We start from the raw sequence: 57,671 nt of genomic DNA on the forward strand, positions 1-57,671 counted from the left end.
AACGTTTTTTTACACTTGGGGGTAGTCTAGATTCTTAAGTTGATGGGCATGGGGTACCATCAAGAACTGGAAAGTTGTGGGCCTATCCAAGTATACGAGCGATAATTACAAATGCTGCATATAAAGGTGATTATATAATGCAGAAGTATGCAGAAGTAAAAGTAGATGGAAGAAAAAAGATGATTATAAATCCTAAAGAAAAATGGGTAGTATTTGAAAATCATCATCCGGCTATAATTACGCGGGATCTATGGGATAGAGTAAATAATTCAAAAACAGATAAAAAAACAAAACGTCGTGTAGCAATAAAAAACGAATTAAGAGGGCTAGCCTGTTGTGCTCATTGTAGGACACCGTTAGCCTTACAACAAAGAATGTATAAAAATAAAGAAGGGGAGACACGTTATTATTGTTATTTAATATGCGGTAGGTATAAGAGAATGGGGGCGCGTGGATGTGTCAAACACTCTGGACTACAGTATAGTGATTTACGCTTGTTTGTACTACAAAAATTAAAAGAAAAAGAAAATGACTTGGAAAAGGTATTTAACTTAAATGACACAGATAAACATCAAGAAAAGCAGAAGAAATTAAGAAAAGAAAAGAAAGAACTAGAGATAAAAAGGGAACGCTTATTAGATTTGTATTTAGACGGTGGACCGATTGATAAAGAAACCTTTACTAAACGAGATAAAAATTTTGAAAAAATTATAAAAGAAAAAGAGTTAGAAATATTAAAATTAGATGATGTTAAGACCTTAGTAGTTGAGCAGCAGAAAGTGAAAGAAGCATTCGAATTGCTGGAGAAGTCCGAAGACCTGTATTCAACTTTTAAAAAATTGATTACAAGAATAGAAGTAAGTCAAGATGGTGTGATAAACATCGTATATAGATTTGAAGAATAATATTTTTATCCTTATTGACATATGAGGAAGCGGGTATAGCGGGAAGAAAGGACAAAATTTAAACCCGTACGGTCCGATTACATTCGATACTCAGGATCAAGTTCAGGATCTGCTACAGTAGTTGCGGCAGATTTTGCGCCGCTTGCAATTGGAACAGAAACGACGGGATCGATTGTTGCACCAGCGGCGCAGCAATCAGTAGTTGGGTTACGTCCATCTTTAGGTATGGTAAGTAGAACAGGAATTATTCCATTAGCTGAAACTCTTGATACAGCAGGACCTATGGCAAGAACAGTAAAAGATGCAGCAACGTTATTTAATGCAATGATAGGTTATGACGAAAAAGATGTTATGACAGAAAAAATGAAAGATAAAGAAAGAATTGATTATACAAAGGATTTATCAATAGATGGATTAAAAGGGAAAAAGATAGGGCTTCTTTTTTCTGTAGACCAACAAGATGAAAATAGAAAAACAGTAGCAGAAAAAATTAGAAAAGACCTTCAAGAGGCAGGTGCGATATTAGCTGATAATATCCAGTTAAGTGCTGAGGGTGTAGATAATTTGCAAACATTAGAATATGAGTTCAAGCATAATGTAAACGACTATTTTTCGCAGCAAAAAAATATACCGGTAAAATCGTTAGAAGAGATTATAGCGTTTAATAAAAAGGATAGTAAAAGACGAATAAAATACGGACAAACATTAATTGAGGGGTCTGAAAAATCTGCTATAACGAAAGAAGAGTTCGAAAACGTAGTACAAACGAGTCAAGCAAATGCAAAAAAAGAGCTAGATAGGTATTTAGTAGAAAAAGGTTTGGATGCTCTAGTTATGATTAATAACGATGAAGTTCTTCTATCAGCTGTAGCTGGTTATCCGGAATTAGCGGTTCCTGCTGGATATGATAAAAATGGAGAACCAATCGGTGTAGTGTTTGTAGGGAAACAGTTTGGTGAAAGAGAGCTTTTCAATATGGGATATGCGTATGAACAGCAGTCTAAAAATAGAAAATCACCTAGTATATAAAAAGATTATATGAAAAATAACTGGAGTCCACCGAAATATGTTGGTGGATTCCAGTTAAACGAATCTAACAATATGAAAAGAAAAAAAGGATTCTTCTCAATTAGTAAGAAAGATTGTCTATAGAAGTTCATAAAATGTAATAGATTCAATTTCCATCCATTGAAGGGGGAGGTTAATTCTTAATGAATGAAGTAAAGAGTTTTTTTCGAAGTAGAGGGTTTCAACGGTTTCTCGTTTTAATAATAGTAGCGCTTGTATTATATGCATTAAAAAGTATGATCAATTTAATATTAATTACGTTTATACTGACGTTTTTAATGGATCGATTTCAACGTTTTATTTCAAGAAAATTGAAAGTAAACCGGAAAATTGTTATTGCATGTTTGTATATAATACTAGTTTCCTTTATAGGCACAACGTTATATAAATATTTACCTGTGCTGACGATACAAATTTCACAATTAATTTATCAATTTAAACTATTTTTTCAAAATCCACCTGATAATGAAATCGTTAAATATGTACTTTCGACAATTAATGGGATGGAAGTATCAAAATATATAGAACAAGGTGTAGATGTTATATATCAATCAATAGCAAATATAGGGAAGGTAAGTTTACAAATATTATTATCTCTAATTTTAAGCTTATTTTTCTTATTAGAAAAAGAGCGTATTATTACATTCACATCTAAGTTTAAAGATAGTAAGTTAAAAATCTTTTATGAGGAAATTGCATATTTTGGTGAAAGATTTGCAAGATCGTTCGGAAAAGTAATTGAAGCTCAGTTTTTAATTGCCGTTGTAAATTGTATTCTTACTGTCATTGCATTAATTGTTTTAGGATTTCCACAGCTACTTGTATTAGCTGTTATGGTTTTCTTACTAGGGTTGATTCCTGTTGCAGGTGTGATTATTTCTTTGTTTCCACTTTGTATCATTGCTTACAACGTAGGCGGAGTTATGTACGTAGTATACATACTCGTGTTCATAACAGTAATCCACGCTCTTGAAAGTTATTTTTTAAATCCGAAGTTTATGTCTGCAAAAACAAATTTACCAATCTTTTATACATTTATGATTCTCATCTTCTCAGAGCATTTCCTCGGAATATGGGGGCTTATTATCGGGATACCAATCTTTATCTTTTTATTAGATGTACTTGATATAAATAATGAGGATGCGACTAAAAAATAAGAAATGATAGAAAATCATTAAAAGGTCATAGGGGATAATTAAGATAAAAAAGCAATCCAAAATAAATTGGATTGCTTTTTATCTTAATTAAAGAACCGGAGCCATTGTTTCTTTTAATACTTGAACAGAGTGATCGAATTTTAATTCTTCTTCTTCACTTAATTCAACCTCTAAAATTTCACGAACACCGCCGCGATTTAAAACAGCAGGCACCCCGATATAAACATCTTTTTGACCATATTGACCTTCTAAGTAAGCTGATACAGTTAATACACTATTTTCGTCGTTTAAAATTGCTTTTGTAACACGTAGAAGTGACATACCGATACCATAATAAGTTGCGCCTTTACGCTCAATAATATGGTAAGCTGCATCACGGACGTTTATGAAAATTTTGTCTAAATCTTCTTGATTATACGTGTTGTCTTTTTCAAGCAGTGTTTGTAGTTTTTGGATACCAACGGAAACATGACTCCAAACAGGAAGTTCAGTATCGCCGTGTTCTCCGATAATATAAGCGTGAATGTTGTGTGGACCAATATCGAAGTACTCACCTAACATATAGCGGAAACGAGCAGAATCAAGCGTTGTACCAGAACCGATTACACGTTCTTTCGGTAAACCAGATTCTTTCCAAGTTACGTAAGTTAAAATATCTACAGGGTTTGTTGCGATTAAGAAGATGCCATCAAATCCGCTATCCATAATACTGCGAACGATTTGTTTAAAGATTTTAGCGTTTTTCTCAACTAAATCTAAACGTGTTTCGCCTGGCTTTTGTGGTAATCCAGCTGTAATAACTACAAGGTCAGCATCTTTACAATCTTCGTAGCTGCCTTTCCATACTCTAGTTGGAGCTGGTGCGAATGGAACAGCATGACTTAAATCCATTGCTTCCCCTTCAGCTTTTGCCTCATTTACATCGACTAAAACAAATTCTTCAGCTACGGCTTGGTTAATCATGCAGTAAGCATAACTACATCCAACTGCTCCTGTTCCTACTAATACAACACGGTTAATACCTTTTTTCATTTCAAAATTCCTCGCAATTTCATTGATTTTATTATGTAAGATAATACGTCTTACTTCTATAGAGTCATATCTAGTTTATTACATTTTATAAAAGATATTCAAGTATTTGAAAATGTATCCGTGCAAATCCGCGAACAAAACATAGGAATTCAGTGAACCGAATATAATTCAGTAAAATCCTTTGTAAAAGGGGAAATGGCATGGGGAACCCATTAGCAATGGAAGAAATGCTTCATATTATTCATGCAGGGCTTGTTAAAAAGAATAACCCAAAACGGATTACGATTGCAGGTGCAGGGATTTCTGGATTAGTTGCAGGTTCTTTATTAAAAGAGGCTGGGCACGAAGTAACGATTATAGAAGCAAATAACAGAATAGGTGGCAGGGTGTATACGATTCGGGAACCATTTAGTGTGGGTTTATATTTTAATGCGGGACCGATGAGAATCCCTGACACCCATAAGTTAACCTTAGCGTATATTCATAAATTTAAACTACCTTTAAACCTTTTTATAAATAAAACTTTTGCAGATATCATTTATACGAATAACATTCAAACGAGATTGAATGTGTTTGAAAATGATCCAAGTGTACTTGAATATCCGGTTTTGGATAAAGAAAGAGGAAAAACGGCAGAAGAGCTAATGATTGAGGTATTAGAACCAATACTAAATTATATTAAGAAGGATCCTGATAAAAACTGGCTTATTGTTGAAAAAAAGTATAAAACGTATTCGCTTGGTTCATTTTTAATGGAGTATTATTCAGATGGTGCAATAGATATGATTGGGGTACTTCTTGATATGGAAGCTTATATGGGAATGTCCTTAATTGAAGTATTACGTGAAATGATTTTCTTTACTTCAACAACGAAATATTATGAAGTAACTGGTGGAATGGATAAGTTATCGAATGCATTCTTACCACAATTAAGAGAACATATTTTAATGCCGTATAAGGTTGATAAAATCATACAAGAAGATAATAAAGTAATGTTACAAGGAAATCATGAACAAACGTTAGAGCAATTTACAATAACAAGTGATTTTGCTATTATTACAATTCCATTTTCAGCGTTAAGATTTGTAGAAGTTCAGCCATACTATTTATTCTCTTATTTTAAAAAAAGAGCAATTCGTGAATTAAATTATATTGCTGCAACTAAAATTGCAATAGAGTTTAAAAGTAGATTTTGGGAGAAAGCGGGACAGTGTGGCGGTAAATCTATTACTGATTTACCGATACGGTTTACATACTATCCGAGTTATGGCATTCATACTCCAGGACCAGCTATCGTAATAGCAAGTTATACGTGGGCAGATGAGGCGTTAACATGGGATAGTCTCCCGCAAAGAGATCGTATTCGTTACGCATTAAAAAATTTAGCGGAAATATACGGTGACATCGTCTATAGTGAGTTTGTCACTGGAACATCTTTTAGCTGGAGTAAAAATCCGTATTCTTGCGGTGCATTTACAGCTTTCGAACCAGGCCAAGAGCTCGAGTTATTTCCGTATATTACACCACCATCTGGAAAAGTACATTTTGCAGGAGAGCATACGACATTAACACATGGATGGATGCAAGGGGCAATTGAGTCTGGAGTAAGAGTTGCATATGAAGTAAATGAACAGTGAATCTCTTATATTTACAAATGGTCATTCTTTTAATAAAATGATAAATATAAATCGTAATTATTACGCTTTGAATACATTTGAAGTAAAGAAATGGATGGTCGGTTGAATGAATAAAGTGGAGATTCATATATTAGGTGGTTTTTTAGGTAGTGGAAAATCAACATTATTACAAAATTTATTGTTAGCAGAGAAAAAGAAGAATAGAAAAGTTGCAGTATTAATGAATGAAATTGGTGAATACTCGGTAGATACAGATATTATTGGAAAAGAGAATGTTTTAAGAGAACTTCTTAAAGGATGTATTTGTTGTACATTAAAAGAAGAGCTTGAAATACAATTACATTCGTTATACCAACAAGAAAGACCAGATGTAATTTATATAGAAACGACAGGTGTTGCGCATCCAATTGAAGTGTTAGACGCGTGTGTCTCGCCAATTTTAGCTCCTTTTCTGGAAGTAAAATCAATTGTAGTCGTTTTAGATGCAGTAAGGTGGTTAAACCGAAGTATATTAAGTGCAAATGTACAACAGCTATTGCATGAGCAACTGAAATTTGGTAGTCACATTCTTGTTAATAAAGCAGATTTACTAACAGATGAAGATAAGAACACAGTATTTGAAGAAGTAGAGGCAATAAATGATCATGCGAAAATGTATGAGACAAAGTATTGCAATATATCTTTAAAAGATATAGAGGAAGCAGAATTTCCAAATGATGAGGAACATGAGACACTACATGTCAAACAGCATTTACATATACAAACGATGACGTATCAATTTACGAAACCGATTGAACAAGACAAATTATATGAATGGCTTTCGAATTTACCAGATAGTATTTATCGAGTGAAAGGTTTTGTGAAATTCCATGGAGATAAATACCCTCACCTATTCCAATATTCGTTCGGAGTACCAACTTTATTAGAACAAGACTTCGGTTTCCCGACAAACTTAGTAGTAATAGGAGAAGGACTAGATAAGAAACAATTGGCTGAAGGGTTAGAGAAAGTAGAACTTAACTCTAATTAAGGGGAAAAGACTAACTTAAAAATAAGTTAGTCTTTTTGTATGGTCATTACTGAAATGAAACAGTATTTTCAATTGGATTGCAGAATATATATTGATTGTATGTCCGTTTCCATTACATAGGAAGGTGATTATATATTTGTGCCGAATGTAGAGGGTACTACAAGAGTTTTCCATTATCTATCGAATTAGTTAGTCATGATTACGGACAGGGGATTTTGGCGTGTTTGATTCTATCAGAAAGTAAAGTATGGGGAGGATCACAATGTCGATGAAAAAACGTAAGTGGCTAAAGACAATGTTTACTGGTTGTGTTTTAGGTTCGTTATTAATAACGGCAGCTTGTTCAGGAAAGAAAACAAGTACAGAGGATGAAAAAACGATTAAGGTAGGAGTCCTTGCTTCTTTAACAGGACCGCTAGAATCGTATGGAAAACAAACAGTGAACGGATTTGAATTAGGGTTAGATTATGCAACTGGTGGAACTGGGAAAGTAGATGGGAAAAAGATTAAGTTTGTTGTAGAAGATACAGAAACGAAAGCGGATGTAGCAGTTAAAAAAGCTACGAAGTTATTAGAAGAAGAGAAAGTTGATTTTTTAGTTGGATCGTCTAGTTCAAGTGATACGTTAGCGGTTTTACCACTGGCCGGGGAATATGAAAAGATTATGGTTGTAGAACCGGCAGTTGCGGATAGTATTACCGGAAAGAACTGGAATAAATATATTTTTAGAACTGGAAGAAGTTCCTCACAAGATGCGATTGCAGGAGCAGCAGCAATTGCGAAAAAAGATGTAAAGATTGCGACATTTGCCCCAGATAACGCTTTTGGTCGTGAAGGGATTGCTGCATTTAAAGCGGGTGCGAAAAAATTAGGTGCGAACATTGTGAATGAGCAATACGCGGATACAAATTCAACAGATTTTACAGCGAATATTCAAAATATCATTAGTTCAAAACCAGATTATTTATTTATCGTTTGGGCAGGGGCAAATTCACCTTGGAAACAGTTGAAAGATATGAATGTGGAAGCGCAAGGTATTAAAATTTCTACAGGTGCGCCAGATATACCAGCATTAAAAACAATGGATGCATTAGTAGGTATGCAAGGTTTTTCTGTATATTATCACACACTTCCAAAAAATAAAGTGAATGATTGGCTAGTTGAAGAGCATAAAAAACGTTTTAATGGTGCAGTGCCAGATTTGTTTACAGCGGGAGGAATGTCAGCAGCAATTTCTATTGTAGAAGCCTTAAAGAAAACAAAAGGTGATACAGATGTAGATACCTTGATTAAGAAAATGGAAGGAATGGAATTTGATACACCGAAAGGAAAGATGAAGTTTAGAGAGAAGGACCACCAAGCGATGCAGACACTGTATTCTATCACATTGAAAAAGCAAGACGGTGTTGATTATCCGGTGCCAGTGTTAGAGCGAGAATTAACGATGAAAGAAACAGAACCACCAGTTCAAAATAAATAGACTGAATTTTCTGTTGTTTTTGTATAAAGAGGGGGACCCTCTTTATACATATTTCTTTCATACTCACGGCTTTAAAGGGAGGGATTTCGTGACACATTTGCTAGAGACGAAAAATCTTAGCGTATCTTTTGGTGAACATCATGTTATTAAAGATGTAAATTTAACTGTCCAAAAAGGAAAGCTCATTTCTATTATCGGGCCAAATGGTGCGGGGAAGACAACATTATTTAATTTACTAAGTGGACAGATTTCACCCACAACAGGTGAAGTGTATTTTAAAGGGCAAGATATTACAAAACTATCGATTTCAGATCGAACACGCTTAGGAATCGGTCGCTCTTTTCAGCTTACAAACATATTCCCAGAATTAACGGTACTTGAAAATGTCCGTTTAAGTGTTCAATCATTCGTACAAGATTACTATAGTTTTTTCCCGAGTTCAGCAAAATTAAAGCAACAAGTTGGAGAGGCGAGACGTTTCTTAAAAACAGTATTACTTCACGAGAAAGAGAACGTATTAGCGAAAGATTTGGCACATGGAGAGAAAAGAAAGCTAGAACTTGCGATGTTATTAGCTTTAAAAACGGATGTGTTATTACTTGATGAGCCGACGGCAGGTATTTCGGTTGAAGAGGTCCCTGCTATATTACAAGTGATTGAAAATATTAAGAAACATCCAGAGAGCACAATTGTACTTATCGAACACAAAATGGATATGATACTAGGTTTGTCAGATCATCTTATCGTTTTATTTCATGGAGAGTTATTGGCTGAAGGATTGCCAGAAGAAATTATGAAAGATGAGCGTGTACAAAGTGCTTATTTAGGGGGATTATATAGTGGCACTATTACAAGTGAATAATATAGAAACGTATTTAGATCAGTTTCATATTTTGCAAGGAGTATCTCTTGCTGTTGAGAAAGGGACGATTACTGTACTGTTTGGTAGAAATGGGGCAGGGAAAACAACGACATTACGTTCAGTGATGGGGTTTCACCGCATTGCAGATGGTGAAATTTATTATGATAGTGCAAAAGTAAGTGGATTACCTACACATTTAATTTCAAGGAAAGGAATAGGGTATGTACCAGAAAATCAAGGTATTTTTCATGATTTGACAGTAGAAGAAACATTCGCTCTTGCTAGGGGAAAAGGTGAGGAAGTAGAAGGGAAAATAGAGTGGATGCTGGAACTATTTCCGGATTTAAAGCAGTTTTGGAATAAGAAAAGTGGGCTCTTGAGCGGAGGGCAAAAGCAAATGTTGGCTATTTCAAGAGCGTTTATTAATAGTGATGGATTATTACTTATTGATGAACCGAGCAAAGGGCTATCCCCGATAATGGTGGAGAAATTAATGGTAGCTATTTTGAAGATGAAAGAGAAAACAACAGTTTTACTTGTTGAGCAAAATTTTATGATGGCTAGTCAAATTGGCGATTATTTTTACATTATGGATAACGGACGAATTGTTCATAACGGTTTTATGAATGAATTAAAAAAGGATAAGGAAATGTGTCATAAATATTTAGGAATCTCTTAACATGAATCCGAGGTGAAAAGGATGGATGTGTTAATCAATTTATTTGTAAATGGGATTTCAACAGGGATGCTCATTTTTTTGTTAGCATCAGGTCTTTCACTTATTTTCGGTCTAATGAGCGTTTTAAACTTTGCACACGGTGGTTTATTTGCATGGGGAGCATTTACAGGTGTTTGGTTATTTAATATGACAGGAAGTTATATATTAGCTTTAGTTGGAGCAGTAGCCATGGGAATGTTCCTAGGATTTATTTTAGAAAGGTTTCTTATTAGACCGGTATATGGAAATCATGTTCGACAGCTGCTCGTTACGCTTGGAGGAATGCTCGTTCTTAGTGAGTGTATTAAAATATTTTGGGGGCCAAACCCTATTAGTGCAAAATTACCGTTATGGTTACAAGGAAGTTTTACATTCGGAGGTATTATATTAATTAAATATCGTCTATTTGTTATTTTGATTGGGATAATTATTTACATTGCACTACTACTATTACTCAAAAAGACGAAGATAGGTCTTATGATCCGTGCAGGTGTAATGGATAAAGAAATGGTTCAAGCGCTTGGTATTAATGTAAAAGCGATATTTTCTTTCGTCTTTTTATTAGGAGCAGGGATGGCAGCTTTGGGAGGATTCTTATTAGCACCGTATTCGGGCGTTATTTTCGCCGAGATGGGCATGCAGTATGCAATTTTAGCTTTTATAGTAGTAATTATCGGTGGATTAGGAAGCGTACAAGGTTCAGCTATTGCTTCTTTAATTGTTGGATTAGCTGGTGCTTTTACAGCGTACTTTATACCAGATTTATCACTTGCAATTAATATGTTAATGTTACTATTTTTCTTAATAGTGAAGCCAACTGGACTTGTTGGTGAAAAGGGGTGAAATGGTGAACAACACATCGGACCGAATTAAAGTATACTTCGGAGTATGTATGCTCATTTGTTTAAGTGTATTTCCGTTCGTAAATGATTCACGGAGCCTGTTAATTTTGTTCACTCAAATCTTCATCTTTGCTATTTTTGCAATGAGTTTTGATGTATTGCTTGGGTATACAGGAATTGTATCGTTCGGTCATTGTATGTTCTTTGGGATAGGAGCATATGGGGTAGCGCTTTTATTTGATCGACAAGGCGTATCAATAACGAACTTTTTAATTGGAATAGTAGCTGCAATTATCATTTCAGCAATCGTTAGTTATATAATTGGTTTACTTTCTTTACGGCTGAAAAGTCATTTTTATGCGATGTTAACACTTGCTATTTCACAGTTGTTTTTCGTCCTTGCTGAAAAATGGCGTGGGCTCACTCACGGAGGAGATGGTTTTACATTTGGTGTACCAGACGTATTCCGTGATCGTTTTACGTTTTATTATGTAACACTTATATGTTTACTTATCATTTTTGTTCTCTTACGTCTTTTCACCAAATCTTCTATTGGAAAAGTATTAAAAGCAATTTCACAAAATGAGCAACGTGTTGAAGCACTAGGATATAAAGTGCTTCATTATAAAATTATTGCTAGCATTGTTGCAGGAGTAGTAGCTGCGATTAGCGGTGGTTTATTTGTTATTACATTGCGCTTTGTCAATACGACTGTATTTTCAATTGAAATGACACTAAATGCACTCTTAATGACAATGATTGGAGGAGTGGGAACATTAATTGGAGCTATTGCTGGGTCTGGGATTATTGAATCACTAAAATATTATTTATCAGAACTAGCGACGGAATATCCGATTTTTGAAAGATGGACGATTATTCTAGGTTTATTGTATATTATCGTGCTACTCGTTTTTCCGAAAGGATTGGTTGGGACGGTTAAGAAATTGAAGAGTTTTAAAAGGAATAAGAAGGAGAAAAGTACAGAAGTGGAGCAAAACGTGTGAAAAATCAATTGTATACAAAATAAAAATCCCTCTTTTATATTCGTTAAAGAGGGATTTTTATTTTGAAAAAAGTTTGTAATCAAAGTCATTTTATTAATCAAATAGTTCATCAGGGATATGCTTTATAAAGGTTTGATTCGTAAAAAAATGAACAGCTAAATTCTCAAGGGGAACATCTTCAATTATTACTAATGTATCATTTTTAATCGGTAAAAAAGATATTCCTTTTCCATCAGCAATAAACTCTTCCATAAGCGAATAAGAATCCAACTGTTGAAGTTGTCGCTGAGATAGATTGTTTTCTTTTAGAAATTGTATTGTCTTATTCCTAAAAGGGCACTTTTTGTCATTGCTAACGAAGAAAATTTCTTTTGAATAATCAATGGTACATTTTTCTTTCGCTTTTAATAAGCCTACAGAAATTGAGGTTGTGAACACTTTTTTAAACGATGCGTCAGGATAATCCTCATAAGTTATGACCATATCAACTTTTTGTTGCTGCAGTAATTTTTGCAAATGACTACTACTTTCTACATATATTTGATAATTTCTGAAATTTACTTTAATACGCTTACTTAAATAATTTGTCAAAATAGATTGTGACGTCGCTATTATATAAGAAGAACCACTCGTTTTAATTTCATCTTTTACTTCTTCTAATAGAGTTAATATTTTATTCGTGTAATCTAATAAAATGTCACCAGCAGGTAACAAGGAAACACCTTTGTTATCTCTATGTAGTAAAGGCGTTTCTAATTCTTGTTCTAATTTTTTGATTCGCTCAGTTACGTTCGGTTGAACATATCCTAACTCTTTAGCAGCTTTACTAATAGAACCCTCACTGGCCACAGTTTTGAATATAATAAGATCATTTATTTCCATGTATCTCAGCCCCTTATGCACTATCATTATAAATGATACCAAACATAATTTATACCTATTTTACGTTAGCCGCTTATCGAGTTATCATAATGTATATAAGATTGAAAGCGAGTGATAAACATGATTGGAATGCAATATAAGGTCATTCTTCCAAAGGATTATGACATGGAAATTATTAAGAAAAGGGTAAAGGATAATGGCTATAAAACTGATGGTTTCCAAGAACTAAATTTTAAAGCTTATTTAATTACGGAAACGGAGAAAGACGGGAATTTTTATAACTGCTATGCACCTTTATATATTTGGAATGGTCATGAAGGGATGAATAAATTTATCTTTGAAGGGTATTACGATAACATTTTACAATCTTTTGGATGGCAACAAATACATATAGGTGTTCCATTAGTGGTTAATCTAAGTGATGGATTTAAGAAAAGTAGATATGTTGTTGAATATGCAGGAAGTATTTCTCAAAGTAAAACACTGATTGGGACTCAATTAAGCACTATGAATGAAGATGTACAAAACAACGAAAAGTGTTTAGGGAATGTAATCGTTTATAATCCGGATAAATGGGGATATAGTAGGTTTGAGTTTTATGAAGAGAAGCCTGATATTGTAGTGAATAAGGGTGTTACAGTATATGAGATTTTACACATTTCACGATGAAATTTTGTTGTATATTAAAAATAAGAAAAGGAATGAAAGTCTATGCCTTTTGTGAAGATTTATTATTCTGAAAACACATTAAATGAAGAAGAGTTGGAAAAAATGGGTGAATGTATCCATCTTTCATTAATTGAACATTTTAACATCCCTGAAAATGATTATTTTCAAATGTTCTTACCTTACCAACAAAACAAATTTTTATATAATCCATATTATTTGTTGGAAAGAGGAGAAAAGAGAACAGAGAATATGATTTATGTTTCTATTACATGTGGACCGGGAAGAACGGTGCAACAGAAAAAAGATTTGTATCAATCGGTATCCTTAAAAATTACGGAATATTCCGACGTTAAAACTTCGGATATTTTTATTACACTAAATGAGACAGCTGCTGAAAACTGGTCATTTGGTCAAGGGATAGCACAAATGGTGAAAATAAAGGGAGAAAAAAATGAAAAATGAACTTATTGAAGTACATATTAAAAAGAAAATGAGAGAAATGTCACCTGCATTTGCTCATTATAGTGAAAAGATATTATTTGAGGAAGTGTGGCGGGATGCCACTTTAACATTAAGAGAAAGAAGTTTGTGTACTGTGTCAGCACTAATCAGTCTCGGTAATACAGAACAATTACAATTTCATCTGAAGCTAGCTAAACAAAATGGGGTTATGGAGAATGAATTGGTTGCATTAATAACACATATGGCTTTTTACGTTGGTTGGCCAAAAGCTATGGCAGCTTTAAATATAGTAATGAATGAAATGAAAAGTTAAGAATAATGATAAGTAAGAATTCATGTTTATATGAATTCTTACTTATCATTATTTATGCAATACTCTATCGCTATATTTATTACATTTTATCTTGCTTTTTTATCACTTGCGTAGTAAAGTGATAGTAAGATGAACGCTAGGAAGTGATGAAACATGCGTGATAATACGATAGGATCATTAATATGGTTACGTTTAATACGATTTACGAACCAAAGTAATCAAATGTCAAATGAGTTTTTAAAACGTTTTGATTTAACGACAGCTCAATTTGATGTGCTTTTGCAAATACGTACGTATCAACCACTCACACAAATGGAGTTAGCTGAAAAGGTAACTGTTACACAAGGTGGCATTTCTCGAATGTTAACTCGTCTTGAAAAAGAAGGATATATTGTACGAAAACAAGATTGGAAAACGAAAACAATTAGTCTTACAGAGCAAGGAGAAGCTGCTTTAGAGAGAGCATTGCCAGAGCAACTTGCATTTCAATCTTCGTTTTTTGATGATGTATTAAATGAAGAAGAGCAGAAAATATTATACGAGCTGATGACGAAAGTTCATAAGCATAGCGAAAAAAAAGAATTACCGCAAGAGTAATTTTTTTACCTCATCAATTGACTAATCAAGTGATGAGGTAGGTAATACGGAGATATACTTGACTTACCAACGTTTTTAGAAGAAAAACTAATACTACATTATTAAAGGGGAGAGTAATTATGGAAAAATACCGTATAGATACAAGAAAAGGAATTGAGTTTGGGTTATATTCAATTGGCGATCATGTTTTAAATCCACATAATGGGGAGAAAATTACGCCAGAAAAAAGAATTCACGAACTAATTGAAACAGCTAAGTTAGCAGATGAGGCAGGGCTTGATGTGTTTGCTGTAGGCGAAAGTCATCAAACGCATTTTACAACGCAAGCTCATACAGTTATTTTAGGTGCGGTCGCGCAAGCTACGAAAAATATAAAAATTGCAAGTTCCGCAACGATATTAAGTACATCTGACCCAGTTCGAGTATATGAGGATTTCGCTACCATTGACTTGATTTCTAATGGTCGTGCTGAAATCGTAGCTGGTCGTGGATCTCGTATTGGAGGATATAGTTTACTTGGTTATGATGTGAATGATTATGAAGAGTTATTTGAAGAGAAGATGGATCTTTTATTAAAAATTAATAAAGAGGAACATGTAACATGGAATGGGCAGTTCAGAGCACCACTTGAGCATGCTTCAGTTATCCCTAGAGCTAAAAATAATAACCTGCCAATTTGGCGTGCGGTTGGTGGACCGCCAGCTAGTGCAATTAAAGCAGGACGTGCAGGTGTGCCAATGATGATAACAACACTTGGTGGTCCAGCAATTAACTTTAAAGTGTCAGTAGATGCTTACCGCGAGGCTGCTCAGCAAAGTGGATTTGATCCAGCTAGTTTACCAGTTGCGACAACGAGTTTATTTTATACGGCAAAAAATTCACAAGATGCACTTAGTGAATATTACCCTCACATTAATGCTGGTATGCTTACACTGCGCGGTGGTGGGTATCCGAAACAGCAATTTACAAATGCAATAGATTACCGCGATGCTTTAATGATTGGTAGCCCACAACAAATCATTGAGAAAATGCTTTACCAATATGAATTGTTTGGCCAACAACGCTTTATGGCACAAATTGATTTTGGCGGTGTACCATTTGATAAAATTGAGAAAAATATTGAATTAATTGCTACTGAAATATTACCAGCCGTTAGAAAACATACAGCAAAATAAATAAAAAAACTGGGAGTCTAATTGACTCTCAGTTTTTTTATTTGTTATGGAAAAATGACAAAAAAATGAACTTTTAGTCGAGGGAGAGGGAAGTTATTTTCTATTTTTGAATAACATTATTTCGAGTTTGAATTTTGAAAATACATTTTTCTCTTGACAAAAAATAAGCATTTATCGAGGGTAGTTTCGAGGACATTTTTTCGGTTGAAAGTCAAGTGTATGAAGAAAAAACGATTGTTTTATAGATATAAAAGTAAGCCGTATATTGAAAAAACACATTTTGCTAATGAAAAAAATCTGATTCAAAAAAATGACAAAAGACATATTTCAGACAAAATGATGTCAATAATACGTCAAAAATAACCTGAATTTACTATGCAGGTATATTATACAATTCGATTAACGAATAAAACACTACAGAAATAGTGAAAAGGTAAAAAATAGCATTACAATAGTTTGAAAAACTGAAACTTCATATTTTTCGACAATACATACAAAATGTTTTTGTCTTTTCGTATTTCTTAATAATTGAGTTTGATAAGATTGCTCAATTAACTTTTATTATAAAAACTATGAAGGAAGTGATTTTAGTATGGAAACGCTCGAATTGGCACGAATACAGTTCGCATCAACAACGATTTTCCATTACTTTTTTGTTCCGCTGTCAATTGGTTTAGCTTTTATTATTGCGATCATGCAAACGTTGTATGTGGTAAAAGGGCAAGAAGTATATAAGAAGATGGCAAAGTTTTGGACGCAATTATTCCTTATTAACTTTGCAGTAGGTGTAGTAACAGGTATTTTACAAGAATTTCAGTTTGGTATGAACTGGTCAACGTATTCACGTTTTGTAGGTGATGTATTTGGTCCCTCGCTTGCAATTGAAGGATTACTGGCATTTTTCATTGAGTCTACATTCCTAGGTTTATGGGTATTCGGTGAGGATAAATTACCGAAGCGAATTCACTTAATGTGTATTTGGCTCCTTTCAATTGGAACGATGTTATCAGCATTCTGGATTTTAACTGCAAGTGCATTTATGCAGTCACCTGTCGGGTATGAAATGGCAGCTGATGGTCGTGCACAAATGAATGATTTCTTAGCCATTATTCAAAACCCACAACTATGGGTACAATTCCCGCATACAATTACAGCAGCAATTGCAACAGGTGCATTCTTTATTGCGGGTGTAAGTGCATGGAAAATTACAAAGGGACAAGAAACTGTAGTATTTAAAAAATCTTTCCGCATTTCTATCATTGTTGGAACAATTACAACGGCGCTTGTATTATTCTTCGGTCATGCACAAGCGCAACAATTAATTAAGACACATCCAATGAAGATGGCGGCAGCTGAAGCGCTATGGAATACAAGTGAGGATCCAGCGCCATTTACAGTATTTTCGAAAATTGATACAGAGAAGAAAGAAAATTCGTTTGAAATTCAAATCCCTTATATGCTAAGTCTATTATCGTATGATAAGTTTAGCGGTCAAGTTGAAGGGATGAATCAAATTCAAAAACAATATGAAGAAAAATATGGACCTGGAGATTATATTCCTCCAGTGCATACAATGTTTTGGAGTTTTAGAGCGATGGTAATGAGTGGAACATTCATGCTTCTTCTAGGAGCTTACGGATGGTTCTTATCAAGAAAAGATCGTTTAGCTGAAAAAACGTGGTATTTAAAATTAATGGTGTATGCAATTTCTCTTCCATTCATCGGTAATACAGTAGGGTGGATTATGACTGAAATGGGTCGTCAACCTTGGGTTGTATTTGGTGTAATGAAAACAGAAGATGCTGTATCACCAAATGTAACATTCGGTGAAGTATTATTCTCACTTATTTCATTCACATCAATGTATTTAATTATGGGTGGAATTTGTGTGTACTTATTTGTTCGTACCATTAAGGGCCACAAGAATAAGAAAACGAAAAAGGATTATCAAAGCCATGATCCATTTGATAAGGAGGAAGAGTATGTTATCTCTTAATGAGTTATGGTTTTTAGTTATTGCAATCTTATTTGTTGGATTCTTCGTACTGGAAGGTTTCGACTTTGGGGTAGGAATGGTTTCGAGGTTTTTAGGAAAGAATGATTTTGAAAAACGAGTTTACTTAAATACAATAGGACCGTTCTGGCACGCGAATGAAGTATGGCTTGTTTGTGCTGGTGGAGCCATGTTTGCGGCATTTCCGCACTGGTATGCAACTTTATTTAGTGGTTTTTATATTCCGTTTGTATTTATGCTTCTTGCTTTAATTTTAAGAGGTGTTTCCTTTAAATTTCGTGCGAAAATAGATAATCATAAATGGAAGAGTGCGTGGGATTGGGGGATGTTTATTGGAAGTATGTTACCTCCTATCCTTTGGGGAGTTGCGATTGCAAACTTTATGGTAGGTGTACCTATTGATGAGAGTAAAAATGTTGTAGGTGGATTCCTGCAATTACTTCATCCATTTGCGTTACTTGGGGGAGTAATGTTTCTCCTACTATGTATTGTTCACGGATTACAATTTCTTACGATACGTACAACTGGTAAATTGAGAGAACGTGCACGAATTGCTGCAATAAAAATTGCACCATTTTCATTAATTACACTTCTTGTTTTTGCTGGTGTGGGGTTATGGAAAACCGACATTTTCACTGCTCATGGAACAGAATGGATTATGGTACCAATCGGAGCTTTTGTAGCACTATTAGTGTCCACGTTATTAAATAAAAGAAGAAGAGATGGTTGGGCTTTCTTTATGACGAGTTTAACAATCATTTTACTAAGTGCGAGTGTATTTATCGGTATGTTCCCACGTGTTATGATTAGCTCTTTAGGAGCAATGAATGATTTGACAATTTACAACGCAGCATCAGGAGCTTATGCATTAAAACTTATGACTTACTTTGCGATTGCTATTTTGCCTTTCGTTATCGGAAGTCAAATATGGAGTTATTATGTATTTAGACAACCTGTTAAGTCAGACAACGATTTGGAGTACTAATGAAAAGAAAAAGAGGACTTCCGTCTTATCCCGGTAGCCGTATTTTATATGTAGCGTTAACGATTATTAGTATTTTAGAAGCTTTTAGTATTATTGCGCAAACAATCTTTTTAGCACGAGCTATTACGTTTTTATTTCATGGAGAGACAGTACAAACAATATTAAGTGAAATTGTTTATTTTGGTATCGCGTTTGCAGCGCGTAACATAGTAGTTCGAACATCACAAATATTAGTGGAACGTTTTGCCGAAAAAACAGGGTCGTTACTAAGAAAACAATTGATAGAGGCATATTTCACATTAGGTCCAAGGTATGTTCAAACTGTTGGAACGGGTCATCTGGTTACCTTATCAATTGAGGGGATTGAGAAATTTAAAACATATATTGAATTAACGATTCCTAAAATGATTAGAAGTAGTATCGTTCCAGGTCTAATTGTACTATATGTTTTTACGCTAGATATTGAGTCTGGAATCATTTTAGTTGTAACGATTCCTATCGTGATTATATTTATGATTCTTCTCGGATTAGCAGCGCAAAAAATGGCAGATAGTCAGTATGAGATATATCGTGTACTTTCGAACCATTTTGTAGATACGTTAAAAGGTTTAGAAACATTAAAGTATTTAGGGAAAAGTGAACAGCACGAAGGAAAGATTGAAAAAGTAAGTAAAAGATATAGAAAAGCAACGATGCGTACTTTGCGAGTTGCTTTTCTTTCTTCTTTTGCATTAGATTTCTTTACGAGTTTATCAATCGCGTTTGTGGCAGTTGGATTAGGGATACGTTTAATAGATGAAACGATTATACTATTACCAGCCCTTACAATTTTGATTTTAGCTCCGGAATATTTTCTGCCGATTAAACAAGTGGGAGCAAATTATCATGCGACATTAGATGGACAAATTGCGATGGAGCAAATAGAAGAGATTTTGCAACAACAAAAAGGAATACAAAAGAAAGATTTAAATGAAGATATAGTATGGAATGCCTCTAGTAGCTTGAAATTACAAGATATCAAAGTTAATAATGCTGAATCTGAAAAGGCTATATTAGAAGGGATTAATTTTACTTGGGAAGGTAACGGTGCTATTGGTGTTATTGGTGAAAGTGGTGCAGGGAAATCGACGTTAATCGACGTATTAGCAGGTTTTTTATCTCCTTCGAGTGGAAAGATGTTAGTAAATGGTGTAGAAGTTGATGGATCTACTCGTGAAGATTGGCAAAAAAATATTGCTTATATTCCGCAGCAACCCTATATATTTCCGCTTTCATTAAAGGATAATATTCGTTTTTATGAAACAAATGCAACAGATGAAGAAGTTGAAAGAGTTATTAATGAAGTCGGCCTTCGTTCACTCGTTACATCACTTCCAAATGGGATGCACGAAAGAATTGGAGAAGGTGGACGTATGCTAAGTGGCGGACAAGAACAGCGTGTTGCTATGGCGCGTGCGCTTTTAAGTAAAAAACCAATCATTTTATTAGATGAGCCTACGGCACATCTTGATATTGAAACCGAATTTGAAATAAAGCAAGCGATGTTACATCTATTTAATGGAAAGTTAGTATTTTTAGCAACTCACCGTCTACATTGGATGAAACAAATGGACCATATCCTTATTTTAAATAAAGGGGAAATGAAAGAAAGTGGGACGTATGAAGAACTTTTAGAGAATGAGACATTACATTTTCATAGGGAAGAGAGGGGAGAGAAATGAGTAACTGGGTTAAACCTTATATAAAACAAAATAAAGGTAGAATGACTTTAACTATTTTCCTTGGTCTTCTTGGAGTTAGTTCAGGAGCGATGTTACTTTTTATTTCAGGTTATTTAATCTCAAAATCTGCCCTTAGACCAGAAAATGTAATGGCTGTATATGTTCCTATTGTTGCAACAAGAGCGTTTAGTATAGGGCAAGCTGTGTTTCATTATATAGAGCGCTTAGTCGGACATGATGTCGTACTACGTATATTAGAAAAAATGAGAACGAAGCTATATAGAATAGTAGAACCACAGGCGTTATTTTTCCGTTCTCGATTTCAAACGGGTGATATGTTAGGAGTGTTATCCGAAGATATAGAGCATTTGCAAAACCTATATTTACGTACAATATTTCCTAGTATATTAGCGCTAGTTGTTTATAGTATCTTCGTACTTGTTATCGGTGCATTTGACCTTGTGTTTGCACTTATTGTAGGTTGTATGTTAGCTATTATCGTGTTTCTTCTTCCATTTGTATCATTACTTTTGATGAAGAAACACCATGTTACTTTAAAGCAAGGCAGAAGCCGTTTGTATCAACAACTGACAGATGCTGTTTTTGGATTATCTGATTGGCAAGCAAGTGGTCGTAAAGATGAATTTATTAATGAGTATGTAAAACAAAATGATCAGTTGTTAAAAATCGAAAAGAGAGTGAAACGCTGGTATCATATTCGGGACAGTATCATTCAATTAGTAGTAGGTATTGTAGTTATTTCGATGATCATATGGACTGGGAATGGAGCGGCAAGTGAACAAATTGCTCCTACAGTTATCGCAGCTTTCGTATTAATGACTTTATCTGTAACGAACGCGCTTATTCCTATTGCAGATGCCATCGATCGAATACCGTCGTACGTAGAATCTACCCATCGTCTTAATGGCGTAGAAAGTGATAGTGTTTTACATGATGAAACGGATTTGCATGGAGAGAAAGATTATATTGAACCAAAACATGTAGATATTGAACTGAATCACGTATCGTATAGTTATCCAGATAGTAATGAGATTGTATTAAAAGATGTATCATTACAAATAAAAGCAGGGAAGAAAATTGCTATTTTAGGGAGAAGTGGGACAGGGAAATCTACTTTACTAAAATTGTTAACAGGGGCGTTAAGCCCAGTAAATGGCCAAGTTGTATTGAATGGTGAACGAGCTCATACGAATCTTTTATCTAAATATATTTCTGTATTAAATCAAAAGCCGCATTTGTTTGATACGACAATTGGAAATAATGTACGAATTGGCAAACCAGAGGCGACGGATGAAGAGATATGGAAAGCTTTAGAGAAAGCACAACTAGCTTCACATGTTACTTCTCTTCCAGACGGATTACAAACAAAAATGCATGAAATGGGAAAGCGGTTTTCTGGTGGGGAAAGACAAAGAGTTGCTTTTGCTAGAACTCTTATGCAAGAAACACCAATTATTGTACTTGATGAACCGACTATCGGTTTAGATCCAAAAACAGAATTGTCTTTAATTGAAACTATGTTTTCTGCAACGGAAGAAAAGACGGTTATTTGGATTACGCACCATCTTGTAGGAATAGAACATGTAGACGAAGTTATATTCCTTGATCGTGGCCAAATTGTCATGCAAGGTAGTCATAAACAACTTCTGAAAGAAAATGAAAAGTATCGTAAACTTTATGAGTTAGATAAAGGAATATAATTTGAATAAGCAATAATTGTAAAAATAGCTACGCCTAATGGTGAAGCTATTTTTTTTGTTAGATTGCAGGTGTATATGATTGTTACGAATTAAAAATGAATTTCATATTATACATATAATGGAGGGATGTGCATGAAGGAGCAATATAAAATCATTGTTTTAAGTGATGAATTATCAGGGGATAGGATTCGAAATACATTAGACAAAAATAAATGTAAAACAATAGTTCATGTTATAGACGTTTCAGATGTTGTTCGAATAGAAAATTCTTTTCAATATATAGTCATTTGGAGAGTGGACGCAGAAAAACTTACAAATGACTTGATAAATAGGGGCGTGCAAAGTTCAAAAATTATTAATTTAACAAAATACATGTATGAATGGAAGGATAAATTAATTTCTATCTATCAAATAAATCCGGATCTTATGTCTTTATACATTTCTATGAAAAAAGCAAAGAGTGATCCGACGTATGAATTGTTTGCTACCGGTTTGTCTTATCCACATTGTGGCATAAGTACGGAGCTCCTCTCAAAAAAGTCAATAAAATTAACACTTCCATCTCAAGATCTATACTATGATTATTTAATAGCGTCACAACTTCTATCAAACACTCATTCATTTCAATATTGTTTAATAGGAATAGCCTATTTCTCGTTTTTCTTTGATATGTCGTTATCATCTGAATCGTATAGAATTCACAAAGTATATTATCCATTGTTTCAAGATGGTCATCATACTGTAGTTCATTCTCCTCTACCCACTGATGGATTCTTACATCTAAATACTCCGAAACCACTTCTTTCTATTTTTAATTTGCATTTTGAATATATTTTATTAGATGAACTAAAAGATGAATCATTGATACTGCCTTGGATAAATGCTGAATGGAATATCATTCCACTTCACATTCCTTTTGAAGAACACGGGAAAATAAGAGCAGCTTCACATGCTAAATTGGCGTATCCTCATACTTTAGTTGAAAATAAAATGATTTTTAAGAAATATTTAGAATTACTGTTGAAAAACGATATAAAGCCATTAATTGTTGTGTTCCCCGTTACCTCACATTATTTCAATTGTAGTAGTAAGAAATTAAAAGAAGATTTTTATAAAGTTATAAATGATTTTCAAACTCAATATTCTTTTCAAATTATAGATCTATTTGATTCACCATTATTTTGTGATGATGATTTTTATGATAGTGATCATATGAATAAAAAAGGTGCAAATAAAATGTCCGCGTTATTAAATATGTTTATTCAGGAACGAAAAGTATGATATTTTGTTTCATGTTTGCATAAAAGTATATAGGCTCCATACAGTTAAAGTAATGTGATTTTTGTGTCGCGTATATAAATAATATGCGAAGAGGTGAGAGAGTTAAAATGAGAACTCGTATTGAAAGAACTGAAGAGGTGGTAGAGCAACTTGCGTTGGTAAGTGTATTAATTCCTACGTATAATCGTCCTCGTTACTTTGAAAAGGCGTTATGTAGTGTATTAGAACAAACATACCCTAATATAGAAATTATAGTTGGAGATGACAGCACGAATGATGAAACAGAAAAAGTGTTACAAAAATATTTATGTAATCATTCAAATATTATTTATATAAAAAATAGATCAACTCTCGGACAATTTGAAAATGCGTTAATGTTATTTCATGAAGCGAACGGTGAGTATATAAATTTTTTAATGGATGATGATGTATTTCATGTAAATAAAATTGAAAAAATGATGAAGTATTTTTTCCATGATTTAGATAATGAAATTAAGCTTGTAACATCTCATCGTCAAGTAATTGATGATAAAGGGAAAGAACTGCGACATATTTATTCAACTGTCCGTTTATTTGATGAAGATACGATTATAGAGGGAACAGAATTAGGAAATAAGGTAATTGTGGAGCAAAAAAATTATATTGGAGAACCGACAACAGTTTTATTTCGTAAAAATGATTTGCAAGAACCATATGGGATTTTTGATAAGAGGCGGTATTTATGTAACGTAGATATAGCTTCATGGTTATCTTTATTAAGTAAAGGAAAAGCAGTATATATATCAGAAACACTTAGTTACTTTCGATTACATCCAGATCAACAGTTAAATGAATCTAATAAAATGATGGATGGGTTAGAAGATTTTTCACACAGTATTATAGCAGGAGAACAATATGGTTTCTTATCCACCGAAAAAGAGTTAGACAAAGCGGTAACTAATTTTCTAGATTATGCAAGAAGGATAGTTCCATCATCCATATTATATACATTAGACTATTACCAAAAAATTAGAGCGAAGAAAATAAACATAGAAAAGAAAAAACAACATATAAATAATAATTCTTCTTTACCGAAAGTAAGTATACTTATTCCTGCGTACAATAGACCTTATTACTTGGAATTAGCGCTCAACAGTGCTCTGAATCAAACATATGAAAATATAGAAATTATTATTTCTGACGACAGTACAAATAATGAAGTCAATGCTATGATTCAACCGTACTTACGTGAATATGAGTGTATTACATATGTTAAAAATGAAACGCCGTTAGTTGCCGAAAACTTTAATAAGTGTGTAGAACTTGCGGATGGGAACTATATAAACTTTTTATTAGATGATGATTTATTTCATCATGAAAAGATCGAGAGAATGATGCAATACTTTTTGACGTTAGAAAATATTTCATTTGTGACGTCATATCGTGAACTGATTGATGAGAATGGAGAGATATTACCACCTTCAACATTAAATATGAAAATCGCGAAAGAAACTACACTTTTTGAAGGAAAAGAATTAGGGAATTATATGTTAAAAAACTTGAAAAATGTAGTTGGTGAGCCGACAACTGTTTTGTTTAATCGGAATTTGTTTGACGGGAAGTTTGGATGTTTTAAAGGAAAGGCTTATTCTGCTATTAATGACATTGCAACTTGGCTAGATATGATGAGGAAAGGAAAAGTAGTTTATATACAAGAACCTCTTAGTTATTTTAGACAACATAGTGGACAAAATCAAAAACAAATGCATTTTATTTTAATGACAATTGAAGAGTGGATTGAATTAATTATAGATGCATATAATAGTGGATTTTTAAGTTCCGAAAGTGAGTATAAAGAGAGTTTATCTTATTGTTTAGAAAATGCGGGATTTATAGTTAAGGATGCAGTAAGAAATGGCGAACTAGATCAAATTTATAATGAAAAGATAAAAAAAGGATTAAACAAGTTAGTTGCTCATATGTTCGAGAAAGAATCTTGTTATTGTCAATATTGCAATCAACAATTTGAAAAATTTTCACCTTGGCCAGCACATTATGATTTTCCGAAATATAAATTTGAGATGTGGAATAAAGATACAGGGATATGTCCAGTTTGTAATTCGATGGATCGTGAAAGATTGTATCGTGCGTACATTGAAACGGAAACGGACTTGTTAAATAGAAACTATACAATGCTTCATATTGCACCTGAAGCGAAGTTAAGAGATTGGTTTAACGAGTATAAAAATATTACGTATGTATGTGGTGACTTAGAACCAAAGGATCCATTAATGAAGGAAATTGATGTTACAAGGATTACATATGATAGTAATACTTTTGATGTAATATTATGTAGTCATGTGTTAGAACACGTTCCTGATGATGACAAAGCAATGCGAGAGTTATATAGAGTGTTAAAGCCAAATGGATGGGGAATTATTCAAGTACCAATCGTAATGAATGTAGATTTTATTGTAGAGAATGAATTAATTGTAACACCACAATTGAGGAAACTAGCTTTTGGTCAAGAAGATCATGTGAGAATTTATAATCAATCGGGATTTATTCAACGATTAATGAATGCAGGATTTAAGGTAGAATTATATAACATAGCGGAAAAACAAGGAATGAAAAGTGCTAGGAAATTTGGATTATCTGAAACAGATATGCTCTATATTGTCCGAAAATGATAGGAAGGAATAGATAGATATGGAGAATATTCCTTTTTTACGTGCTTCAACTGTACCTGTAAGTGAGTATTTGGACGAATTGAAGGAAATTGATACATCTCACATATATACGAATTATGGACCTATAAATCAACGTTTTGAGGAAACAATTATGTCGGCGTTTTTTCAAAACAGGGGAGCTGTTACAACAGTAGCAAACGCAACGTTAGGGTTAATGGCGGCTATTCAACTAAAGAAAAGAAGAAAGGGAAAGTATGCTCTCATGCCTAGCTTTACATTCCCTGCGACTGCCTTAGCCGCTATTTGGTGTGGATTGGAACCTTACTTTATTGATATTTCAATAGATGATTGGTATATGGATAAAACGGTACTTTTGGATAAGATAGAAGAATTAAAAGAAGAGGTTGCGATTGTTGTCCCGTACGCCACCTTTGGATCATGGATGAACTTAGAAGAATATGAAGAATTAGAGAAGAAGGGGATTCCGGTTGTCGTAGATGCGGCGCCGGGATTTGGATTAATGAATGGAGGGATGCATTACGGTCAAGATTTTAGTGGAATGATCGTATATAGCTTTCATGCAACAAAGCCGTTCGGAATTGGTGAAGGAGGGCTCATATATAGTAAAAACGAAGAAGATATACAACGTATTAAAAGAATGGGGAATTTCGGATTTGATAAAAATCGTGAATGCACGATGATGGGGTTTAATTGTAAAATGTCTGAATACGCAGCAGCTATTGGGATTGCGACTATAAAAAAGTGGGATCAAAAATTAAAAGAACGCACCCGTATTTCTGAATGGTATAAACAGTTGTTACAAAATACTGGGTTAATGAAAAAAGGGTGGAAAGTCCAAAAGACAGAAGCAGTTATTCACCAATTTATGCCTATCATTTGTCCAGAAGAAGTTCGCAACATACAAGTAATAGAAGAACTGAAAAAACAGAAAATAGAAGCTAGATTATACTTTTCACCATCTTGCCACCAACAAGTTCTTTTTAAAAACTATAAGTCTACAGATTTAACAAAAACGAATAAAATAGCAAAACGAATCGTAAGTTTACCTTTATGGGAAGGAATGACGAAAGAACTAGTAGAGCAAATTGTAATCTGTTTAGAGCAGAAGGTGGTGTCGGTAGATGAATAGTTTTTATAGTCAAGAAGAACTAAAGAAAATTGGATTTTTATCTGTTGGGAAAAATGTATTGGTTAGTAAAAAAGCAAGTATATATAATCCGAGTGCTATATCAGTTGGCAATCATGTAAGAATTGATGATTTTTGCATTTTAAGTGGTAAAATCACAATTGGAAGTTATTCGCACATCTCGGCGTATACAGCGTTATATGGAGGGGAAATTGGGATTGAAATGCATGACTTTGCAAACATTTCAGCTAAAACAATCGTATATGCAGTACTTGATGATTTCAGTGGAAATACATTAATGGGGCCAACCGTCCCGAATCAATATAGGAATGTGAAAGTAGGAAAAGTTATTTTTAAAAAACATGTGATTATTGGTGCTAATTCTATTATTTTTCCAAATGTAACTGTAGGAGAAGGTACGGCAGTCGGCGCGATGAGTATGGTAAAAGAGAGTTTAGATGATTGGTATATTTACGCTGGAGTTCCCGTAAGGAAAGTAAAACCTCGTCAAAAAAAGATGCTAGAGTTGGAAATTGATTTTTTAAAAAGCATTCATTCTTAATAAAAAAGAATGAATGCTTTTTATTTTTATCTCGCTATTTGCCGGGCAGTAAGACTTCACCTCAAAATTCAGCGAAAGCAAAGAAATTAGGTGGGAGCTGATTAAAGTTTCACTTTATGATAGAGCAGAGTGTATCTTAACTTATTATGTTTTAAATTTTGCTGACCAAGGCAATACTGAGCCATAGTGAATGTAAAGTTGGAGGGCGAGCGTATATGTTTGATGAGGATGGGATTGTTTTAATTATGGAACCAGCTGATGAAAGAAACTTGAGGAGATTTATTTTTTCAGTGCCACAGTCAGTGTATGAAAAGAAGGGGATTACATTATACTATGGAGCAGCTATAGGACAAGGATATATGGATATAATTGAAGATATTATAAGCGTACATATAGAAATAGATGTTGTAACAATAATAGGGCATGTAAGAGTATAAATAGCTATTTGAAAAAAGGTTGTAAGCAATTTAGCTAGAAGTTATGATAGAGAAAATTATAGACAATTATAAAGACGAAGGGAGTCTGAAATGAAAATAAAATCAATTTTATTAGTATTTATAGTTTCAATTGGTTTAATGGGATGTTCAATAGTGGAGGAAGGAAAGAACTCCATAGATTATGCTCAAAAGGCGACAGACTATGTAAATGAAATAAGCGCATTTGCAAATGAAGCACCGGCATTAGCAGAGAAAGCTATTAACGATGGGACAGCTCGAAAAGAATTAGAAACGAAGCTGAATGAAATTAAACAAGATATACCAGCTTTCAATGAATTAACGCCACCAGATGTAGCGAAGGATCTTCATCAACAAATCGTTGGATATAATGAAAAGCTAAATTCGTTAATTGATACGTCTATGAAAAAGATAGAGGAAGGAAAAATGGACGTAGAGCAATTTAAAAACTCAGAGCTCATGCAGACGATAGATCAAGTTCGTGATTTGAAAGATAAGGTGCAAAATTTAGGTCAATAACAAAAAGCTCCGTTTGTTACAAACGGAGCTTTTTGTTATTGGATACAATAAACGATTACACCAACGATAATAATCATGTTGCCGATGAGTTTACGTTTCGTTATTTTTTCCCCTAGGAAATACCAACCGAAAATTAATATGATGATATAACTTAAGGATTCTAATGCTGATGCTTGTTTTAATTCCATGCCCTTCATGGCGATTACATTTAATCCAGCATTAAGTACAAATAAAGAGTAACCGATAATAACATAAGGATTCACATATTCTTTTATTCTAGAATCGTATTGTTGTAAAGTAGCTTTTTTTAATAATATTTGTGAGTAATTTGCTAAAATTATCCCGAAAATAAACAATAGCATATAACTATTCATCTTTTGTCACCACCACAATTCCGACGATAATAATAGCTGCACCAAGTAAATGATTCCACTGAATTGTATCTCCAAATAGAAATACTGACCAAAGCATTGACCATAGTATAATAATCCCTCGATGTGAATATGCTTTTGAAATTTCGAAATGTTTAATTACTTGTTGCCATAAAATTGCATATCCGAATAAAAGTATAACTAGTCCGAAATAAGCAACAAAAAATGAGATTGAAGCAATTGGAAATTGAGCTGCCCATTTCATGTAAACCATAATGATAGAATATATCAAAAAAGCTACATGTAAAAATACATAATTTTTAATAGTTGGTTTCATTTATTCACTCTCTTTTACATATAAATATCTATTTATATCTGTTTTTTTAATGATAGATATAGAAATATATTTTGTTTAATCTTTCACATTCCAAATTATATAGTATCATGGCTTTTATTGTAAAACAATAGAAGCCATGCATTCATTTTTTCCAAGATTCTACAATATGTATCGTTTTATTTGTTGCATCCAACTCTACTTGAACACCGAAAGGTATAGTAATCATTGGATGTGTATGACAACAATCGAAGTCAGCTAGAAAAGGAATTCTTTGATTTTGAAGTACTTCCAACAGTATTTCAAAAGGTTTTCGATTTGTACCACAATCATCAAATTGCTCATGTTTTCCAAGAATGATACCTGAAATTTTATCAAATACACCGTTAATTTTAAGGAATGAAAAGCTTCTTTCGATAGTAGCTGCATCTTTTGAACTGTCCTCAATAAAGAGAATATCGCCTTCTTGAATATGTGGCATATAGGGGCTAGCCCAAATTCCTTGTATCGTGTTTAAATTCCCGCCAATAATACGCCCAGTAGCTTTTCCTTCAATTACTGAAATCCAATTGTTTGGTCGAAGTTCTTTCTCCTTCGTCTTTTCTTCCCAATTAATAAATTCATCTGACCAAAATAATGGTTGTTTTATATGATAAGGAAGAGATTGATCATGTAGTAAAGTTTCTGCAAAATATTTGTATGTGCAGTTAACAAAAGGTTCAAATTCGCCAAAGGAAGGGACGAGAGCGGGCCCATAAAATGTAGGGATTCCTGTTTTAGCATAAATTCCTAGTAATAAAGCAGTTGCATCTGAATATCCAATCATTATTTTAGGGTTATTTAGAAAAGTGTCATAATCAATATAAGGTAATATTGAATTTGAATTCATCCCACCAATTGTTGACATAATACAAGAAATATTAGGGTTTCTTATCAAGGCATTTAGTTCATCAGCACGCTCTTGTATACTACCAGAACGATAAAAATCATATCGACCTGTTAATGAACCTTCTAATATACGAAACCCTTTCTGTTGTAAGTAAGATTTTGCTCGTTCAAATCTTTTTGGAGAAGTGTAGGTTACTGGTGAAGAAGGGGAGTAGATCCCAATTGTGTCTCCATATTTTAATGATTTTGGAAGTAGCATTTGTATGAATCCCTTCTATTAAATAGTTTATTTACAAGATTTTATTGTTGAATATTCTTATATTTCAGTATTATAAGTGTAACATAAACAAATTAAAATAATAATTCCTGTATATGAATAAATATACTTTTTACCTTGACTGTATAAAGGAATTGTTGTTAAGGTTAAATGTGAGTGTATAAAAGGTTTGCTAAAGGAGTTTTGAAATGAATCGGTTAAAATGGGGAAGGATGACAGTCCTATTAGTCATTATTTTAGGGATATGTTGGTTCTTATTCCAAGGAAATCAAAAGAGCGTAGCGAATGTAGAAGGACAACCTTTGCAAGTGGCAGAACTACCTAAAGCAGGATTTACTGAAAAAGTAGTCCCGCCAAAGTACATCCCACCAGAAATTAACGCAAAAGCGGCTATGATTATCGATGCGAGTGATGGAGATATTATTTATCAATATAATGAAAATGAAGCTTTTGCACCGGCTAGTATGTCTAAGATGATGACAGCGTATCTCCTACTAGAGAGTATACATAACGGGAAAGTTCGCTGGGAAGATCCAGTTAAAATGAGTGCGAAGGCGGCACAAACAGAGGGAGCGAGAATCCCAGTACAAGTTAATGACACATTAACTGTTAAAGATTTATATCATGCATTAATGATTGAGTCAGCTAATAATTCAGCTGTGGCTTTAGCAGAACATATGGCAAAATCGGAGAAAGATTTCGTTCAGCTTATGGATGCAAAAGCGAAACAGTTAAAAATGTCGGAACATGCTAAATTTGCAAATGCTTCTGGATTACAAGAGCCAGATGGAAGTGAAACAAAAATGACGGCTGCTGATGTAGCACAATTGGCGTATCATCTTATAAAAGATTATCCGGAAATATTAGAAGTGACTCACTTGCGTCAAAGTCAGCTAGCATTTAATAATATTAATGTTATAAGCACAAACGACATGTTAAACAAAAATAATAAAAGTTTATATATAGAAGGAATGGACGGACTAAAAACAGGATTTACAGATAGTGCAGGATATTGTTTTACTGGGACTGCCAAGCAAGGTGATAACAGAATTATTACAGTAGTCATGGGGACATCAAGTAAAACAAAACGTTTTACAGAGACAAATAAGTTAATGTCGTATGCATTTGGATTAGTTAATTAAGTAAGTAAAATACGAATCTAGATCGCTACATAAGTAAGACTGTTTGTTGTTACTAATTTTAGATAACAACAAACGGTCTTTTTATTTTAACTTTAAAAAGGAAAAAGATTCTAAATACAAGTGTTATCATTTGAGTTTATTTGTTGCTGTGATATTATAAAGTTATAAGCTTATTAATAATAAGTTTGAGGGGCGTAATATGACATATACATATGAAATAGCCTCAATTGAAAATTGGAGGGAATTATGATGGCAAAAGATTTTTACTCAGCAATTGAAGACAGAAGATCTATTTATGCAATTAGTAAAGAGCAAGTAGTTTCTGATGAAAAAATTCAAGAAGTGATTTATCATGCTGTAAAACATACACCTTCAGCTTTTAATTCTCAAAGTGCTCGCGTTGTTGTTTTATTAGGAGAACAACATGATAAATTATGGGATATTACGAAAGAAACATTAAGAAAAATTGTACCTGAAAATAACTTTGCACCTACTGAAGAAAAAATGAATGCATTTAAAAGTGGTTATGGAACGGTTTTATATTTTGAAGACAGTGAAGTTGTGGAAGGCCTTCAAGCAAACTTTGCATTATATAAAGATAATTTCCCAACTTGGTCTCAGCAATCATCAGGAATGTTACAATTTGCAATTTGGACAGCTTTAGAAATTGAAGGGTTTGGTGCTACGTTGCAGCATTACAATCCGCTAATTGATGAAGAAGTGAGAAAAGAGTGGGATGTTCCAGCAAATTGGAAGCTCACTGCGCAAATGCCATTTGGTAAACCGGTAGTACATGCTGGTGAAAAAGAATTCCAACCGTTAGAAAACCGTGTGAAAATTTATAAATAAAATAATTTGATAAAAGGTGAACAGGAATATAACCTGTTCACCTTTTTTATACGTAATAAGGGTTTTTTTGTCCAGCATTTTTCATCTGATTTTTTAATTCATTTTTACGTATTTCAATAGCTGATACTTTTTGTAATGTTATCATTGAAACGAATTGAATAAAAGCATAGTATGGCTCTATATTTTTTTGTATTGGATCATCTATTATATTTCTCACAAATATGCCTCCTCTTTTTATTCCAATAAAATTCCGCATTAATGGGTAGCCCGAGTAGTGAGGGTTAATAATTAGCGGGAGGATAAAACCTTTACTAATTAAAGTTTTATTATGATATATAATACTATGATTATCCTATAAATTCCATTATCAGAAAAGAAAACAGTTGGTATAGTGTGTGTTTTCTTTAAAGGAGAAATGGTTTTTATGAAATAAATCTTACAATTCGTCAAATTATTTCAAAATTGTAGATAGTATAGAAATTTAGTTTTCTAAAAATATTATACTATTGATAAATAGAGTGATTTTTGTCATGATGAAAGTATACTTCATGTAAGGAGCTTTATAAGGAAATACATAATGTGGTTTGTATTAGGTTAATAGAATTTTTTATAGAAGATAGAAAAGCGATGTTTTATATTGAGATATTAAATGAAATGTCGAATTTTCATGCGATATATAAGAAATTTGAAAAAATCATTGCAAAAACACTATAATTAATGATAAAGTTCACATGAAGTTCACACGGATTTCACTTTGTTCATTTAAAATGAACTCTGTGTGAAAAATAAAACTCTTGCTAAAAAATGGAACTGGATGAATATTTTACTTTGATAATATTGTAAAGTATTAAAGTTTTAAGTTTTTTTTAAGAGGATAGTAGGGAAAGGAAGTAAAGACAACTTATGAAAAAAGTAATTGCAGGTTTAGCAGCAGCTTCTGTAGCTGGCGTTGCAGTTCCAGGAATGGATTCTGCTCATGCACAAGTTTCAAATGAAGCGCTAAAAGAAATTAATGGACAAACTCAAACTCAAACGACTGTAACTGAAACAAAAACTGTAGAAACAACTTCTGAATTAAAATACACAGTAACTGCTGATGTATTAAATGTTCGTTCAGGTGCTGGTACAGGACATAACGTTATTTCTAAAGTGAAATCAGGTCAAGTGCTACAAGTAGTTGGACAAGAAAACGGTTGGTTCAAAGTAAACGTAAATGGTCAAACAGGTTATGTAAGTGGTGACTTCGTAACGACTGGTGGCAAAACAGGAACGACTGTTCAACAAGGAACAGGTACTTATACAGTAAACGTTTCTTCACTTAACGTACGTACAGGCCCAAGTACATCTCATACAGTTTTAGGTTCTGTAAACAAAGGTAAAACAGTACAAGTTGTAGGTGAAGTACAAGATTGGTTTAAAATCAACTTCAATGGTGGAACTGGATACGTAAGCAAAGACTTCGTAACAAAAGGTGGTTCTGCTGTATCTAACGAAACACAACAACCAACTACAAACAACAATACTACAACAGTTCAAACTGGTGGTTCTTATGTTGTTAACACTGGTGCTTTAAAAGTACGTACAGGCCCAGCTACATACAACGCTGTAATCGGTGGAGTAACAAATGGTAAAGTACTAAACGTTACTGGCGCTGAAAATGGTTGGTACAAAATTAACCATAACGGCCGCACGGGTTACGTAAGTGCAGACTTCGTTAAGTTTGTAAAAGGCGGAGTAAACAACGTTACAAATAACAATAACAATAACAATAACGTTACAAATAACGTTCAACAACCAGGTAAAGACGTACAAAAACCAACAACAGGTGGAGATACATCTTCAATCGCTGGATTCGCTAGATCTTTAAATGGTTCACCATACAGAAATGCTGGTACAACACCTGCTGGTTTTGACTGCAGTGGATTCATTCACTACGTATTAAATCAAACTGGTCATAAAGGCGCTCGTCAAACAGTTGCTGGATACTGGAGCTCTAAAACAAAAACTAGCAATCCACAACCAGGTGATTTAGTATACTTCCAAAATACTTATAAATCAGGTCCTTCTCACATGGGTGTTTACTTAGGAAACGGTCAGTTCATTAGTGCAGAAACAGATGCAACTGGTGTACGTATTAGTTCTGTAAGTAACTCTTACTGGAGCAAGCACCTATTAGGTTACACAAAAGCATACTAAGAAAAAGTAGTTTTATATACTTTTCGTATAGAGAAAAGGCTTTCCAAGGAAACTTGGGAAGCCTTTTTATAATTGTATAAATTGGAAGTTTAATAGTTTTTATTTTAAATTTCCATTTAAAAATCGATCATATAAGTCATGGAAATAGTTAGGACGAAATAAGTTCGCTGCATGTCCTGCTAAAGGTATTTCCTTATATAGAACGTTAGGTAAAATAGATTTCAAATCAAATAGACAAGATTTATAGAGATGATCATGCTCTCCCATTACCCATAGTATAGGGTGAGGAAGTGATTTTAATTTAGACTTTAAATCGAATTCTAACCGATGTCGTAATGACTGGGCAATAATGGATGAATGTAATTGTAATCCGAAACGGTAGTAAATATTTCTTGAAATGACTGCAAACGGATTTGCTTTTAGTATACCACTTGGAAAAATAGTATTTGCGTATTGAGAGAGCCATTTAGAGTATTCATCCCCTCGCTTCTCCCAAAAATTTTGGAATACGCTATATAAGCGAGAAGGGTTATTGTAATGTCCTCCAATATGACAAATACTTAATACTTTTTCTGGATGCATTTGTGCAAAAATTGTAGAGATGTAACAGCCGTAACTTAGCGCACAAATATGAGCTTTTTTAATACCTTCTTGTTCATATAAGTTTAATAATTGATCTACGAGACGCTGTAATGAAAAGTCGATTGCTTCTCCTTTATCATCACCGTGACCTAATAAGTCATAAGTTATAATGTTGTAGGAGGCAGAAAATCGTTTTTGCTCCTTTTTGAAGGCGCGACGATTGCCAACTAATCCATGAATAAAAATAATTGTTTCCTTTTCAGAATGTATATTTGTTTACAAAAAGGATACTCCTTTCACTAACTGGAGATTTATATCGTGTTTTAAATTATTTATCTATAATTCACATAGAATAATATTAAGTACCAGGTAATAATATCAGATGTTTATATCTGTTGTAAAGATGAGTTTTTATGTATATTTTGTAAAAATAGAAAAAGTGTGTTTACATTCAGTTTACATTTGTATCGTATTCTAATTTTAGAAAGAATAGTTTGGTTTAACATGAGGAGATGAACAGGAATGGAAGTTAGAAATGAAATGAAGAAAAAAGGGAGCTGGAGGCAGTTTTTACGCCTTATTCAAGATACAAATCCTCCGAAAGGAATTTTAATTTTTGCGTTATTAATGAGTTTGCTTTCTACGGGAGCGAGTTTATTTATTCCTATGCTAACAAAAGGATTAGTAGATAATTTTTCGCTTTCTTCAATTAGTGCAGGACAAATTGTTGGGTTAGTTGCTTTCTTTGTAATGCAAACTATTGCGGCAGGGTTGTCTATATATTTACTAAATTATATTGGGCAGAAGATTGTAGCGGGACTAAGAGAACGTTTGTGGAAAAAGGTACTTATCTTGCCGGTATCTTATTACGATCAAAATAGAACAGGTGATACCATTAGCCGTATGACGAATGATACAGGTGTTGTGAAAACGTTAATTTCTGAGCATTTGTCAAACTTATTAACAGGTGGTATTTCAATTGTTGGATCGTTAATTGTATTATTTGTGTTAGATTGGAAAATGACTGCGTTACTTTTAACGGTTATTCCGTTGTCTGTATTAATTTTAGTTCCACTTGGACGAAAAATGTATAAGATTTCAAAAGCACTTCAAGATGAAACGGCATCTTTTACAAGTGTGTTAACGCAAGTGTTATCAGAAATTCGTTTAGTGAAATCTTCAAATACAGAAAAAAGAGAATATGAAACGGGTAATACAGGCATACAAAAGTTATTACAATTTGGTTTGAAAGAAGGAAAAGTGCAAGCATTAATTTCGCCAGTTATGTCGTTTGTTTTAATGGCACTACTTGTTATTATCGTAGGATATGGCGGGATGAGAGTTTCTAGCGGTGCATTAACAACTGGTGAACTTGTAGCGTTTATTTTGTATTTAGTTCAAATTGTAATGCCGATGAGTCAATTATCTATGTTCTTTACACAATTCCAAAAGGCAATTGGTGCAACGGAAAGAATTAGTACGATTTTAGAATATAAAGTAGAAGATCATGAAACTGGTGTGAAAGTGACAAATGCTAAGCAACCGATCGTTCTTGAAAATGTACATTTTGAGTATAACGAAGAAGAGCAAGTTTTGAGAAATATTGATTTCACAATTGAATCTGGAAAAGTGACAGCGATTGTAGGACCAAGTGGTAGTGGGAAAACAACGTTATTCTCATTACTGGAACGTTTTTATGAGCCAACTAGTGGTGCCATTAAATTAGGAAAAGAATCAATTACGAGTTATTCATTACAGTCATGGCGACGTCAAATCGGTTACGTATCACAAGATAGTCCGTTAATCGATGGAACGATTCGTGATAATATTTGTTACGGCGTTGAAGGCGAAGTAACGGATGAAGAAATTGAAAAAGTAGCAGCAATGGCATATGTTGATGCATTTATTCATGACTTACCAAACGGTTATGCAACAGAAGTTGGAGAACGCGGTGTGAAGCTTTCTGGTGGACAAAGACAGCGAATTGCCATTGCCCGAGCGTTACTTCGAAATCCGCAAATTCTTATGCTCGATGAGGCAACTTCAAGCTTAGATAGTAAATCTGAGTCTGTCGTTCAAAAAGCGTTAAATAACTTAATGAAAGGCAGAACAACGTTAGTGATTGCGCATAGACTTTCTACTGTTGTAGATGCAGATAAAATTATCTTTATTGAAAAAGGGAATCTTACAGGTAGTGGTACGCATGATGAATTATTACAGACGCATGATATGTATCGTGAGTTTGCAACGCAACAATTGAAAATTAAAGAGGGTGCATTTTAAAAAAATATATTAGATGCTAAGTAGAAAGGAAATGGTTCCTTTGATACCTAAAATTTTAATAGTAGACGACGATCCACACATTAGGGAACTCGTTTCTGTATTTTTAGAACGAGAAGGTTTTCAAACATATGAGGCAATTGATGGAGTAGATGCACTTCGGAAAATGGATGACGTAAAAGTCGATATGGTTATTCTTGATATCATGATGCCAAATATGGATGGATTTGATGTATGTTTTGAATTAAGAAAATACTATGATATCCCGGTTCTGATGCTAACTGCCAAAGGGGAAACATCACAAAAAGTAAAAGGATTTCACCTTGGGACAGATGATTATCTTGTAAAGCCATTTGACCCTATAGAACTAGTAGTGAGAGTAAAGGCATTATTGAAACGTTACCAAATTACAGTTTCACAATCGATTCAAGTTGGAAATGTATTATTAAATCGTAAAACATTCGAAGTTACATCTGGAGAACAAACGGTTATGTTACCGTTAAAAGAATTTGAGCTGCTTTTTACTTTAGGGTCTAAATCGGGAAGAACTTGTTCGAGAGAGCAATTAATTGAAGAAATATGGGGATATGATTTTGAAGGGAATGAACGTACACTAGACGTTCATATTAATCGGTTACGTGAGAAGTTTCAAGAAGAGCAGTCGAAATTTAGTATTAAAACAATAAGAGGATTAGGGTATCGCTTAGAGGTAAGTAAATGAGAAAAAGAAAACGAATGAGTAAGTTGAAGATGCTGAAAGTATTTGGAGCGGTATTAGCGCTCTTTTCTTTTCTTACTATCATTTGGTCTATCGCATTTTATGTAGCAACTAGTATATTGAATGCTTTTGACGTAAACGTATCGCCATTTGTTGCCTTTCTAATTAGTGATATGGTCGGTTTTGTATTTATTATTCTTATTTGGACATTAATTGGAATATTAATGAGGCCAAAACGAGAGGCAATGATTTGGACTATTATTGAACCGATACAAAAAATTGCAAAAGGAGACTTCTCCGTAAAAATACGAAATGAAGAAAAGTATGATGGAGAAATTGGTGTGCTCGTAAAAAGTATAAATGATATGACAGATGAACTGAATACGATGGAGAAAATGAGACAAGAATTTGTATCGAATGTTTCTCATGAAATACAGTCACCATTAACTTCTATAAAAGGGTTTGCTAGAGCACTACAAGACGATAATCTTTCTGAGGAAAAAAGAAAACATTATCTTACCATTATTGAAACTGAAACAACGAGATTATCTAAACTAAGTCAAAACTTATTGAAGCTAACTCTTTTAGAATCAGAAGAGTATATACCAGAAAGAGTGAGTTATCGATTAGATCAGCAGTTAAAGCAAATTGTGTTAAATAGTGAACCACTCTGGGCTGAAAAAGAAATCGAGTTAGAACTAGATTTAGAAAAAGTACATGTTATTGCTGACCAAGAAAGTATGAGTCAAGTGTGGATTAATTTAATTCATAATAGTATTAAATTTACTCCAAGCGGTGGCACGATTACTATTCAGTTAAAGGAACATGAAACAGTAGTGGAAGTGCGCATCCGTGATTCGGGAATCGGTATATCAGAAGAACAGAAACAACATATTTTTGAGCGTTTTTATAAAGCGGATTCTTCACGAAATCGTGCCTATGGAGGAAGTGGCTTAGGTTTAGCTATTGTAAAAAAAGTACTCGACCTTCATCAAGGAGAGATAAAAGTAGAGAGTGAAGAAGGAAATGGAACAGAATTTATTGTGTGTATTCTTAATTATGAAGAAAAATAGTGTTAGAAGGAGAGCCTTCTAACACTATTTTTCTTTAAAAATGCATTTACCGTTACTGCAATTATATTGATAAGCTTTTCCTTCGCTATTCATACGGTATGAGTAATCAGATTCTTTATCGTTCTTAAAGTCAACGTATGCTTCTGCACCGTTTTTATCGTCATCTATATCAATGAATTGAACGTTTCGTATAGAATAATCTTTCTTTTCTCTTAAACCTCTTCCTTGCAAGTTTGTATGAATACCATCTACTAACTGGTCAAACAAAGACCAGTTTAAATTAAGATGTTCAAATGACTCAGTATGTCTTCCTAAAATACCGTTGTCTTGTATTATTTTTTTATTATCATCGTATGTATAAGAGTATGTAAAATATGGTTCGTCTTTATATACTACTGTTGCATAATAGCCAATATTATAAATGGGAGTATATTTTCCGGTTATGTCTTGTATTTCTTCTTGCTTATAACCTTTTTTAATATGGAGATAATTGCTAGTATCTTTTTCTATTACTTTATAATTTAGTGGATTACCAAATATAAAGTACAGGGCAAACAATATGATAAATAGTCCGACTGCAGTTAGTAACAAGACCCATTTTTTTCTTTTCATACACATACACTCTCCTATGCTGGATTTGTTTTTATTTTACATGAATAATGGTAAAAACATGAAACTTATAAACAAAAACTTTCTATAGTTACCTACAAGTAACCTACGCACATGAAAGTGCATCATTGCCTTTTTACATAAACATAGATACAATTTTAATATAATACATAACTGAGATGATTAAGGAGTGTTATACTTGGCAGAATTATTACAAGGTAAAAATGCTTTAATTACAGGAGCAGGTAGAGGGATTGGTCGCGCTGTCGCAATCGCATTAGCGAAAGAAGGCGTAAATGTAGGCTTATTAGCTCGTTCAGAAGAAAACTTAAAAGCTGTAGCGAAAGAAGTAGAAGCAGAAGGTGTAAAAGCCGTTATTGCAACTGCTGATGTTTCTTCATACGAAGAAGTAACAACTGCGATTGAAACGTTAAAAAATGGTTTAGGATCTATCGATATTTTAATTAATAACGCTGGTATTTCTAAATTCGGTAAGTTTTTAGAACTAGACGTTGCTGATTGGGAAAAAATCATTCAAGTAAACTTAATGGGTGTATACTATGCAACTCGTGCAGCTTTACCGAGCATGATTGAACAACAATCTGGTGATATCATTAACATTTCATCTACAGCAGGGCAAAAAGGTGCACCTGTAACAAGTGCATATAGTGCTTCTAAATTTGGTGTCCTTGGCTTAACAGAATCGTTAGCGATGGAAGTTCGCAAACATAACATTCGTGTAACAGCTTTAACTCCAAGTACAGTAGCAACTGATATGGCTGTTGATTTAGGATTAACTGATGGAAACCCTGATAAAGTAATGCAAGCAGAAGATATTGCAGAATTTATCGTAGCGCAGCTGAAATTAAATAAACGTACATTTATTAAATCTGCTGGGCTTTGGTCTACTAATCCATAGGAAGTAAATTTAACTTTAAAAGAAGGGATATCTATTCTGTAAGGGGTAGATGTCCCTTCTTTATTTTTTGTATTCGAGACAGAATTTTCGGTATAATCAAAAGTGAATGGTAGAAAGCATTGGAAAATTGAAAGGGGTGGTATTTGCATGAGTGGAATTGAGAAATGGACGGCTGTTGATCAATATATGAGTGATGTATTAATACCGAAAGATTCTACATTAGAAGGGGTTCTTCAAACTAATGCTGCAGCTAATTTGCCAGCACATGATGTATCACCAACGCAAGGGAAGTTTTTACAACTGTTAGTACAAATTCAAGGGGCTCGTAATGTTTTAGAAATTGGCACGCTAGGCGGGTATAGCACGATATGGCTTGCTAGAGCATTGCCATCTGGAGGCCGAGTTGTTACATTGGAAGCAAGTGAAAAACATGCTGAAATTGCACGTAGCAATATTGAGCGTGCTAATTTGACTGATAAAATTGAAATACGAACAGGATTAGCGTTAGATTCTTTACAACAAATAGAAAACGAGAAGTATGAACCGTTTGATTTTATTTTTATAGATGCTGATAAACAAAATAACCCTGCTTATTTTGAATGGGCACTAAAACTATCACGACCGGGTACTGTAATTATTGGGGATAACGTAGTACGTGAAGGAGAAGTTATTGACAATACTAGTACCGATCCTCGTGTACAAGGGATACGTCGTTTCTATGAATTAATAGCTGCTGAGCCACGTGTTAGTGCTACAGCGCTTCAAACTGTCGGAAGTAAGGGATACGATGGATTTGTAATGGCAATCGTAAAAGAATGAGGTAAGGAGATAGATAGAATGAAAAAGATGTTTGAAAAATTATAACATGTATCTTGTATAACGAGATTAGCTCGTGGGCCTCCGACATACATAACACTATATTATATATCAAAAAATTGGAGGCTATAAGTAGATGAGAACTGAAAAAGAAATGCTAGACTTAATTATTAATACAGCAAAAGAGGATGGAAGAATTCGAGCAGTTATCATGAATGGATCGCGTGTAAATCCAAATGTGAAAAGAGATTGTTTTCAAGACTATGATATTATGTATGTTGTAAATGATATACAATCTTTTACGTCTAATCATAATTGGGTTCATAGATTTGGAGAAATAATGATAGTACAAATGCCAGAAGAAATGTCGTTAGTTCAACCAGATGAAGATGGGAAGTTTCCGTATTTAATGCAGTTCATGGATGGGAATCGGATTGATTTAACGCTAGTTCCAGTTGAGTTAATAAAAAAGTTCGTTGGACAAGATAGTTTAAGTAAATTACTTCTCGATAAAGATAATTGTATGGAAGGATTCCCGCCAGCAAGCGATAAAGATTACTTAATAAAAAAGCCTACAGAAAAAGAGTTTTTGGATTGTTGTAATGAATTTTGGTGGTGTAGTACGAATGTGGCAAAAGGGCTATGGAGAGAAGAGCTTTCTTATGCAAAAGGAATGCTTGAGGGACCAGTGCGAGATATGTTCATCGTAATGCTAGAATGGTATATTGGTATGAAAACAGATTTTACAGTTAATGCAGGGAAGTTTGGAAAGCATTTCGAGCAATATATTGAAAAAGATATGTGGGTGCAATTTAAAAGAACATTTTCTAATGCAGAATATGAAAACATATGGGAGTCATTCTTTGTCATGGGTGATTTATTTAGGGAAGTGGCGAACGAAATCGCTAACAAATATGAATATCAATATCCGCAAGATGATGATGATAAAGTGACGAACTATTTAAAACATGTGAAAGCTTTGCCAAAAGATAGTACATCGATTTATTAATAATAGTAAGCAGTAAGACTGTCCTAATTAAGGACAGTCTTATTTTTGTTTATGAATAACAATTTCTCTAACAAAGTGCAGATGAATCACATATGAAAATTTAGGGAGGTTTTTTATCATGTATTATTTTTATTCGCCAGAAATGTTTGCTCCATATCAATGGGGACTAGAACGAGATGTTTCGTATGCTTATATGCCATATAACTCATTTTATTATGGAGACTATATAAGCGCATTGCCATACGCATATATCCCTCAAAGCTATGAAGTACAAATGAAAGCAGATGATCGTGGATCGTGGACACCATTTACATGGGTTGAAAAATATGCGTACGCATTTTCAGGACCGTATAATAAAGCGGAAGTAGCTCTTACATTTGATGATGGACCAGATTCAGAATTCACGCCAAAAATATTAGATAAGTTAAAACAACATAATGTAAAAGCTACTTTTTTCTTACTTGGTGAAAACGCAGAAAAATTTCCGAATGTAGTAAAGCGTATTGCAAATGAAGGGCATGTAATTGGTAATCATACGTACAGTCATCCGAATTTAGCGAAAGTAAATGACGCTGAGTACCGTAATCAAATTATAAAAACGGAAGAAATATTAAAACGTTTAGCCGGCTATGCTCCTAAATTTATACGTCCACCGTATGGTGAAATACTTGAAAATCAATTGAATTGGGCAACTGAGCAAAATTTTATGATTGTACAGTGGAGTGTTGATACAGTTGATTGGAAAGGTGTAAGTGCCGATACGATTACAAATAATGTGTTAGGGAATTCATTTCCAGGTAGTGTCATACTGCAGCATTCTACTCCAGGTGGGCATTTACAAGGATCTGTTGATGCACTAGACAAAATCATTCCGCAGTTAAAAACGAAAGGGGCACGTTTTGTAACACTTCCAAGTATGTTCCAGACATCGAAAGAAAGAAAGAAAGTGAATGTGTTATAAATTGGAAAAATAAGGGTTGTGTCGTATAATGAAAGTGTAAGTTAGGGGGGATATAATTGATTGATGCACTAGTAAACATAGGAATAAGCATATTGATTGGTATTATTTTTATACTTGCGGCAATTATTCTTCAAAAAAATCCACCGACCGATATTAATGCGGCATATGGTTATCGTACGAAACGATCTATGAAAAATAAGGAATTATGGGATGCGGGTAACAGGTATAGTGCAGAAGTGATGAAGCAAAACGGATTTATCATGATGTTAATTGGAAGTGTTATTAGTATACTGTTTAGATATCCACATACAATAATAGCGATTATAGTGGTTATGCTGTTATTAATCATTCGTTTATTTATACAAGTAGAGAGTAGATTAAAAATACTTGAACAATAATAAAAAATAGGACTCTACGCAATATTATGCTAGGAGTCCTATTTTATTTATAAACTATTATTTTTTAATAATTCTTTTCCTTGCTCTATAACAAATTCATAGTATGCAAGATCATACGGATAAATATCTTCAAATGTTATCGTAATCGGTGTATTGTTTAAGACTGAAATAGTCGTTAAAGATGAAATCTCTCCTTTTAATAGTTGTAGAAAAGAAGTTGCATGTACTTTCATCACATCGTCTACTTCTTCACCTGGTGCGAATGGAAGTGGATTGATGACGTTGTGAAAATACATATGACAAAACTCGCGATCAGTAAGATTTGAAATTTCATAATCTATTTTAAAGATTCCCTTGTATGTTAAATCATTAGTTTGAAAGGAAAGCCCTAATTCTTCCTCAATTTCACGAAGACCACCAATTTGTACATCTTCATCATGCATAATATGTCCAGCTGAAGTAATATCCCATATACATGGAGCTTCTTTTTTATTTTTAGAGCGTAATTGGAAATATAAAAACATATCTTCATTATCTTTTTCTACAAACCAGCAATGAAATGTTTCGTGCCAATCGCCGTCACGATGCACTTCATCACGTAATTTCTTCCCAAGTGTATTTCTTTCAGGATCAAATATTGTTAACCACTCTGTCATTTTAATTCCCCTTTCCTCAAATTTTATTATACAATATTTGTATTGAATTTTGGGAAAATAAAGAAAAAGGAGTGGTTATAAGTGGGGATCGAGCGTACGGAAATAAAATCGATTATTTCAACAGAGGAAGAGTTACGGAAAATATTGGGGCAACCAAGTGAGCGAGCGTTGAAAAAAGTCATTTCATCATTAGACCACCATTGCGTAGATTTTCTTTCTAAATCTCCTTTTCTAGTATTATCCACTGGAAATAAGTTGGGGGAGTGTGACGCCTCGCCGCGAGGAGATGCACCTGGATTTGTATACGTACTCAATAATAATAAAATTATCATTCCAGAAAGACCAGGAAATCGTCGTATAGACTCCATTTTGAATATTATTTCAAATCCACATGTAGGACTAATCTTTTTTATTCCAGGTCTTGGGGAGACACTCAGAATAAATGGCCGAGCGTATATTACAAACGACGAAGAAATTTTGAAAGAAATGCAGGCGAATGGACGCAATCCGTTGCTTGGAATTGTTGTTGAAATAGAAGAGTGTTATATTCATTGTGCAAAAGCGTTTATTCGTTCTAAGATGTGGGATCCAGAATCTTGGTTAAATAAAAAAGAGTTACCATCAGCAGCAAAAATGTTGCTGGAGCATGCGAAAGTGAATACTTCAGAAGAAGATGTTGCACGTTCTTTAGAAGAAAGTTATACAAAAAGATTGTATTAAAAATTTTATTAATATAGTTTTGTAGAGCGGATATGTACGGGTTTTAGAATGGGGAATTTATATATGAACCGTTGATTTATAAACTGGAGAAATAACAAAATAGGTAAATTGAGTGGCGGTTGCATAATGATATTGTGAAATATAATAAAAAAAATTCTTGAAAATAGTTAGTAAAAATAGGCTTGCTTTTTAAAAAGTTGATAACTATAATAAATTAACAAATAGACATGAACGAAAAAGTAACGATAAGGACAAGAAATCATTTTTACGGTTTACAGAGAGGGAAGCCAAGGGTGTGAGCTTCCTAACACGAGAAATGATTTTACCACCTTTGAACTTCAATAGTGAACGAGTAATCTAGTAATTATTGACGGTATCAGCCGTTATCTGAACTTGAGCAATCTAGGGAGAAATACGTCTAGATTGGAACAAGGGTGGAACCACGAAAACACATTCGTCCCTTTCCTAGGGATGGGTGTGTTTTTTTTATTACTTTGAAGGGAGGTGCGGTAACATGAAACTATTTATAAGTACGGAAATAACCACCACCTGCATGACAAAAAAGCAGAGTAAGGTGATTTATAGGTGTAACAATTAAACTTTTAGGAGGAGATTAGAAGATGAATAACGTTATAAATGTTGGGGTATTAGGTTTAGGTACGGTCGGAAGTGGTGTTGTTCATATTTTGAAAGAACATTATAAAAAAATCGCTCTTGATACAGGATACGCAGTGAAAGTGAAAACAGTCGTTGTACGTGATTTGGAAAAAGAACGCGATGTTTGTATTGACGGAATTGCAGTCACAAGTCATGTAGATGAAGTTCTAAATGATTCAAATATTGATATTGTAGTAGAGGTAATGGGCGGAATTGAAGAAGCAAAACAGCATATTGTTAAGGCTTTAGAAAATAAAAAACATGTCGTAACAGCAAATAAAGATTTAATGGCTGTACATGGTGCAGAGCTTCTTCAACTGGCAAACGATAATGATTGTGATTTATGTTATGAAGCGAGCGTAGCAGGCGGTATTCCAGTGTTAAGAGGACTAACTGACGGGCTAGCATCAGATCAAATTGAAAAAATAATGGGAATTGTAAATGGTACAACAAATTATATGTTAACAAAAATGAGTCAAAATGGGTGGTCTTATGAAGAGGCTTTACAGGAAGCGCAAAAATTAGGTTTTGCAGAATCGGATCCGACAGCAGATGTAGATGGACTAGATGCGGCGAGAAAGGTAGCAATTCTTGCAAACTTAGGTTTTTCGATGAATGTTTCATTAGATGATGTGCAAGTAAGAGGGATTCGAAAGGTCGAAAAAGAAGATTTACAAATGGCTGAAAAGTTAGGATTTACTATGAAGTTAATTGGGAAAGCAGAAAAACAAGGATCAGCCATTCATTTAAGTGTAGAACCGACACTTTTACCAAGTCGTCATCCATTATCGAATGTAAATAATGAATTTAATGCAGTATATGTTCACGGTCAAGCGGTAGGAGAAGTAATGTTTTACGGACCTGGAGCTGGAAAGTTGCCAACTGGTTCTGCTGTAGTAAGTGATATTATTTCCATCGTTAAAAATATGAATCAAGTGCCGAAAAATAAAAGTGCGTTAAAAGAACCAGTTCCTTATGAATTACAAGGTGATGAAGAAGTAGTTTCGAAATATTTCTTGCGTATTTCATTACGAGATGAGCCTGGGATGTTACAGAAAATAACAGAATGTTTCGTTAATTACTCTGTAAGTTTAAAAGAAGTTATTCAATTACCTTTAAACCGTGAACTGGCAGAAGTTGTTGTTGTGACACATCGAACTTCCAAATATCAATTCGAACGAGTTTTAGGAGCGATAGAAGCTGTCGCAAGTGAAATAAACAGTTACTACATTATTGAGGAGGAAAAACAATATGTATAAAGGACTATTGAAACAATATGCTTCTTATTTACCGGTGAATGAAAACACACCTGATGTCAGTTTAATGGAAGGAAACACACCTCTTATTCCGTTATTAAATATATCAAAGCAATTAGGGATTCAGCTATATGGTAAGTACGAAGGAGCGAATCCGACAGGTTCTTTTAAAGATCGTGGTATGGTGATGGCAGTTGCTAAGGCGAAAGAAGAAGGTTCAGAAGCAATCATTTGTGCATCAACAGGTAATACATCAGCATCAGCTGCAGCATATGCGGCACGTCTTGGGATGAAATGTATAATCGTAATCCCTGAAGGAAAGATTGCGCATGGAAAATTAGCGCAAGCGGTCGCTTATGGAGCTGAAATTATTTCAATAGAAGGGAATTTCGATGATGCACTTAAGGCTGTAAGAAATATTGCTGCAGAAGAGCCGATTACATTAGTAAATTCAGTGAATCCTTATCGAATTGAAGGACAAAAAACAGCAGCATTTGAAATTTGTGATCAATTGCAAAATGCACCAGATGTTCTAGCTATCCCTGTTGGGAACGCAGGGAATATTACAGCATATTGGAAAGGCTTCTGTGAATATGAGAAAGAAAAAGGTTATAAGAAGCCAAGAATTCATGGCTTTGAAGCAGAAGGAGCAGCGGCAATTGTAAAAGGGCATGTAATTGAAGAGCCTGAAACAATTGCAACAGCAATTCGCATTGGTAACCCAGCAAGTTGGTCGTATGCAGTAGAGGCTGCCGAGCAGTCTTGTGGTGAAATAGATATGGTATCAGATGAAGAAATTTTACATGCGTATAGGTTATTGGCAAAAACTGAAGGAGTTTTCGCTGAACCGGGATCAAATGCTTCATTAGCTGGCGTAATTAAACATGTTAAATCTGGAAAAATCAAAAAGGGAGAAACAGTTGTTGCAGTATTAACTGGAAATGGTTTGAAGGATCCTGATATCGCTATTTCTTCAAATCAACTAGACATCGCAAGTTTGTCAAATGATATAGAACAGATTAAAGATCATATTAAAGGGGTGATTATGTCGTGATACCACTAAGTGTTCGTGTCCCTGCTAGTACGGCAAATGTTGGTCCTGGATTTGATTCAGTTGGAATAGCTTTGTCATTGTATTTAGATGTGGTGGTTAAAGAAAAAGCTGATAAATGGCAAGTAATCCATTCCTTTGAAGAATCAATTCCGACAGACGATAAAAATTTAATCGTTAGCACGGCATGTAAAGTATGTCCTTCTATATCACCCCATATAATAGAAGTTACTAGTAATATCCCATTAACAAGAGGGCTAGGAAGTAGTGCATCAGCGATTGTAGCTGGGATAGAGCTTGCGAATCAACTAGGCAATTTGAACTTAACTGCTGATCAAAAAGTTCAAATTGCTACAAATTTTGAAGGACATCCTGATAATGTTGCTGCTTCTATATTAGGTGGAACTGTAATCGGAGCACTTGATGGAAAGGATATTTCCGTCGTAAGAATTGAGAGCAAGGAGTTAGGGGTAATTTCTCTTATTCCGAATGAAGAATTAAATACAGATGAAAGTCGATCTGTATTACCAAAGATGTTTCCGTTTCATGAGGCAGTTAAAGCTAGTGCGATAAGTAACGTATTAGTAGCTGCATTATGTCAAAAGCGGTGGGAAGTTGTAGGTGAAATGATGGAGAGAGACCATTTTCACGAGCCATATCGTTTAGAACTCGTACCGTTATTACCATCTATTCGTAAATGCGCAAAAGAATTTGGTGCGTACGGTACAGCACTTAGCGGTGCGGGACCATCTATTTTTATATTAACGCCATATGAGAAACGTCAAGAAATCGCTGAGCAATTAGCGAGAGTATTTACAGATATGAAAGTATGTGAGCTTGAAATCGACCATAAAGGTATTATTGTAAATAAGGAAGAGCATATTGGATCGTAAAGAAAGCTGGCATGGCTAGCTTTCTTTACGTTGCAAACCTATTTTAAATTAGGTTTTTTCGGAAAAAAATATAAAACAAATGTTGATTTTGAATAATGTAAGTAAAGAGTGCATTCATTTTGGAGGTGATTAAATGAATAAAGAGTCACCAGAAGAAAAAAGAGAGCGTATGAGACAAAGTGAATTAAAAAGTAATCCTACGGGTTCTTTACATGACGGACTCAATAGAGCGGAAACAGGTAGTCCAGTTGATATAGCAGGCGGTATGAATTGGAAAGGTACAGGGATAATCATTTTAGTACTACTTTTAGGATACATTGTATACACTTATTTTTTCAGTTAAAGAATGCTTGTTAAAATTTTGATTTGTTTAGTTTCATAATTGTTGAGAAAAAATGCAGTTACTGTATTACATATCTTCTAAGCGAATTATAGTTGTTCATATCAACTTTTAATACTCCAAATAGAGCTAGCAAAATGCTAGCTCTATTATTTTTTGCCACATTCCTGTAACAAACCACCTGTATATTCATTGGTGGAGGTGCAGAGGATGAAAAAAATGATAGCGATATGTCTTCTAACAACTATGCCATTTTCGACTTTAGTCGGTTGTGACGTAAAAGGTAGTAATGCTGTACAAGAGTCTAAAATAAAGAAATCGACGTATAAAGATTTTACTTATGATGTAAATCCAGAAACATTCACATTAACTGTAGAACATGAGGGGGTAAAGGAACAGGCATCACAATCCCTACCGAAAATGAAGGTATCGAATGTAAAAAAAGAAAAGGATCGTACATCGTGGGAATATCCAGATCAAAAAGTAAAAATAAAATTAGAAAAGAAAAAAGACCACTTAAACATTGAAGTGGAATCGACTGGTGCAGAAAGCTTTACATGGCCGAAAGTAGAAGCTGAAAATTATACACTTCCGTTATGGGAGGGTAAGCAAATTTCGAGCAATGATGAGAATTGGAAGAAGTTTTTAAAGGATGATGCATATTCATTTGCTGAATCATTTTCTATGAAGTTTTTCGCATTAAATGGTTCGAAATATTCAATTGTATATATTGCAAACAATATGTTTAATAATGAATTGAAATTTCATTCGGATCCGAAAATAGGATTTGATTTTACACATGAATTTCCGAGCATAAATAAAAATAAAACATATGGATTTCAATTATATGTGACAAATAATGATGCGGTAAGCATTGCTAAACTGTATAAGGATGATATTGTTCGAAAAGGTGAATTTAAAACATTACAAGAAAAGGCTAGAAAAAATAAAGAAATCGAAAAGTTATATGGAGCGGCGCATTTTTATTTTTGGAATCAAAATGGTTTATCAGAAAGTAATATAAATTGGCCAAAACTAAGGGAGCAAATAAATAGCCCGCTGTTTAGTCATATAAAAGAACTTATTCAAAAGAATAGTTCAGAGCCTGGGGAACTGAATGTATTAGATCAAGTAAGTAAACAAGATTTCATTGATAAGTATCAAAAAAATGTTATTTTACGTTATATAAACGAAGTATTATCCATGAAGGAATTTTATAAAGAGGATATTTTTCAAAACGTTGATCAGGAAGCTAGTGTGCTATTAAAGAAAGGTGTAGGTCACTTAACGAACACAGAATTGTATAGCTTAAATAAGCATTTATTAAAGTCGCTACTTGGTGATGCGGTTGAAGAGGTAAGTAAATTGGGTAATGCAGATGGAACAGACATACTAAAGGAAATGAAAGAGGCAGGAATAGAAAAAGCGTGGATTGGTCTGCCGAACTGGGAACAAGGATTTATGCAACCAAATTTCGTGACAAAAGCTAAGGAAATGGGGTATTTAGTTGGTCCGTATGATTCATATCATTCCATTCACGAAAAAAGTGATAAAAATTGGAACACAGCATCCTTTAATGACCCATCATTATACGAAGAGGCTACTGTAACGAAGAAAAACGGAGAAAAGGTGCAAGGCTTTTTAGGCAGAGGTCGCAAGTTAAACCCGACTTTATCGCTGCCTAGTGTAAAGGAACGCATGAATGATATATTACAAAATGGTCCTAAATATAATTCATGGTTTATTGATTGTGATGCGACAGGTGAAATTTACGATGATTATTCAGCGAAACATATAACGACACAAGAGCAAGATTTAAAAGCACGTTTAAAACGAATGGACTACATTGCGCAAGAAAAGGGTATGGTCGTTGGTTCTGAAGGTGGAAATGATTTTGCTAGTAATACGATTGCATTTGCACACGGAATTGAAACACCCGTTATTAAATGGGACGATGAAGATATGAGGAAAAATAAAACAAGTCCGTATTATGTTGGCGGATATTGGTCACCAAATCAAAATGTTCCTGAAAAATATGCAAAACAAGTACCATTGAAAGAAGAATATAAACAAGTATATTTAAATCCAGTATATTCGGTACCATTATATAAATTAGTATACAATGATTCCGTTATTACAACGCATCATTGGGAATGGGGAAGTTTAAAGGTAAAAGATGAAGTTGGAAATCGAATGCTGTCTGAATTATTGTATAATGTTCCTCCGTTGTACCATTTAGATGAAGTAGAGTGGAATAAGCATAAAAAAGAAATTACAGAGCATCTAAAAGTTTGGAATGAAGTTCATGAAAAAGCAGTAAAAGAAGAGATGATGAATTTTGCATATTTGTCAGAAGATAAGCTAGTACAATCTGTTTCTTATGGAAAAGATATTAAAATCATTGTGAACTTCTCAAATGAAGATAGGGAAGTAGAAAAAACGAAAATAAAAGCAAAGTCGGCTTTCATTGATACTCAGGGGAAGAAAAGCGTGTATACGCCGTTTGAGAAATAAGAACGTGAAATATACTGTATTCATAGAGATTTTATATTTAGCTTGACTCTTTATTCATATCGTTTATTAAGAAAAAGATATCCTAATTTAAAATGAAAGAATTAATTAATTTGTAAATTCGCATGTTGCGAAGTGCTAAATTTTTGAAATTGGTAAATAGTGACTTGCCAAAAATAAGTACGAGAGTATAATGTGAAATGGAATACATATTGGGTTTAAGTAGTAACCTTACAAAATTGTAAGGTTACTGAAAGGAAATTCAATATGAAGATAAATAGACTTACATTATACTTGGTAAAGAGAAAGAGAGGCGAATGGGTATGAGCTCTGAATTAGAACAAAATACGAGAAGTAATAAAAAGCGTTCTAAAAGAAAGTCAATAAAATGGTTCATATTAATTCCATTTTTCCTACTTATTTTTGGAGGAGTAGGATATGGTTCGTTTATATATAATAAAGCAAAAGCTGTTGTAAATGATGCGTATGCAAAAATTGATAAGTCATCAAAGCGTGATAAGGAAGTTGAACCTTTAAAGGATAATATTTCAATATTAATCATGGGTGTAGATGGAAGTGAAATGAGAAAAAGCCAATATGGCGAAGCAGTTCGAACAGATGCACTTTTATTAGCAACAATTAATAAAGATGATAAGTCTGTTAAGCTAGTAAGTATTCCACGTGATTCACGTGTTTATATTCCAACTAGAAAAAAATTAGATAAAATTACTCATGCTCACGTATTTGGTGGCGTAGAAAGCACACGCGATACGGTGGAAAGATTTTTGAATGTACCTGTTGATTATTATGTGAAGTTTAACTTTGAATCATTCGTACAAATTGTCGATTCAATTGGTGGTATTGATATTGATGTACCAGTTACTTTCACTGAACAAGATAGTAAAGACCAAGCTGGTATGATCCATTTAGAAAAAGGTTACCAACATTTAAATGGAGAACAAGCTCTTGCACTTGCAAGAACGCGTAAAATTGATAGTGACGCAATGCGTGGACAGAGACAGCAACTTGTAATAGAAGCAATTGCCAAAAAAGCGATGTCTGTTCAATCAATTAGCAAAATGGGCTCTTTACTAGATGCGGTTGATAAAAATATGAAAACGAACTTAACATTTGACGATATGCTTGCCATTACAAAAAATATGGCAGGATCTAATTTGGAAATGGAAAAATTGCAAATAGAAGGTACAGATAAACGTATCGGTGGTATTTATTATTACATTCCAAATGAAAAAAATGTAAAAGATATTTCAAAAAAATTAAATGATCATTTAGGTGTAACGCCAAAATCAGTCCGAAACGAATAATAAAAAAAGATTGGCTTTTGCCAATCTTTTTTTTTGGAATGTATTTGTAACTTTTCTGTAACGATTTTTTAGTTTAGAAAAATTATACTCATATGTATGAGTATAATGGATAGGTAAAAAAGTAAAAGGACATATTCAAAATTTGTGGTAAGGAAAGATATCATATGCAGAAATGGTTAAGCATGATGGGAATTATCTTTATATTGACTGGATGTAAAATGTCTGAAGCTCCAACAAGTCTAATGGAAGCTCCTACAAATGAAAAATGGATTAATGAATTAAAGGAACAAATTGATAAAGATTTACCTGTTAATTATCGCTTACTTACTCCAATGTCTAATAGAGATAAACAGACGACATGGTCAATGAATTTCGAACGAGATAATAAAAAAGAAGCTGTCATCGTATATAAAATACCTAATGAAGATTATCATATATATTTAGCCGTATATGAGAAGAAAAATAATGGATGGAATATGAAGTCAACCTATACATTTGATGGGGAAGAAGTAGATATTGTTGAGGTAGGAGATTTCACAGGGAGTGGAAAAAGGGAACTATTGATAGGAATAACTACCAATCGTGATTTATTAGAAAACACAATGTATGTTTTTTCCAATGAGAGTGACGATATAAAGGAATTTTATAGACAGAAGTATACAAAGTTATTTATAGATGATTTAAACAAAAATGGTTTTAAAGACATAAGCCTTGTTTCGTATATGAAAGATGAACAGTTGAAGGTTCAGTTCATTGAAAAGTTTAAGGTATTGTCAGAGGTTACATTTGATCCGTATATAAATAGTATTCAAAGAATACAAATGGGCCGTATTTCTAAATCATTAAAGGCAGTTGTAATTGATGCGGGAACAGGGGCTCATTCAGGTATAACTTATGTAGCAAAATTTGATCAGGATCATTATGAAGTATTACCTATAGGTGGGAAAGAAGATTTATTTAATGAATATGTTGTAGAAAGTAAAGATGTTAATGAAGACGGCATTATTGAATTTGTTCGTACTGTACGTCCAAAAGGTTGGGAGGATAAATCACATGGTGATAGTCCGCTTTTTGAACGTTACATACAGTGGAGTGAATCTGGAATTAAACCAATTGAAGAACGATATATAGATATAGAAAAAGGGTATTATGTGAAAATTCCTAAAGAGTTAATAGGGAAAATTACAATACCAGATCAGCAAAAAGAATCAAATTCTCAAAAGTTTTTGGATACAAGAACAAATAAAATATGGCTTGAAGTTCATATTTTTAAGCGGAAAGAATGGTTCAATATAAAAGGCTACAGCGCAGCAATTAAAACGGCTTCTCACGTATATGCAGTACCGAAGCAATCAGAATTTGAAAAAGTGAAAGCATATATAAAACCGCTAGCGGATTATCAACAAGAGTAGGAGGTGGGAATTATGTCAAAAATTTTAGTTTTAGAAGATGAATTAACGATCCGTAGCTTTATTGTTTTAAATTTAAAACGTGCTGGATTTTATGTAATAGAAGCTACTACTGGAGAAGAAGCGTTACAGATTTTGAGTGAACAAACTGTTGATATAGCACTGCTGGATGTAATGTTACCGGGGATTGATGGTTTAGAAGTTTGTAAGGCTATCAGGAAAGAAAATAAAAAAATGGGTATTATTATGTTAACCGCACGTGTACAAGATGAAGATAAGGTGCAAGGACTAGGAATAGGTGCAGATGATTATATTGCAAAACCGTTTAGTCCAGTAGTATTAACTGCACGTATACAGTCTTTATTAAGAAGAATAGAAGTACATGAAGAAAAAACGAATATTGTTACGTCAGGTCCATTTTCGTTAAATATTATAGAAGAAAGATTGTATAAAGATGGACAATTAGTCGATTTAACACCTACAGAGTATATGATATTACAGTATTTAATGAATCAGGCTTCAAAGCCAGTTTCGCGTGATGAAATTTTAAATATGATTTGGGGAACCAATTACGTAGGTGAGACGAAAGTAGTAGATGTAAATATGAGACGGTTACGTCAAAAGATAGAATGTAATCCATCAGAACCTGAATTTATTCTTACGGTGTGGGGAAAAGGATATGTGTGGAAGGAAAGTATGAGATGAAACGGAAAGTGACTTTATATTTTATGACGGTCATTACACTTATGCTTGTATTATTTGAAGTTGTATTTTCAGTTTCAATTTATCGATACTATTATAATGGTATTGTGCAATATATAGAGTCTCATGCGAAAACGAGTACACGTTTTTTTTCAGAATACAATTCACTATACTTTATTCGATTACAAGAATATAGTGGTGACATAATTAGTAGCTTTCAATTAGAAGGAACAGAATTACAGTTAATTGATCGTCACGGCTCGGTTATACAATCTTCAAGTGGTGAAAAGGTAGAAGGTAAAGTGAATATTCCACAATCATTATTAGAAGGTGAAATGTATAATCAAGTTACTACGAAAGGTAATAAAAAACAACTAGAGGTGCTAAGCCCACTTATACATCAAGGACAAACTATTGGTGTTTTAAAATATACGACTGTTTTAACAAATGTAAATAAAAAGATTATTGAAATTATTACGTTTACTATTTCTGTAGGTATTGTTATCTCGGGAGTCGCCTTCTTAATTAGTAGACGTTTGGCAAATTCATTTGTTGAGCCAATTGAATCCATTATTCAAGCCTCTTCACAAATTGCAGAAGGCACATTAAAGCAAAAAATTAAAGAAGATTATCCTGGAGAATTAGGTGAATTGGCACATAGTTTAAATTATATGGCCTATAAAATAGATAAGGCTGAGCAGATGAAAAATGAATTCATTGCTTCTATTTCGCACGAAATACGAACGCCTTTAACAGGAATTAAAGGTTGGAGTGAGACGTTAAAAACAGTAGATCATTTAACAGAAGAAGAAATAAAGCAAGGTATGGGCATTATTTCAGGTGAGACAGATAGATTGATTCATTTAGTAGAAGAATTGCTAGATTTTTCAAGATTACAATCAAATCATTTTAATTTATATAAACAAAAGGTGCAGTTGTACGATATACTAGAGGAGACGATTTGGCAATTAACTCCTAAATCGGAAGAGAAGGAAATTCAATTTATTACTACTATAGACCGAATTGAATTGATGGGAGATCGAAATAGGTTAAAGCAAGTTTTCTTGAATATTGTTCAAAATGCAATTAAGTATTCACATAAAAAAAGTACAATTCACATTGAAGCGACTAAAATAGAAGGACAAGCAGTGATTAAGGTAAGAGACGAAGGGATTGGAATTGCTAAAGAACATTTACCATATATTGAGCAATCATTTTACCAAATTAATAATCATGCTGCAGGTGCAGGTATTGGTTTAGCTATCGTTAAAAAAATGGTAGAGCTTCATGGCGGTGTGCTTAGTGTTACAAGCAAAGAAGGAATAGGAACAACAATTTTGATAAAACTCCCATTATAATACAAATAAAATCTATTTATATGGTGAAATAAAAATAAATAGATGTATAATTATATTGGGCGATTTATATATAAGATTAATAGGGAGAGGAATTCGATAGAATGGAAAAAGCTTTAAAAATTAAACAAATAGTAGTCGTTTTAATAGCGATTGCCGCAGTAGCTATTGGGTATTACATGTTTCAATCAATTACTTCACCAGCAAAAGCTGTTGCGAAACAAGAAAATGTAGTGCAGCTTGCAAGTGAACAGCCGAAAGTTGAAATGAATAAAACGGCACCAAGTCGTTTTAATGGAAAAGAAAGAAAAGTTGCTTATCTTACATTTGACGATGGGCCAGGGAAATATACGGCTGAATTATTAAATACGCTAAAACAACATGATGCGAAGGCGACGTTCTTTTTAATTGGAGCGAATGTAAAAGAATTTCCTGATTTAGTGAAACGTGAAAATGCTGAGGGTCAT

General features: G+C 33.7%; 54 protein-coding genes, 2 pseudogenes and 1 other annotated feature (1 of these 57 running past the window's edge). Of the genes and pseudogenes, 47 read left to right on the forward strand and 9 right to left on the reverse strand.

Annotation, left to right across the window (positions count from 1 at the left end):
- Positions 1-59: 59 nt before the first annotated feature.
- From CQ064_RS10740 to CQ064_RS10750, 3 genes and pseudogenes are all read left to right on the forward strand, one after another.
- A pseudogene (locus CQ064_RS10740) lies at positions 60-905 on the forward strand (recombinase family protein); the annotation flags it as partial.
- A 28-nt stretch (positions 906-933) separates the two neighbouring features.
- Positions 934-1,934: pseudogene (locus CQ064_RS10745) on the forward strand (amidase family protein); the annotation flags it as partial.
- A gap of 182 nt (positions 1,935-2,116) precedes the next feature.
- Positions 2,117-3,130, forward strand: coding sequence for an AI-2E family transporter (locus CQ064_RS10750; protein ID WP_001006602.1), 1,014 nt, complete (start codon positions 2,117-2,119; stop codon positions 3,128-3,130).
- A gap of 87 nt (positions 3,131-3,217) precedes the next feature.
- On the opposite strand, the gene CQ064_RS10755 is transcribed toward CQ064_RS10750, so the two are convergent.
- Positions 3,218-4,162, reverse strand: coding sequence for an L-lactate dehydrogenase (locus CQ064_RS10755; RefSeq protein WP_000715322.1), 945 nt, complete (start codon positions 4,160-4,162; stop codon positions 3,218-3,220).
- Positions 4,163-4,362: 200 nt separating this feature from the next.
- Here CQ064_RS10755 and CQ064_RS10760 point away from each other — a divergent pair, with 200 nt between their 5' ends.
- The 7 genes from CQ064_RS10760 (at position 4,363) to CQ064_RS10795 (ending at position 11,735) form a co-directional block, all read left to right on the forward strand.
- A complete protein-coding gene (locus tag CQ064_RS10760; protein ID WP_000528004.1) occupies positions 4,363-5,799 on the forward strand; it encodes a flavin monoamine oxidase family protein in 1,437 nt (478 codons plus the stop codon).
- Positions 5,800-5,905: 106 nt separating this feature from the next.
- Entirely contained in the window at positions 5,906-6,829 is a 924-nt protein-coding gene (locus tag CQ064_RS10770) for a CobW family GTP-binding protein (protein WP_001044937.1), read from the forward strand.
- A gap of 262 nt (positions 6,830-7,091) precedes the next feature.
- On the forward strand, positions 7,092-8,309 hold the full coding sequence (locus tag CQ064_RS10775; RefSeq protein ID WP_000062000.1) for a substrate-binding domain-containing protein: 1,218 nt from the start codon (positions 7,092-7,094) through the stop codon (positions 8,307-8,309).
- Positions 8,310-8,397: 88 nt separating this feature from the next.
- Positions 8,398-9,171: an ABC transporter ATP-binding protein gene (locus CQ064_RS10780; RefSeq protein ID WP_000149328.1), complete on the forward strand. Its 774-nt coding sequence runs from the start codon at positions 8,398-8,400 to the stop codon at positions 9,169-9,171.
- Positions 9,149-9,850, forward strand: coding sequence for an ABC transporter ATP-binding protein (locus tag CQ064_RS10785; RefSeq protein WP_001196696.1), 702 nt, complete (start codon positions 9,149-9,151; stop codon positions 9,848-9,850). Before CQ064_RS10780 ends, CQ064_RS10785 begins: the two co-directional genes overlap by 23 nt.
- 21 nt (positions 9,851-9,871) lie before the next feature.
- Positions 9,872-10,732: a branched-chain amino acid ABC transporter permease gene (locus CQ064_RS10790; protein ID WP_000382787.1), complete on the forward strand. Its 861-nt coding sequence runs from the start codon at positions 9,872-9,874 to the stop codon at positions 10,730-10,732.
- Between the two features lie 49 nt (positions 10,733-10,781).
- Complete coding sequence (locus CQ064_RS10795) at positions 10,782-11,735, forward strand: branched-chain amino acid ABC transporter permease (protein WP_003274156.1); 954 nt, start codon at positions 10,782-10,784, stop codon at positions 11,733-11,735.
- Between the two features lie 93 nt (positions 11,736-11,828).
- Here the strand turns inward: CQ064_RS10795 and CQ064_RS10800 are convergent, their stop codons facing one another.
- Entirely contained in the window at positions 11,829-12,617 is a 789-nt protein-coding gene (locus CQ064_RS10800; RefSeq protein ID WP_000404995.1) for a LysR family transcriptional regulator, read from the reverse strand.
- Positions 12,618-12,737: 120 nt separating this feature from the next.
- Here CQ064_RS10800 and CQ064_RS10805 point away from each other — a divergent pair, with 120 nt between their 5' ends.
- The 15 genes from CQ064_RS10805 (at position 12,738) to CQ064_RS10875 (ending at position 28,907) form a co-directional block, all read left to right on the forward strand.
- On the forward strand, positions 12,738-13,286 hold the full coding sequence (locus CQ064_RS10805) for a DUF4865 family protein (RefSeq protein ID WP_000579908.1): 549 nt from the start codon (positions 12,738-12,740) through the stop codon (positions 13,284-13,286).
- Between the two features lie 42 nt (positions 13,287-13,328).
- A complete protein-coding gene (locus CQ064_RS10810; RefSeq protein ID WP_001117237.1) occupies positions 13,329-13,748 on the forward strand; it encodes a tautomerase family protein in 420 nt (139 codons plus the stop codon).
- Positions 13,738-14,061: a carboxymuconolactone decarboxylase family protein gene (locus tag CQ064_RS10815; RefSeq protein WP_000787201.1), complete on the forward strand. Its 324-nt coding sequence runs from the start codon at positions 13,738-13,740 to the stop codon at positions 14,059-14,061. The genes CQ064_RS10810 and CQ064_RS10815 overlap by 11 nt, the downstream gene beginning before the upstream one ends.
- A 153-nt stretch (positions 14,062-14,214) precedes the next feature.
- Entirely contained in the window at positions 14,215-14,658 is a 444-nt protein-coding gene (locus CQ064_RS10820; RefSeq protein ID WP_001205523.1) for a MarR family winged helix-turn-helix transcriptional regulator, read from the forward strand.
- 119 nt (positions 14,659-14,777) lie between these two features.
- Positions 14,778-15,833: an LLM class flavin-dependent oxidoreductase gene (locus tag CQ064_RS10825; RefSeq protein WP_000417549.1), complete on the forward strand. Its 1,056-nt coding sequence runs from the start codon at positions 14,778-14,780 to the stop codon at positions 15,831-15,833.
- A gap of 592 nt (positions 15,834-16,425) precedes the next feature.
- A complete protein-coding gene (gene cydA / locus CQ064_RS10830; protein WP_000448869.1) occupies positions 16,426-17,829 on the forward strand; it encodes a cytochrome ubiquinol oxidase subunit I in 1,404 nt (467 codons plus the stop codon).
- Positions 17,816-18,832, forward strand: coding sequence for a cytochrome d ubiquinol oxidase subunit II (cydB, locus tag CQ064_RS10835; protein ID WP_000950083.1), 1,017 nt, complete (start codon positions 17,816-17,818; stop codon positions 18,830-18,832). Before cydA ends, cydB begins: the two co-directional genes overlap by 14 nt.
- On the forward strand, positions 18,832-20,553 hold the full coding sequence (gene cydD / locus CQ064_RS10840) for a thiol reductant ABC exporter subunit CydD (protein WP_000824029.1): 1,722 nt from the start codon (positions 18,832-18,834) through the stop codon (positions 20,551-20,553). The genes cydB and cydD overlap by 1 nt, the downstream gene beginning before the upstream one ends.
- Complete coding sequence (gene cydC / locus CQ064_RS10845) at positions 20,550-22,274, forward strand: thiol reductant ABC exporter subunit CydC (protein ID WP_000073638.1); 1,725 nt, start codon at positions 20,550-20,552, stop codon at positions 22,272-22,274. The genes cydD and cydC overlap by 4 nt, the downstream gene beginning before the upstream one ends.
- A 132-nt stretch (positions 22,275-22,406) precedes the next feature.
- Complete coding sequence (locus tag CQ064_RS10850; RefSeq protein ID WP_000664244.1) at positions 22,407-23,555, forward strand: hypothetical protein; 1,149 nt, start codon at positions 22,407-22,409, stop codon at positions 23,553-23,555.
- A gap of 107 nt (positions 23,556-23,662) precedes the next feature.
- The gene (locus CQ064_RS10855; RefSeq protein ID WP_001260416.1) at positions 23,663-26,224 is read left to right on the forward strand and encodes a glycosyltransferase; all 2,562 of its coding nucleotides are present in this window, start codon (positions 23,663-23,665) and stop codon (positions 26,222-26,224) included.
- 19 nt (positions 26,225-26,243) lie between these two features.
- A complete protein-coding gene (locus tag CQ064_RS10860; protein ID WP_000427961.1) occupies positions 26,244-27,374 on the forward strand; it encodes a DegT/DnrJ/EryC1/StrS aminotransferase family protein in 1,131 nt (376 codons plus the stop codon).
- Entirely contained in the window at positions 27,367-27,933 is a 567-nt protein-coding gene (locus CQ064_RS10865) for an acyltransferase (protein WP_001084183.1), read from the forward strand. The genes CQ064_RS10860 and CQ064_RS10865 overlap by 8 nt, the downstream gene beginning before the upstream one ends.
- A gap of 215 nt (positions 27,934-28,148) precedes the next feature.
- A complete protein-coding gene (locus tag CQ064_RS10870; RefSeq protein WP_000459106.1) occupies positions 28,149-28,370 on the forward strand; it encodes a hypothetical protein in 222 nt (73 codons plus the stop codon).
- Positions 28,371-28,460: 90 nt separating this feature from the next.
- Complete coding sequence (locus tag CQ064_RS10875) at positions 28,461-28,907, forward strand: DUF6376 family protein (protein WP_000695205.1); 447 nt, start codon at positions 28,461-28,463, stop codon at positions 28,905-28,907.
- 35 nt (positions 28,908-28,942) lie between these two features.
- On the opposite strand, the gene CQ064_RS10880 is transcribed toward CQ064_RS10875, so the two are convergent.
- From CQ064_RS10880 to CQ064_RS10890, 3 genes are all read right to left on the reverse strand, one after another.
- Positions 28,943-29,281, reverse strand: coding sequence for an EamA family transporter (locus tag CQ064_RS10880; protein WP_001089874.1), 339 nt, complete (start codon positions 29,279-29,281; stop codon positions 28,943-28,945).
- A complete protein-coding gene (locus tag CQ064_RS10885) occupies positions 29,274-29,615 on the reverse strand; it encodes an EamA family transporter (RefSeq protein ID WP_000805130.1) in 342 nt (113 codons plus the stop codon). Before CQ064_RS10885 ends, CQ064_RS10880 begins: the two co-directional genes overlap by 8 nt.
- Positions 29,616-29,757: 142 nt before the next feature.
- On the reverse strand, positions 29,758-30,759 hold the full coding sequence (locus tag CQ064_RS10890) for a S66 family peptidase (protein WP_000926329.1): 1,002 nt from the start codon (positions 30,757-30,759) through the stop codon (positions 29,758-29,760).
- A gap of 206 nt (positions 30,760-30,965) precedes the next feature.
- On the opposite strand from CQ064_RS10890, the gene CQ064_RS10895 reads away from it, so the two are divergent.
- Positions 30,966-31,919 carry a D-alanyl-D-alanine carboxypeptidase family protein gene (locus tag CQ064_RS10895; RefSeq protein ID WP_001080878.1) on the forward strand — a complete coding sequence of 318 codons (954 nt, stop codon included), beginning with the start codon at positions 30,966-30,968 and terminating at the stop codon, positions 31,917-31,919.
- Positions 31,920-32,165: 246 nt separating this feature from the next.
- On the forward strand, positions 32,166-32,768 hold the full coding sequence (locus CQ064_RS10900; protein WP_002093949.1) for a nitroreductase family protein: 603 nt from the start codon (positions 32,166-32,168) through the stop codon (positions 32,766-32,768).
- 46 nt (positions 32,769-32,814) lie between these two features.
- Here CQ064_RS10900 and CQ064_RS10905 read toward each other — a convergent pair whose 3' ends face one another.
- Positions 32,815-32,985 (reverse strand): hypothetical protein, encoded by a 171-nt coding sequence (locus tag CQ064_RS10905; protein WP_001244281.1) that lies wholly within the window; start codon positions 32,983-32,985, stop codon positions 32,815-32,817.
- Positions 32,986-33,671: 686 nt separating this feature from the next.
- Between CQ064_RS10905 and entFM the strand changes: the two genes are divergently transcribed.
- Positions 33,672-34,964 carry an enterotoxin EntFM gene (gene entFM / locus CQ064_RS10910; protein WP_000755523.1) on the forward strand — a complete coding sequence of 431 codons (1,293 nt, stop codon included), beginning with the start codon at positions 33,672-33,674 and terminating at the stop codon, positions 34,962-34,964.
- A gap of 99 nt (positions 34,965-35,063) precedes the next feature.
- On the opposite strand, the gene CQ064_RS10915 is transcribed toward entFM, so the two are convergent.
- On the reverse strand, positions 35,064-35,816 hold the full coding sequence (locus tag CQ064_RS10915; protein ID WP_033794979.1) for an alpha/beta fold hydrolase: 753 nt from the start codon (positions 35,814-35,816) through the stop codon (positions 35,064-35,066).
- A gap of 252 nt (positions 35,817-36,068) precedes the next feature.
- Here CQ064_RS10915 and CQ064_RS10920 point away from each other — a divergent pair, with 252 nt between their 5' ends.
- The 3 genes from CQ064_RS10920 to hitS are packed head-to-tail and all read left to right on the forward strand — an operon-like array spanning position 36,069 to position 39,617.
- On the forward strand, positions 36,069-37,829 hold the full coding sequence (locus CQ064_RS10920; protein ID WP_000453879.1) for an ABC transporter ATP-binding protein: 1,761 nt from the start codon (positions 36,069-36,071) through the stop codon (positions 37,827-37,829).
- 40 nt (positions 37,830-37,869) lie between these two features.
- Positions 37,870-38,547: an envelope stress response regulator transcription factor HitR gene (gene hitR, locus CQ064_RS10925; protein WP_015055113.1), complete on the forward strand. Its 678-nt coding sequence runs from the start codon at positions 37,870-37,872 to the stop codon at positions 38,545-38,547.
- Positions 38,544-39,617: an envelope stress sensor histidine kinase HitS gene (gene hitS / locus CQ064_RS10930; protein WP_001231619.1), complete on the forward strand. Its 1,074-nt coding sequence runs from the start codon at positions 38,544-38,546 to the stop codon at positions 39,615-39,617. The genes hitR and hitS overlap by 4 nt, the downstream gene beginning before the upstream one ends.
- A 24-nt stretch (positions 39,618-39,641) precedes the next feature.
- On the opposite strand, the gene CQ064_RS10935 is transcribed toward hitS, so the two are convergent.
- Entirely contained in the window at positions 39,642-40,235 is a 594-nt protein-coding gene (locus CQ064_RS10935; protein ID WP_003270270.1) for a DUF3139 domain-containing protein, read from the reverse strand.
- A gap of 190 nt (positions 40,236-40,425) precedes the next feature.
- Between CQ064_RS10935 and CQ064_RS10940 the strand changes: the two genes are divergently transcribed.
- The 5 genes from CQ064_RS10940 to CQ064_RS10960 all read left to right on the forward strand — a co-directional run bounded on the left by CQ064_RS10940 (position 40,426) and on the right by CQ064_RS10960 (position 44,329).
- On the forward strand, positions 40,426-41,145 hold the full coding sequence (locus CQ064_RS10940; RefSeq protein ID WP_000818985.1) for a 3-ketoacyl-ACP reductase: 720 nt from the start codon (positions 40,426-40,428) through the stop codon (positions 41,143-41,145).
- A 147-nt stretch (positions 41,146-41,292) separates the two neighbouring features.
- Positions 41,293-41,964: an O-methyltransferase gene (locus CQ064_RS10945; protein ID WP_000014165.1), complete on the forward strand. Its 672-nt coding sequence runs from the start codon at positions 41,293-41,295 to the stop codon at positions 41,962-41,964.
- A gap of 133 nt (positions 41,965-42,097) precedes the next feature.
- Positions 42,098-42,970 (forward strand): aminoglycoside 6-adenylyltransferase, encoded by an 873-nt coding sequence (locus CQ064_RS10950; protein ID WP_001258527.1) that lies wholly within the window; start codon positions 42,098-42,100, stop codon positions 42,968-42,970.
- Positions 42,971-43,088: 118 nt separating this feature from the next.
- Positions 43,089-43,931, forward strand: coding sequence for a peptidoglycan-N-acetylglucosamine deacetylase (locus tag CQ064_RS10955; RefSeq protein WP_000291204.1), 843 nt, complete (start codon positions 43,089-43,091; stop codon positions 43,929-43,931).
- Positions 43,932-43,990: 59 nt separating this feature from the next.
- A complete protein-coding gene (locus tag CQ064_RS10960) occupies positions 43,991-44,329 on the forward strand; it encodes an SdpI family protein (RefSeq protein WP_025118474.1) in 339 nt (112 codons plus the stop codon).
- Between the two features lie 47 nt (positions 44,330-44,376).
- Here the strand turns inward: CQ064_RS10960 and CQ064_RS10965 are convergent, their stop codons facing one another.
- Positions 44,377-44,985, reverse strand: a complete 609-nt coding sequence (locus CQ064_RS10965) for an NUDIX hydrolase (RefSeq protein WP_000141352.1) — start codon at positions 44,983-44,985, stop codon at positions 44,377-44,379.
- Positions 44,986-45,066: 81 nt separating this feature from the next.
- On the opposite strand from CQ064_RS10965, the gene CQ064_RS10970 reads away from it, so the two are divergent.
- The 11 genes from CQ064_RS10970 to CQ064_RS11020 all read left to right on the forward strand — a co-directional run.
- Positions 45,067-45,705: a pyridoxamine 5'-phosphate oxidase family protein gene (locus CQ064_RS10970; RefSeq protein WP_000510726.1), complete on the forward strand. Its 639-nt coding sequence runs from the start codon at positions 45,067-45,069 to the stop codon at positions 45,703-45,705.
- Positions 45,706-45,938: 233 nt separating this feature from the next.
- Positions 45,939-46,170: a binding site (T-box leader), on the forward strand.
- A gap of 155 nt (positions 46,171-46,325) precedes the next feature.
- Complete coding sequence (locus CQ064_RS10975; protein WP_001066892.1) at positions 46,326-47,621, forward strand: homoserine dehydrogenase; 1,296 nt, start codon at positions 46,326-46,328, stop codon at positions 47,619-47,621.
- On the forward strand, positions 47,614-48,672 hold the full coding sequence (thrC, locus tag CQ064_RS10980) for a threonine synthase (RefSeq protein WP_000276434.1): 1,059 nt from the start codon (positions 47,614-47,616) through the stop codon (positions 48,670-48,672). The genes CQ064_RS10975 and thrC overlap by 8 nt, the downstream gene beginning before the upstream one ends.
- Positions 48,669-49,562: a homoserine kinase gene (gene thrB, locus CQ064_RS10985; RefSeq protein WP_000612682.1), complete on the forward strand. Its 894-nt coding sequence runs from the start codon at positions 48,669-48,671 to the stop codon at positions 49,560-49,562. Before thrC ends, thrB begins: the two co-directional genes overlap by 4 nt.
- A 133-nt stretch (positions 49,563-49,695) precedes the next feature.
- Complete coding sequence (locus CQ064_RS10990) at positions 49,696-49,905, forward strand: DUF6366 family protein (RefSeq protein ID WP_001031479.1); 210 nt, start codon at positions 49,696-49,698, stop codon at positions 49,903-49,905.
- 207 nt (positions 49,906-50,112) lie between these two features.
- Positions 50,113-52,416 (forward strand): glycoside hydrolase, encoded by a 2,304-nt coding sequence (locus CQ064_RS10995; RefSeq protein WP_000738102.1) that lies wholly within the window; start codon positions 50,113-50,115, stop codon positions 52,414-52,416.
- Between the two features lie 320 nt (positions 52,417-52,736).
- Positions 52,737-53,738, forward strand: a complete 1,002-nt coding sequence (locus tag CQ064_RS11000; protein ID WP_002163948.1) for an LCP family protein — start codon at positions 52,737-52,739, stop codon at positions 53,736-53,738.
- A 164-nt stretch (positions 53,739-53,902) separates the two neighbouring features.
- A complete protein-coding gene (locus CQ064_RS11005; protein ID WP_001174877.1) occupies positions 53,903-55,150 on the forward strand; it encodes a hypothetical protein in 1,248 nt (415 codons plus the stop codon).
- Between the two features lie 12 nt (positions 55,151-55,162).
- The gene (locus CQ064_RS11010) at positions 55,163-55,852 is read left to right on the forward strand and encodes a response regulator transcription factor (protein ID WP_000036071.1); all 690 of its coding nucleotides are present in this window, start codon (positions 55,163-55,165) and stop codon (positions 55,850-55,852) included.
- A complete protein-coding gene (locus CQ064_RS11015; protein ID WP_000824532.1) occupies positions 55,849-57,207 on the forward strand; it encodes a sensor histidine kinase in 1,359 nt (452 codons plus the stop codon). The genes CQ064_RS11010 and CQ064_RS11015 overlap by 4 nt, the downstream gene beginning before the upstream one ends.
- A gap of 101 nt (positions 57,208-57,308) precedes the next feature.
- Positions 57,309-57,671, forward strand: partial view of a peptidoglycan-N-acetylglucosamine deacetylase gene (locus CQ064_RS11020; RefSeq protein WP_000409484.1) — the start only. The gene runs 459 nt beyond the window's last position; only the first 363 of its 822 coding nucleotides appear in the window; it begins with the start codon at positions 57,309-57,311; its stop codon lies beyond the right edge, outside the window.

Origin of the sequence: Bacillus sp. MYb78, from assembly GCF_002975115.1 — a bacterium.
GTDB classification, from domain to species: domain Bacteria; phylum Bacillota; class Bacilli; order Bacillales; family Bacillaceae_G; genus Bacillus_A; species Bacillus_A cereus.

Excerpts from the sequence above, each read along its gene's own strand:
- CQ064_RS10750 (WP_001006602.1), top strand. The coding sequence starts at position 2,117 with ATGAATGAAGTAAAGAGTTTTTTTCGAAGTAGAGGGTTTCAACGGTTT.
- CQ064_RS10755 (WP_000715322.1), bottom strand. The coding sequence starts at position 4,162 with ATGAAAAAAGGTATTAACCGTGTTGTATTAGTAGGAACAGGAGCAGTT.
- CQ064_RS10760 (WP_000528004.1), top strand. The coding sequence starts at position 4,363 with ATGGGGAACCCATTAGCAATGGAAGAAATGCTTCATATTATTCATGCA.
- CQ064_RS10770 (WP_001044937.1), top strand. The coding sequence starts at position 5,906 with ATGAATAAAGTGGAGATTCATATATTAGGTGGTTTTTTAGGTAGTGGA.
- CQ064_RS10775 (WP_000062000.1), top strand. The coding sequence starts at position 7,092 with ATGTCGATGAAAAAACGTAAGTGGCTAAAGACAATGTTTACTGGTTGT.
- CQ064_RS10790 (WP_000382787.1), top strand. The coding sequence starts at position 9,872 with ATGGATGTGTTAATCAATTTATTTGTAAATGGGATTTCAACAGGGATG.
- CQ064_RS10795 (WP_003274156.1), top strand. The coding sequence starts at position 10,782 with ATGCTCATTTGTTTAAGTGTATTTCCGTTCGTAAATGATTCACGGAGC.
- CQ064_RS10800 (WP_000404995.1), bottom strand. The coding sequence starts at position 12,617 with ATGGAAATAAATGATCTTATTATATTCAAAACTGTGGCCAGTGAGGGT.
- CQ064_RS10805 (WP_000579908.1), top strand. The coding sequence starts at position 12,738 with ATGATTGGAATGCAATATAAGGTCATTCTTCCAAAGGATTATGACATG.
- CQ064_RS10810 (WP_001117237.1), top strand. The coding sequence starts at position 13,329 with ATGCCTTTTGTGAAGATTTATTATTCTGAAAACACATTAAATGAAGAA.
- CQ064_RS10815 (WP_000787201.1), top strand. The coding sequence starts at position 13,738 with ATGAAAAATGAACTTATTGAAGTACATATTAAAAAGAAAATGAGAGAA.
- CQ064_RS10820 (WP_001205523.1), top strand. The coding sequence starts at position 14,215 with ATGCGTGATAATACGATAGGATCATTAATATGGTTACGTTTAATACGA.
- CQ064_RS10825 (WP_000417549.1), top strand. The coding sequence starts at position 14,778 with ATGGAAAAATACCGTATAGATACAAGAAAAGGAATTGAGTTTGGGTTA.
- cydA (WP_000448869.1), top strand. The coding sequence starts at position 16,426 with ATGGAAACGCTCGAATTGGCACGAATACAGTTCGCATCAACAACGATT.
- cydB (WP_000950083.1), top strand. The coding sequence starts at position 17,816 with ATGTTATCTCTTAATGAGTTATGGTTTTTAGTTATTGCAATCTTATTT.
- cydD (WP_000824029.1), top strand. The coding sequence starts at position 18,832 with ATGAAAAGAAAAAGAGGACTTCCGTCTTATCCCGGTAGCCGTATTTTA.
- cydC (WP_000073638.1), top strand. The coding sequence starts at position 20,550 with ATGAGTAACTGGGTTAAACCTTATATAAAACAAAATAAAGGTAGAATG.
- CQ064_RS10850 (WP_000664244.1), top strand. The coding sequence starts at position 22,407 with ATGAAGGAGCAATATAAAATCATTGTTTTAAGTGATGAATTATCAGGG.
- CQ064_RS10855 (WP_001260416.1), top strand. The coding sequence starts at position 23,663 with ATGAGAACTCGTATTGAAAGAACTGAAGAGGTGGTAGAGCAACTTGCG.
- CQ064_RS10860 (WP_000427961.1), top strand. The coding sequence starts at position 26,244 with ATGGAGAATATTCCTTTTTTACGTGCTTCAACTGTACCTGTAAGTGAG.
- CQ064_RS10865 (WP_001084183.1), top strand. The coding sequence starts at position 27,367 with ATGAATAGTTTTTATAGTCAAGAAGAACTAAAGAAAATTGGATTTTTA.
- CQ064_RS10870 (WP_000459106.1), top strand. The coding sequence starts at position 28,149 with ATGTTTGATGAGGATGGGATTGTTTTAATTATGGAACCAGCTGATGAA.
- CQ064_RS10875 (WP_000695205.1), top strand. The coding sequence starts at position 28,461 with ATGAAAATAAAATCAATTTTATTAGTATTTATAGTTTCAATTGGTTTA.
- CQ064_RS10880 (WP_001089874.1), bottom strand. The coding sequence starts at position 29,281 with ATGAATAGTTATATGCTATTGTTTATTTTCGGGATAATTTTAGCAAAT.
- CQ064_RS10885 (WP_000805130.1), bottom strand. The coding sequence starts at position 29,615 with ATGAAACCAACTATTAAAAATTATGTATTTTTACATGTAGCTTTTTTG.
- CQ064_RS10890 (WP_000926329.1), bottom strand. The coding sequence starts at position 30,759 with ATGCTACTTCCAAAATCATTAAAATATGGAGACACAATTGGGATCTAC.
- CQ064_RS10895 (WP_001080878.1), top strand. The coding sequence starts at position 30,966 with ATGAATCGGTTAAAATGGGGAAGGATGACAGTCCTATTAGTCATTATT.
- CQ064_RS10900 (WP_002093949.1), top strand. The coding sequence starts at position 32,166 with ATGATGGCAAAAGATTTTTACTCAGCAATTGAAGACAGAAGATCTATT.
- entFM (WP_000755523.1), top strand. The coding sequence starts at position 33,672 with ATGAAAAAAGTAATTGCAGGTTTAGCAGCAGCTTCTGTAGCTGGCGTT.
- CQ064_RS10920 (WP_000453879.1), top strand. The coding sequence starts at position 36,069 with ATGGAAGTTAGAAATGAAATGAAGAAAAAAGGGAGCTGGAGGCAGTTT.
- hitS (WP_001231619.1), top strand. The coding sequence starts at position 38,544 with ATGAGAAAAAGAAAACGAATGAGTAAGTTGAAGATGCTGAAAGTATTT.
- CQ064_RS10935 (WP_003270270.1), bottom strand. The coding sequence starts at position 40,235 with ATGTGTATGAAAAGAAAAAAATGGGTCTTGTTACTAACTGCAGTCGGA.
- CQ064_RS10945 (WP_000014165.1), top strand. The coding sequence starts at position 41,293 with ATGAGTGGAATTGAGAAATGGACGGCTGTTGATCAATATATGAGTGAT.
- CQ064_RS10950 (WP_001258527.1), top strand. The coding sequence starts at position 42,098 with ATGAGAACTGAAAAAGAAATGCTAGACTTAATTATTAATACAGCAAAA.
- CQ064_RS10955 (WP_000291204.1), top strand. The coding sequence starts at position 43,089 with ATGTATTATTTTTATTCGCCAGAAATGTTTGCTCCATATCAATGGGGA.
- CQ064_RS10965 (WP_000141352.1), bottom strand. The coding sequence starts at position 44,985 with ATGACAGAGTGGTTAACAATATTTGATCCTGAAAGAAATACACTTGGG.
- CQ064_RS10975 (WP_001066892.1), top strand. The coding sequence starts at position 46,326 with ATGAATAACGTTATAAATGTTGGGGTATTAGGTTTAGGTACGGTCGGA.
- thrC (WP_000276434.1), top strand. The coding sequence starts at position 47,614 with ATGTATAAAGGACTATTGAAACAATATGCTTCTTATTTACCGGTGAAT.
- CQ064_RS10990 (WP_001031479.1), top strand. The coding sequence starts at position 49,696 with ATGAATAAAGAGTCACCAGAAGAAAAAAGAGAGCGTATGAGACAAAGT.
- CQ064_RS10995 (WP_000738102.1), top strand. The coding sequence starts at position 50,113 with ATGAAAAAAATGATAGCGATATGTCTTCTAACAACTATGCCATTTTCG.
- CQ064_RS11000 (WP_002163948.1), top strand. The coding sequence starts at position 52,737 with ATGAGCTCTGAATTAGAACAAAATACGAGAAGTAATAAAAAGCGTTCT.
- CQ064_RS11005 (WP_001174877.1), top strand. The coding sequence starts at position 53,903 with ATGCAGAAATGGTTAAGCATGATGGGAATTATCTTTATATTGACTGGA.
- CQ064_RS11010 (WP_000036071.1), top strand. The coding sequence starts at position 55,163 with ATGTCAAAAATTTTAGTTTTAGAAGATGAATTAACGATCCGTAGCTTT.
- CQ064_RS11015 (WP_000824532.1), top strand. The coding sequence starts at position 55,849 with ATGAAACGGAAAGTGACTTTATATTTTATGACGGTCATTACACTTATG.